52 protein-coding genes (1 of these 52 only partly in view) are annotated in these 57,186 nt (G+C 71.1%); 18 read left to right on the forward strand and 34 right to left on the reverse strand.

All coding sequences use genetic code 11. From position 1 onward, the window contains the following. Positions 1-97: 97 nt before the first annotated feature. From AB0M35_RS21235 to AB0M35_RS21255, 5 genes are all read right to left on the reverse strand, one after another. Entirely contained in the window at positions 98-787 is a 690-nt protein-coding gene (locus AB0M35_RS21235; RefSeq protein WP_363747283.1) for a DUF4191 domain-containing protein, read from the reverse strand. Positions 788-887: 100 nt separating this feature from the next. Continuing rightward, complete coding sequence (locus AB0M35_RS21240) at positions 888-2,630, reverse strand: hypothetical protein (protein WP_363747363.1); 1,743 nt, start codon at positions 2,628-2,630, stop codon at positions 888-890. A gap of 143 nt (positions 2,631-2,773) precedes the next feature. Next, positions 2,774-3,817, reverse strand: a complete 1,044-nt coding sequence (gene lipA / locus AB0M35_RS21245) for a lipoyl synthase (protein ID WP_363747364.1) — start codon at positions 3,815-3,817, stop codon at positions 2,774-2,776. 171 nt (positions 3,818-3,988) lie between these two features. Continuing rightward, positions 3,989-4,630, reverse strand: a complete 642-nt coding sequence (gene lipB, locus AB0M35_RS21250; RefSeq protein ID WP_363747284.1) for a lipoyl(octanoyl) transferase LipB — start codon at positions 4,628-4,630, stop codon at positions 3,989-3,991. 119 nt (positions 4,631-4,749) lie between these two features. Further along, positions 4,750-6,567: a DUF2079 domain-containing protein gene (locus tag AB0M35_RS21255; RefSeq protein ID WP_363747285.1), complete on the reverse strand. Its 1,818-nt coding sequence runs from the start codon at positions 6,565-6,567 to the stop codon at positions 4,750-4,752. Between the two features lie 174 nt (positions 6,568-6,741). Here AB0M35_RS21255 and AB0M35_RS21260 point away from each other — a divergent pair, with 174 nt between their 5' ends. Beyond that, a complete protein-coding gene (locus AB0M35_RS21260; protein ID WP_363747286.1) occupies positions 6,742-7,968 on the forward strand; it encodes a PHB depolymerase family esterase in 1,227 nt (408 codons plus the stop codon). Positions 7,969-7,988: 20 nt separating this feature from the next. Here the strand turns inward: AB0M35_RS21260 and AB0M35_RS21265 are convergent, their stop codons facing one another. The 3 genes from AB0M35_RS21265 to AB0M35_RS21275 all read right to left on the reverse strand — a co-directional run bounded on the left by AB0M35_RS21265 (position 7,989) and on the right by AB0M35_RS21275 (position 9,993). Next, complete coding sequence (locus AB0M35_RS21265; RefSeq protein ID WP_363747287.1) at positions 7,989-8,888, reverse strand: TIGR01777 family oxidoreductase; 900 nt, start codon at positions 8,886-8,888, stop codon at positions 7,989-7,991. Positions 8,889-9,317: 429 nt separating this feature from the next. After that, positions 9,318-9,734 (reverse strand): type II toxin-antitoxin system VapC family toxin, encoded by a 417-nt coding sequence (locus tag AB0M35_RS21270; protein ID WP_363747288.1) that lies wholly within the window; start codon positions 9,732-9,734, stop codon positions 9,318-9,320. Then, positions 9,724-9,993: a type II toxin-antitoxin system prevent-host-death family antitoxin gene (locus AB0M35_RS21275; protein ID WP_363747289.1), complete on the reverse strand. Its 270-nt coding sequence runs from the start codon at positions 9,991-9,993 to the stop codon at positions 9,724-9,726. Before AB0M35_RS21275 ends, AB0M35_RS21270 begins: the two co-directional genes overlap by 11 nt. Before the next feature lie 260 nt (positions 9,994-10,253). On the opposite strand from AB0M35_RS21275, the gene AB0M35_RS21280 reads away from it, so the two are divergent. Next, entirely contained in the window at positions 10,254-10,892 is a 639-nt protein-coding gene (locus tag AB0M35_RS21280) for a DUF305 domain-containing protein (protein WP_363747290.1), read from the forward strand. Between the two features lie 182 nt (positions 10,893-11,074). Here the strand turns inward: AB0M35_RS21280 and AB0M35_RS21285 are convergent, their stop codons facing one another. From AB0M35_RS21285 to lpdA, 4 genes are all read right to left on the reverse strand, one after another. Further along, entirely contained in the window at positions 11,075-12,793 is a 1,719-nt protein-coding gene (locus AB0M35_RS21285; RefSeq protein WP_363747291.1) for a hypothetical protein, read from the reverse strand. A gap of 312 nt (positions 12,794-13,105) precedes the next feature. Next, positions 13,106-14,434 (reverse strand): low temperature requirement protein A, encoded by a 1,329-nt coding sequence (locus tag AB0M35_RS21290; RefSeq protein WP_363747292.1) that lies wholly within the window; start codon positions 14,432-14,434, stop codon positions 13,106-13,108. 248 nt (positions 14,435-14,682) lie between these two features. Then, positions 14,683-16,491 (reverse strand): 2-oxoglutarate dehydrogenase, E2 component, dihydrolipoamide succinyltransferase, encoded by a 1,809-nt coding sequence (sucB, locus tag AB0M35_RS21295; protein ID WP_363747293.1) that lies wholly within the window; start codon positions 16,489-16,491, stop codon positions 14,683-14,685. A 73-nt stretch (positions 16,492-16,564) separates the two neighbouring features. Continuing rightward, a complete protein-coding gene (lpdA, locus tag AB0M35_RS21300) occupies positions 16,565-17,956 on the reverse strand; it encodes a dihydrolipoyl dehydrogenase (RefSeq protein ID WP_363747294.1) in 1,392 nt (463 codons plus the stop codon). Positions 17,957-18,136: 180 nt separating this feature from the next. On the opposite strand from lpdA, the gene AB0M35_RS21305 reads away from it, so the two are divergent. Next, on the forward strand, positions 18,137-18,466 hold the full coding sequence (locus tag AB0M35_RS21305) for a hypothetical protein (protein ID WP_363747295.1): 330 nt from the start codon (positions 18,137-18,139) through the stop codon (positions 18,464-18,466). 79 nt (positions 18,467-18,545) lie between these two features. On the opposite strand, the gene AB0M35_RS21310 is transcribed toward AB0M35_RS21305, so the two are convergent. Continuing rightward, positions 18,546-20,114, reverse strand: a complete 1,569-nt coding sequence (locus AB0M35_RS21310; RefSeq protein WP_363747296.1) for a leucyl aminopeptidase — start codon at positions 20,112-20,114, stop codon at positions 18,546-18,548. Positions 20,115-20,275: 161 nt separating this feature from the next. Here AB0M35_RS21310 and gcvT point away from each other — a divergent pair, with 161 nt between their 5' ends. Beyond that, positions 20,276-21,400, forward strand: coding sequence for a glycine cleavage system aminomethyltransferase GcvT (gene gcvT, locus AB0M35_RS21315; RefSeq protein ID WP_363747297.1), 1,125 nt, complete (start codon positions 20,276-20,278; stop codon positions 21,398-21,400). On the opposite strand, the gene AB0M35_RS21320 is transcribed toward gcvT, so the two are convergent. The 4 genes from AB0M35_RS21320 to AB0M35_RS21335 form a co-directional block, all read right to left on the reverse strand. Continuing rightward, entirely contained in the window at positions 21,393-22,682 is a 1,290-nt protein-coding gene (locus tag AB0M35_RS21320; protein ID WP_363747298.1) for a DUF2314 domain-containing protein, read from the reverse strand. The two genes, gcvT and AB0M35_RS21320, sit on opposite strands and share 8 nt — an antisense overlap. A 66-nt stretch (positions 22,683-22,748) precedes the next feature. Then, on the reverse strand, positions 22,749-23,525 hold the full coding sequence (locus AB0M35_RS21325) for an adenosylcobinamide-GDP ribazoletransferase (RefSeq protein ID WP_363747299.1): 777 nt from the start codon (positions 23,523-23,525) through the stop codon (positions 22,749-22,751). Further along, entirely contained in the window at positions 23,515-25,368 is a 1,854-nt protein-coding gene (gene cobU, locus AB0M35_RS21330) for a bifunctional adenosylcobinamide kinase/adenosylcobinamide-phosphate guanylyltransferase (RefSeq protein ID WP_363747300.1), read from the reverse strand. Before cobU ends, AB0M35_RS21325 begins: the two co-directional genes overlap by 11 nt. Before the next feature lie 65 nt (positions 25,369-25,433). Further along, on the reverse strand, positions 25,434-25,640 hold the full coding sequence (locus AB0M35_RS21335; protein ID WP_363747301.1) for a hypothetical protein: 207 nt from the start codon (positions 25,638-25,640) through the stop codon (positions 25,434-25,436). Positions 25,641-25,843: 203 nt separating this feature from the next. On the opposite strand from AB0M35_RS21335, the gene AB0M35_RS21340 reads away from it, so the two are divergent. Next, positions 25,844-26,044, forward strand: a complete 201-nt coding sequence (locus AB0M35_RS21340; protein ID WP_363747302.1) for a hypothetical protein — start codon at positions 25,844-25,846, stop codon at positions 26,042-26,044. After that, on the forward strand, positions 26,044-26,832 hold the full coding sequence (locus tag AB0M35_RS21345; protein WP_363747365.1) for a site-2 protease family protein: 789 nt from the start codon (positions 26,044-26,046) through the stop codon (positions 26,830-26,832). The genes AB0M35_RS21340 and AB0M35_RS21345 overlap by 1 nt, the downstream gene beginning before the upstream one ends. Positions 26,833-26,898: 66 nt before the next feature. Here the strand turns inward: AB0M35_RS21345 and AB0M35_RS21350 are convergent, their stop codons facing one another. From AB0M35_RS21350 to AB0M35_RS21360, 3 genes are all read right to left on the reverse strand, one after another. Continuing rightward, positions 26,899-27,897 (reverse strand): aldo/keto reductase family protein, encoded by a 999-nt coding sequence (locus AB0M35_RS21350; RefSeq protein ID WP_363747303.1) that lies wholly within the window; start codon positions 27,895-27,897, stop codon positions 26,899-26,901. A 76-nt stretch (positions 27,898-27,973) separates the two neighbouring features. Beyond that, positions 27,974-32,590: a WG repeat-containing protein gene (locus AB0M35_RS21355; protein ID WP_363747304.1), complete on the reverse strand. Its 4,617-nt coding sequence runs from the start codon at positions 32,588-32,590 to the stop codon at positions 27,974-27,976. 416 nt (positions 32,591-33,006) lie between these two features. Then, the gene (locus tag AB0M35_RS21360) at positions 33,007-33,567 is read right to left on the reverse strand and encodes a helix-turn-helix domain-containing protein (protein WP_363747305.1); all 561 of its coding nucleotides are present in this window, start codon (positions 33,565-33,567) and stop codon (positions 33,007-33,009) included. A 66-nt stretch (positions 33,568-33,633) separates the two neighbouring features. Here AB0M35_RS21360 and AB0M35_RS21365 point away from each other — a divergent pair, with 66 nt between their 5' ends. Both AB0M35_RS21365 and AB0M35_RS21370 read left to right on the forward strand, forming a co-directional pair. Continuing rightward, a complete protein-coding gene (locus tag AB0M35_RS21365) occupies positions 33,634-34,407 on the forward strand; it encodes an AzlC family ABC transporter permease (RefSeq protein ID WP_363747306.1) in 774 nt (257 codons plus the stop codon). Continuing rightward, a complete protein-coding gene (locus tag AB0M35_RS21370) occupies positions 34,401-34,709 on the forward strand; it encodes an AzlD domain-containing protein (RefSeq protein WP_363747307.1) in 309 nt (102 codons plus the stop codon). Before AB0M35_RS21365 ends, AB0M35_RS21370 begins: the two co-directional genes overlap by 7 nt. A 5-nt stretch (positions 34,710-34,714) precedes the next feature. Here the strand turns inward: AB0M35_RS21370 and AB0M35_RS21375 are convergent, their stop codons facing one another. The 3 genes from AB0M35_RS21375 to nadA form a co-directional block, all read right to left on the reverse strand. Further along, positions 34,715-35,317, reverse strand: coding sequence for a DUF3043 domain-containing protein (locus AB0M35_RS21375; RefSeq protein ID WP_363747308.1), 603 nt, complete (start codon positions 35,315-35,317; stop codon positions 34,715-34,717). A gap of 85 nt (positions 35,318-35,402) precedes the next feature. Next, positions 35,403-36,758 (reverse strand): UDP-N-acetylglucosamine 1-carboxyvinyltransferase, encoded by a 1,356-nt coding sequence (murA, locus tag AB0M35_RS21380; protein ID WP_363747366.1) that lies wholly within the window; start codon positions 36,756-36,758, stop codon positions 35,403-35,405. Between the two features lie 224 nt (positions 36,759-36,982). Continuing rightward, positions 36,983-38,158 (reverse strand): quinolinate synthase NadA, encoded by a 1,176-nt coding sequence (nadA, locus tag AB0M35_RS21385; RefSeq protein WP_363747309.1) that lies wholly within the window; start codon positions 38,156-38,158, stop codon positions 36,983-36,985. 68 nt (positions 38,159-38,226) lie between these two features. Here nadA and AB0M35_RS21390 point away from each other — a divergent pair, with 68 nt between their 5' ends. From AB0M35_RS21390 to AB0M35_RS21400, 3 genes are all read left to right on the forward strand, one after another. Continuing rightward, positions 38,227-39,366: a glycerate kinase gene (locus tag AB0M35_RS21390; protein WP_363747310.1), complete on the forward strand. Its 1,140-nt coding sequence runs from the start codon at positions 38,227-38,229 to the stop codon at positions 39,364-39,366. A gap of 197 nt (positions 39,367-39,563) precedes the next feature. Beyond that, positions 39,564-39,932, forward strand: a complete 369-nt coding sequence (erpA, locus tag AB0M35_RS21395) for an iron-sulfur cluster insertion protein ErpA (RefSeq protein ID WP_204032725.1) — start codon at positions 39,564-39,566, stop codon at positions 39,930-39,932. A gap of 174 nt (positions 39,933-40,106) precedes the next feature. After that, positions 40,107-41,084 carry a carbohydrate kinase family protein gene (locus tag AB0M35_RS21400; protein ID WP_363747311.1) on the forward strand — a complete coding sequence of 326 codons (978 nt, stop codon included), beginning with the start codon at positions 40,107-40,109 and terminating at the stop codon, positions 41,082-41,084. Between the two features lie 155 nt (positions 41,085-41,239). Here the strand turns inward: AB0M35_RS21400 and AB0M35_RS21405 are convergent, their stop codons facing one another. Together AB0M35_RS21405 and AB0M35_RS21410 are read right to left on the reverse strand one after the other, a co-directional pair. After that, entirely contained in the window at positions 41,240-41,464 is a 225-nt protein-coding gene (locus tag AB0M35_RS21405) for a sulfurtransferase TusA family protein (RefSeq protein ID WP_363747312.1), read from the reverse strand. Continuing rightward, positions 41,461-42,612: an aminotransferase class V-fold PLP-dependent enzyme gene (locus AB0M35_RS21410; RefSeq protein WP_363747313.1), complete on the reverse strand. Its 1,152-nt coding sequence runs from the start codon at positions 42,610-42,612 to the stop codon at positions 41,461-41,463. The genes AB0M35_RS21405 and AB0M35_RS21410 overlap by 4 nt, the downstream gene beginning before the upstream one ends. A gap of 197 nt (positions 42,613-42,809) precedes the next feature. On the opposite strand from AB0M35_RS21410, the gene coxB reads away from it, so the two are divergent. Together coxB and AB0M35_RS21420 are read left to right on the forward strand one after the other, a co-directional pair. Then, the gene (gene coxB / locus AB0M35_RS21415) at positions 42,810-43,781 is read left to right on the forward strand and encodes a cytochrome c oxidase subunit II (RefSeq protein ID WP_363747314.1); all 972 of its coding nucleotides are present in this window, start codon (positions 42,810-42,812) and stop codon (positions 43,779-43,781) included. 10 nt (positions 43,782-43,791) lie between these two features. Continuing rightward, positions 43,792-44,220: a cytochrome c oxidase subunit 4 gene (locus AB0M35_RS21420; protein WP_363747315.1), complete on the forward strand. Its 429-nt coding sequence runs from the start codon at positions 43,792-43,794 to the stop codon at positions 44,218-44,220. Positions 44,221-44,520: 300 nt separating this feature from the next. On the opposite strand, the gene AB0M35_RS21425 is transcribed toward AB0M35_RS21420, so the two are convergent. From AB0M35_RS21425 to AB0M35_RS21440, 4 genes are all read right to left on the reverse strand, one after another. Next, positions 44,521-44,718: a hypothetical protein gene (locus AB0M35_RS21425; protein WP_363747316.1), complete on the reverse strand. Its 198-nt coding sequence runs from the start codon at positions 44,716-44,718 to the stop codon at positions 44,521-44,523. A 160-nt stretch (positions 44,719-44,878) separates the two neighbouring features. Further along, positions 44,879-45,925, reverse strand: coding sequence for an anthranilate phosphoribosyltransferase (gene trpD, locus AB0M35_RS21430; protein WP_363747317.1), 1,047 nt, complete (start codon positions 45,923-45,925; stop codon positions 44,879-44,881). 82 nt (positions 45,926-46,007) lie between these two features. Continuing rightward, complete coding sequence (locus tag AB0M35_RS21435; RefSeq protein ID WP_363747318.1) at positions 46,008-46,403, reverse strand: hypothetical protein; 396 nt, start codon at positions 46,401-46,403, stop codon at positions 46,008-46,010. A gap of 165 nt (positions 46,404-46,568) precedes the next feature. Continuing rightward, positions 46,569-47,468, reverse strand: a complete 900-nt coding sequence (locus AB0M35_RS21440) for a cytochrome c oxidase assembly protein (RefSeq protein WP_363747367.1) — start codon at positions 47,466-47,468, stop codon at positions 46,569-46,571. 191 nt (positions 47,469-47,659) lie between these two features. Here AB0M35_RS21440 and AB0M35_RS21445 point away from each other — a divergent pair, with 191 nt between their 5' ends. The 5 genes from AB0M35_RS21445 to AB0M35_RS21465 all read left to right on the forward strand — a co-directional run bounded on the left by AB0M35_RS21445 (position 47,660) and on the right by AB0M35_RS21465 (position 52,771). Beyond that, positions 47,660-48,259, forward strand: a complete 600-nt coding sequence (locus tag AB0M35_RS21445) for a heme-copper oxidase subunit III (RefSeq protein ID WP_363747319.1) — start codon at positions 47,660-47,662, stop codon at positions 48,257-48,259. Between the two features lie 66 nt (positions 48,260-48,325). Continuing rightward, positions 48,326-49,165 (forward strand): cytochrome c, encoded by an 840-nt coding sequence (locus AB0M35_RS21450; RefSeq protein WP_363747320.1) that lies wholly within the window; start codon positions 48,326-48,328, stop codon positions 49,163-49,165. A gap of 70 nt (positions 49,166-49,235) precedes the next feature. Further along, positions 49,236-50,309 (forward strand): Rieske 2Fe-2S domain-containing protein, encoded by a 1,074-nt coding sequence (locus AB0M35_RS21455; protein WP_363747321.1) that lies wholly within the window; start codon positions 49,236-49,238, stop codon positions 50,307-50,309. Further along, complete coding sequence (locus tag AB0M35_RS21460) at positions 50,306-51,925, forward strand: cytochrome b N-terminal domain-containing protein (RefSeq protein WP_363747322.1); 1,620 nt, start codon at positions 50,306-50,308, stop codon at positions 51,923-51,925. Before AB0M35_RS21455 ends, AB0M35_RS21460 begins: the two co-directional genes overlap by 4 nt. 168 nt (positions 51,926-52,093) lie before the next feature. Next, positions 52,094-52,771: a DUF4142 domain-containing protein gene (locus tag AB0M35_RS21465; protein ID WP_363747323.1), complete on the forward strand. Its 678-nt coding sequence runs from the start codon at positions 52,094-52,096 to the stop codon at positions 52,769-52,771. A 213-nt stretch (positions 52,772-52,984) separates the two neighbouring features. Here the strand turns inward: AB0M35_RS21465 and AB0M35_RS21470 are convergent, their stop codons facing one another. The 5 genes from AB0M35_RS21470 to AB0M35_RS21490 form a co-directional block, all read right to left on the reverse strand. Next, complete coding sequence (locus AB0M35_RS21470; RefSeq protein WP_363747324.1) at positions 52,985-53,263, reverse strand: Lrp/AsnC ligand binding domain-containing protein; 279 nt, start codon at positions 53,261-53,263, stop codon at positions 52,985-52,987. Positions 53,264-53,316: 53 nt separating this feature from the next. Further along, the gene (locus tag AB0M35_RS21475; protein WP_363747325.1) at positions 53,317-54,240 is read right to left on the reverse strand and encodes a sugar phosphate nucleotidyltransferase; all 924 of its coding nucleotides are present in this window, start codon (positions 54,238-54,240) and stop codon (positions 53,317-53,319) included. Beyond that, complete coding sequence (locus tag AB0M35_RS21480; RefSeq protein WP_363747326.1) at positions 54,237-54,779, reverse strand: NUDIX domain-containing protein; 543 nt, start codon at positions 54,777-54,779, stop codon at positions 54,237-54,239. Before AB0M35_RS21480 ends, AB0M35_RS21475 begins: the two co-directional genes overlap by 4 nt. A gap of 70 nt (positions 54,780-54,849) precedes the next feature. Continuing rightward, entirely contained in the window at positions 54,850-56,640 is a 1,791-nt protein-coding gene (locus tag AB0M35_RS21485) for an HD domain-containing protein (protein WP_363747368.1), read from the reverse strand. A gap of 129 nt (positions 56,641-56,769) precedes the next feature. Next, positions 56,770-57,186: the 3' portion of a DEDD exonuclease domain-containing protein gene (locus AB0M35_RS21490; protein ID WP_363747327.1), read on the reverse strand. 1,338 nt of this gene lie beyond the right edge of the window; only the last 417 of its 1,755 coding nucleotides appear in the window; its start codon lies off the right edge, out of view; its stop codon occupies positions 56,770-56,772.

A 57,186-nucleotide genomic window follows, 5' to 3' on the forward strand; every position in this document is an offset into this window, starting at 1 on the left:
GCGGTGCGGTGCGGTGCGGTGCGGTGCGGTGCGGTGCGGTGCGGTGCGGTGCGGTGCGGTGCGGTGCGGTGCGGTGCGGTGCGGTGCGGTGCGGTGGTTAGCGGCCGCGCATCTGGCGGAAGGCGCCTCGGGGCGGGCGGAGGTTCTTGGGGACCGCGCCCTTGGGCATCTGTGGGCGGGCGGTGAGGGCCTTGAGGCGCTTGTCCAGGGAGTTGACGTCCTTGCCGCTGAGGTTGCGGGGGAGCCGCATCAGCGTCATCCGCAGCTTGCGGATGGGCAGCTCGCCCTCCTCCTGACCGATCACGTAGTCGTAGAGCGGGGCGTTGCCGATCACCTTGGCGAGCCGACGCTTCTCCTGGCCGAGCAGGCCGCGTACCCGCTGCGGGTTCCCCTCGGCCAGCAGGATCACGCCCGGCCGGCCGATGACGAGGTGGACCATGTCCATCTGGGTGGTCGAGCTGACCGCGGGTGAGACCCGCCAGTCACCGCGCATGCTCTCCATGATCTGCGCGGCAGCGCCCGGCTGGCCCTCGGCGGCGTTCATCATCGCCCGGTTGGACCGCAGGTTGAGCACGATCAGCAGGCAGAGCAGAGCGAACAGGATGCCCAGCGGCAGCCATATCCAGCTCCAGAGCACGACCGCGACCACGGTCAGCGCGAGTGGGATCAGCACCGCGCCAGCAGCCAGTGGTGCGAACCACTTGTCCTGCTTGGCGGTGAACCGGAACACCAACCCGATCTGCTTCAGCCGCTGGCCGAACGAGACCTTCTCCTGGGGCTTTGCCATGGCGTCGAGTCTAATGGTCGCGCGCCGAGCTGTTGATCGGCGGCCGGTGCCTGGACGGCTGAGTTGGCCGCCCCCCACCGACCGGGTATCTGCCGGTGGGTCAGGCGCGCGGTAGGTAGACGTGCCAGCCTTCGACGGTGAGCAGGTCGAGGGAGCCGGGCCGCTGGTCGAGTCGGGCCGCGAGGGGAGAGCCTGCGGGCGCGACCCAGGCGGGGGCAGCCGCCGCGCGGACCGCCTCCCGATACGGGCGGTAGCGGTCGTGACCCGGGCGCAGGTTGTCGTCGACGACGGCGCAGACCACGTCCTCGGCGCTGGCGAAGGTGAGCCGGTTGCAGGTCCAGTAGGTGCCGTAGACGTGCCGCACGCCCCGCTCGCGTAGCGCGGCGACCAGCGCGGTGTGTCGCCGCTCGTCGGCGTGCACGGCGGATATCCGGCTCACCGTGCCCGCCGTGGCGACGGTCGCGGTGCCCAGCGTCGCCGTCAGCACCACCACCGCCGCGACCTGCGCGGTGGCGGCGCGTCGCCCGGCGAGCCGAAGATCCGGTGCGACATCGGTGGGCAGCCGCCGTCGGCGCGCCGCCGTCCACAGCGGCCAGAGCAGCACCGGTACGGAGATCAGCAGGCAGGACAGGTAGCGGGCGCTTTCCACCGGCGTCCGCCCGGCTGCGCTGCTGACCGTGTACGCCGCCATGGTCGCCACCGCCGCGCCGACGAGGGCCAGCGCCACCGCCGCCCCGACCCGTGCCGGCGTACCGGCACCCGCACCGCCTGCCCCCCAGCTGACGGCCCGGGAGGCGACCGGCCCGGAGGCGGCCGTTCGAGAGACGGCCGTTCCGGCGGTGACCTGTCCGGAGGTGACCGTTCCGGAGGTGGTCGGCCCGAACACGGAGAGGGTGGAGGTGGCCGGGTCGGGGTGGGTGGGCCGGTGGGTGCGTAGGGTATGCAAGGCGGTCAGTGCGGCGGCGATCAGCAGTACCGGTAGTGCCGCCGTCCACCAGAGTTGCCAGCCGGCACACCGGCCGGGGTCACAGAAGCCCATGCCGAGGGCCGGGCCGAGCACCAGCCCGCCGTGCAGTCGGTCGGCCCAGCCGGCGGACTGCTCGGCACCGCTGGCGGTGAGTACCGCCGCGAGTGGGTTGCGGCCGGCGACCAGGCTGTCCACCAACAGCGGAGCCGCGCCGATGAGGGCACCGAGGGCGAGCAGTGCACCAGCCCGGCCGCGCAGTTCCCGCCAGCGGAACGCCACCAGCACCAGCCCGGTGCCGGCGACGTACGGCAGCACCAGCGGATCGACCCAGAGCATCAGTCCGGCGAGGAAACCCCACACCGTCCAGCGGGGGAGCCGGTGACCGGGGCGCCCGGTCGCCAGGCCGTACGCCAGCAGGGCCAGTGCCGCGCCGACCACGTTCATCTCCGGGTAGCCGCCACCGGCGATCAGCTGGTTCTTGACGATCCGGTCCGAGCCGAGGGCGAGCAGGCCGACGACCAGCAGGGCGAACCAGCGGTCCCCGGTCAACCGCAGGGTCAGGCGCCAGATCAACAGCACGAACAGCGCGTACATCGCCAGGGTGGGCAGCCGCAGGCCGAGCGTCGACGGGCCGGCCACGGCGAACAGCGGCGCAGCCAACCACGCTTCGAGGGTGCCCATGTACGACTGGCCGTAGAACCAGACGGGGAACTCCTGGCCGCGCGAGATGTGCAGCGCGGCCAGCCCCATGGTGGCCTCGTCGCTGTTGGTGGGTGGCGCGTCGAAGATCATCAACCCGAGGCGGTACCCCACCCCGGCGAGGAACGCGAGCACGGTGAGCAGCACAGGCAGCCGAGTACCCTGCGGCAGTCGCAGGGAGTCGGGCAGCGTACGCAGGGGCGCCGGGAGCGCGCGTAGCGCGGGATGTGGCTGTCGGCGTACCTCGGCGGTCACCTGCCGATCATGGCACCTGCCCGCCGCGCCCGGACGGTTGTCGCGCGGCGCGGCGGCCGGGAACCTCAGCCGGCGACGGCGACGCTTTCGCGGGCGGCGAGGGCCTGCTGGTAGAGCCGGCCGGCGCGGTACGACGAGCGCACCAGCGGCCCGCTCATCACCCCGGCGAACCCGATCTCCTCGGCCTCGGCGCTCAGCTCGACGAACTCCTCCGGCTTGACCCAGCGCTCCACCGGGTGGTGCCGGGGCGAGGGGCGAAGGTACTGGGTGATGGTGATCAGCTCACAACCGGCGTCGTGCAGGTCGCGCAGCGCCTGGGAGACCTCGGCGCGCTCCTCGCCCATGCCCAGGATCAGGTTGCTCTTGGTCACCAGGCCGGCGGCGCGGGCCTGCCGGATCACGTCCAGGGACCGCTCGTAGCGGAACGCCGGCCGGATCCGCTTGAAGATCCGCGGCACCGTCTCCACGTTGTGCGCGAGCACCTCGGGACGGGCGCTGAAGACCTCAGCGAGCTGCTCCGGTACGGCGTTGAAGTCGGGGATCAGCAGCTCGACGCCGCAGCCGGGCTGGAGGGCGTGGATCTGCCGGACCGTCTCGGCGTACAGCCAGGCGCCGCCGTCGGGCAGGTCGTCACGGGCGACGCCGGTGATGGTGGCGTACCGCAGGCCCATCGAGACCACCGACTCGGCCACCCGACGCGGCTCGTCGGCGTCGAACTCGGCCGGCTTGCCGGTGTCGATCTGGCAGAAGTCGCAGCGGCGGGTGCACTGGTCACCGCCGATGAGGAAGGTGGCCTCCCGGTCCTCCCAGCATTCGTAGATGTTGGGGCAGCCGGCCTCCTGGCACACCGTGTGCAGCCCCTCGCGCGAGACCAGCCCGCGCAGCTGGGTGTACTCCGGGCCCATCTTGGCCTTGACCTTGATCCACGGCGGCTTGCGCTCGATCGGCGTCTCGGCGTTGCGCGCCTCGATCCGCAGCAGCCGTCGCCCTTCGGGGGCGGGCGTCGCGGTAGTCGCGGCCTGGCCGGTCGTCGGTGCGGTGTGCTCGATCGTCACAAAAACGAGCCTACGCCGGATGGTCGCCGTCGATGAACAGCAGGCGACCCCCATCACCCCGCAAACCCTGTGACGCCGAACACCGAACCCAACAAACCCCCCGTAACACCCCACGACCCGCCCCCGCCCTGCACGAGTTGATCAAGAAGTTTGCGTCACCGGCGGCGGGAATCCTGACGCAAACTTCTTGATCGACGAGGCGGGGTGGGGAAGTGGGGGGACCTGTTAGGGGGTGAGGATGGTTGAGAGGTGGCGTTCGACGATGGGGAGTGCGTCGGCGACGGTGATCGGACGGTCCAGTTCGGCGGTCAGCGAGGTGACTCCGGCGTCGCGGATGCCGCACGGCACGATCTTGTCGAAGTTGGTCAGGTCGCAGTCGCAGTTGATTGAGAAGCCGTGCAGGGTGGCGCCCTGGGCGACGCGGATGCCGATGGCGGCCACCTTGCGGGCCGGTCCCCGATCGTCCTCCGGCACCCAGACGCCGCTGCGTCCCTCGATCCGGCCGGCGGTCAGGCCGAACTCGGCACACACGTCGATCAGCATCTGCTCGACCCGCCGCACGTACGCGACCACGTCGATCGGGTCGGGCAGGCGCAGGATCGGGTAGCCGACCAGCTGCCCCGGACCGTGCCAAGTGATCTTGCCGCCACGGTCCACGTCGACCACCGGGGTGCCGTCCATCGGGCGGTCCCACGGCTCGGTGCGCTTGCCGGCGGTGTAGACGCTCGGGTGCTCCAGCAGCAGCACGGTGTCGCCGGACTCGCCGGAGACCACCGCTTCGTGCAGGCGGCGCTGCTCGTCCCAGGCGGCGGTGTAGTCGAGGACGCCGGCGCGAACGGCCGTCAGGCCGGAGGTCGTCGTGGTCACGTTTTCCAGCCTAGACCCGTACTCGCTGGTCACCTGTGGTGAGCCGGCTCACCCGCTGAAGCCGGCCGAACCCGACGACCGGGCCGCGTCGTAGCCCGGACCGGCACGGTGCCGGCGGGTCAGTTCTGGTCGACCCGCCAGAGCCAGACGTCCTCGACCCGCTGCGGTTCGCCGAACAACTCAGTCAGGGTGCGGCGCAGGGCCTCCTCGTCGACCGGCCACTTGGCGCCGTGCACCTCGTCAGGGAGCACCACCGTCTCGATCCGCCAGTGCTCCAGGTCGGCGCGGACCTCCTCGCGGGTGCCCTCGGTGACGATCGGTGGCAGGCCGGTGCGGGCGGCCTGGTCGAGCAGGGCGCTGAAGGGCCGGGGCACCGGCCCGATCCGGCCCCGGCCGTCGGGGCCACCGGGGCCGAGGAAGAAGCCCGACGGGATGGCGAACTCGCCCTGCCGGTCGGCCAGGGCGTACGCCTGCCAGCGCTGGCCGTCGGGGTAGACGTCCAGGGCCAGCGGGGCAGGGGTCAACACGCCACCGGGGGAGACGTAGTCGCGCCAGGTACCTGAGGTGATGAAGCGGGGGATCGGCTCCCGTGCGCTGGTCAGCAGCGGCGTCGGGAACAGCGGCAGCAGCGCCGCCACGAAACCGAGGGTCCAGGCCACCGCCGCCGGCCGGCGCGGTGGTCGCCGGCGCAACTGGTCGATGGCGTACGCGAGCAGCAGGCCGATCACCGGCGTCACCACCAGCGCGAGCCGGGCGGGCAGCGCGGCGTTCACCACCGGCAGGTGCCCGAGCAGGTCGAACGGCATGGGCAGGTCGGTGCGCCGGCCGTCGACCTTGGCCACCGGCCCGAAGGAGAGCACGGCGAAGACCACCGCCACGATGCCGAGGGCCCACAGGGTGGCTCGGCGTCGCTGGTCGGCGCGTCGCCACAGCAGTACGAAGCAGCAGACGGTGAGCACCAGCAGCGGCCACCCGAAGAACGAGTTCTCCTCGGTGGGGTTCGGTGCCAGCGACGTACGCAACCCGGCCTCGCCGGCCAGCGAGCGGCGCGGGAACGCCGCGTACGCCGCGATGTCCTCGGAGTGGATCACCGCGTCGAAGCCGGTGCCGTGGAAGCGCTGCGGACCGGCGAAGTGCAGCCACAGCGGGTACGCCAGCAGCACCCCGGCGACCACCGCGGTCACCGCGAGGCCGCGCAGGAACGACGGCAGCACCGCCCGCGCCTCCGCCCGGTTGGCCGGGTGCAGCGCCCACACGGCGACGAAGAGGCCGAGTGCCAGGGCGGTGAAGAACAGCCCTTCGGCGGCGATCGAGAAGGAGATCGCGACGAGCACCCCCAGGATCACGCCGTCGCGCAGCCAGTGCCCGGGACGGCGCAACGCGAACAGCCGCCACACCAGCAGCGGCACCAGCCAGCCGGCGGTCCAGTTCAGGTGGGCGTTGGCATGCGAGACCATGCCGGGGGAGAAGCCGATGAACAGCCCGCCGACGGCGGCGGCGAGCGGGCTGCGGACCAGGTGCCGGGAGAGCAGCCAGTACCAGGCGACGGCGGTGGCGGCCAGGTTCAGGGTGAGGATCACCAGGAAGGTGGCCGGTGGCCCGATCAGGTACGTCAGCGGGGCGAAGACCACCGCGTACACGGTGATCGAGGTGTTGACCGCGAGGTTCACCCCGTCCGGGACGTTGATCAGGTACGTGTAGAGCGGGTTGTCACCGTGACTGACCGCGTGCCCGCCGAAGGCCAGCAGCCACTCGAACAGTGCCTGGTCGCTGGAGTTGACGGTGATCGCGCGCCCGTTCGGGTCCAGCCACAGCCCGCTGGTCACCCAGACGGCGAGCGCCAGCGCGACCACTGTCACGATCAGGTCGGCGCGACGATCACGGGTGACACGTACGGGCGAGGTGGGCGCGGACGCCACGGACGGCGAGGTGGGCACCTAGCGGACGTTACCAACCGCGCCCGGACACGCCGGCACCTTCGGGGGCAAGCAAGCGGCCCACACCTGGACATCGACGAATGTGTGCATCCTCGCCATGTCACAGGCGAGACGCATCTGCGTAACCTCGCGGCAATTATCGGTGACCCAGCTCACACCGTCCCTGGAGGTCCCGTGCGCCGCATCCGTACCCTGTCCGGTCTGCTGGCCGGCCTGGTCGTGGCCGCCACCGCGCTGGTGGCCGCCGCCACCCCCGCCCAGGCCGCAGCCCTGACCCAGGTCGCCAGCTTCGGCTCCAACCCCGGCAACCTCGCCATGTACGCCTACCGGCCGGACAACCTGCCGACCGGCGCACCAGCGGTCGTCCTGCTGCACGGCTGTGCCCAGGACGCCGCCGGCTACTTCACCAACTCCGGCTGGCGCAAGTACGCCGACCAGTGGCGGTTCACGCTGATCGTGCCCGAGCAGCGGTCGGCCAACAACTCCAGCGCCTGCTTCAACTGGTTCGAGACCGGCGACACCAGCCGGGGCCAGGGCGAGGCGCTGTCCATCAAGCAGATGGTCGACCACGCCAGGTCCAACTACGGCACGGCCGCCAACCGGGTGTACGTCAGCGGGCTGTCGGGCGGCGGCGCGATGAGCGCGGCCATGCTCGCCACCTACCCGGACGTCTTCGCCGCCGGCTCGGTCATCGCCGGCATCCCGTACCGCTGCGCCACCGGGATGGTCAACGCCTTCTCCTGCATGAGCCCCGGGGTGGACAAGACCCCGGCCCAGTGGGGCGACCTGGTCCGCAAGGCCCACCCCGGCTACGCCGGCTCGCGTCCGAGGGTGGCGATCTGGCACGGCACCGCCGACTACACGGTGGCGGTGGCCAACGCCGTGGAGTCCCGCGACCAGTGGACCAACGTGCTCGGCGTGTCGCAGACGCCGACCAGCACCGCGCAACTGCCCGGCGGCACCAGCCTGGAGGCGTACGGCAACGACGCGGTACGCCTCTACCGGGTCTCCGGCATGGGCCACGGCACCCCGGTCAACCCCGGGACGGGCGTGGACCAGTGCGGCAGCACTGCGGCGTACTTCCTGAACACCATCTGCTCGGCGTACCGTGACGCGCTCTTCTTCGGCCTGGACGGCGGCGGCACGCCGTCGCCCACCCCGAGCCCGACGGTGACGCCGAGCCCGACCAAGACGCCCGGCCCGACCGCGTCGCCGAGCCCGACCGGTGCCCCGACCTGCGTCACCGCCAGCAATTACGCGCACGTGACCGCCGGCCGCGCCTACCACTCCGGCGGCTACGCCTACGCCAACGGGTCCAACCAGCGAATGGGCCTCTACAACATCTTCTACACCACCACCCTGCGCCAGATCGCCGCCAATCACTGGACCATCGGCTGCTGACGCGCCCGCCCGGCCCGGCGTCAGTCCTGCAGAGCTGCTCGCAGCGCGGTGGGCAGGTCGGGGTGGCGGAAGGTGAAGGCGGCGCGGGTCAGCACGCCAGGTAGCACGCGCGTGCTGGTCAACGCCTCCTGAGCGAAGCCGCCCAGGGCCACCTTCAACGCCACTGCCGGGATCGGGATGACGGCGGGACGGTGTAGCTGTCGGGCCAGTTCCCGGGTGAACTCGGCGTTGGTTACCGGTGCCGGGCCGACCACGTTCACCGGCCCGGCCAGGTCAGCGCGGGCGAGCAGGTAGGTGGTGGCGTTCAGCCAGTCGACCATCGAGATCCACGGGATCCACTGCCGTCCACTGCCCAGCCGCCCGGCGATGCCCAGCTTGAACGGCAACAGCATCGGCTTGAGCAGCCCACCGTCGCGGTGCAGCGGCAGTCCGGTACGCAGCCGCACCACCCGTACCCCGGCATCCTCGGCCGGCCGGGTCGCCGCCTCCCACACCCGGGCCACGTCGGCGAGGAAGCCCTCACCGGCCGGCGCGTCCTCCTCGACCACCCGGTCGCCGGTGTTGCCGTACCAGCCGATCGCCGAGGCGTTCAGCAGCACCTCGGGCCGGTCTGCGGCCGGCAACCCGGCGATGGTGATCGCCAGGGTGCTGGTGGTGTCCACCCGGCTGGACCGGATCAGCTGCTTGTACCGGTCGTTCCAGCGGCGGTCGCCCACCCCGGCACCGGCCAGGTTGACCACCGCGTCCGCCTCGGCGACCAATGCCGGGTCCAGCTGCGCTCCCGACGGCGACCACTGCCGCTCATCCGGGGTACGCGGTGGCCGCCGGACCAGCCGGGTCACCTGGTGCCCGTCGGCGACGAGCAGGTCGACCAGCCGAGTGCCGAGGAAGCCGGACGCGCCGGCCATGAGGATCCGCATCCTCATATCTTCGGGTACGCGCGGCAGCCCGACCCTGTCTAGTCGGTCACGCGGCGAAATAGCTCGCGCCCGGAGGCAGGTCGGCCGGCAGGCGCTCCCGGCACCGGGTGTCGGGTCGGGTCGTCCACCGTTCGCCGGATGAGCGCCCAGCCGAGGAAGCGGTCGAAGAGCTGCGCCGGCGCCGGGCCGTCGTGCGGGTCGAGCGGGTGCAGTTGGTCGGCCGCGTCGTGCAGGACGTGTTTCGGTCGGCGCGGCCATGATCGTGCTCGATCTGGGATCGAGTGGCCTGTCATCGACTCCAATACCACTCGATCCACGATCGAGCACGATCATCAGGGTGCGACAGATTCAGAACCGGCCGGATCGCGGCCGGCTTGCGTGGGTGAGCGCTCGTCGCGGACGCTGCCAGGCCGGTGGCCGTGTGTGTGCTCAGGGGCGGCGTACCGGTTGGACTCGGACCAGGTCCTCCAGGCCGGCGAAGTCGTTCGGGTTGGTCGTGTAGAGCTGTAGGCCGTTGGCCTGGGCCACTGAGGCGATCATCAGGTCGGCGAGCCGGCGGCGAGTGGTACGGCCGGTGGCCAGGACCGCGCTGGTGAGCATGCCGAAGGCTCGCGCTGCCTCGGCGTCGAACGGTAGTGGATCAAAGGTGGCCTCGGCGTGTTGCAGCACGCTGGTCCGCCGGGCTCGTTCGGCACGGTCGTCGGCGTGGTGTGGGCTGGCGGACAGCTCCGCGAGCGTCACGGCGCTGATCACCATCTCCTCGGGCAGTTCGTCGGGGTCGAGGGCGCCGAGATGGATGACGATGTTGGTGTCGATCAGACCCCGGGTGGGGGAGTCACCACTCACGGCTGAACGGATCCTGGTCGGCCGTCGAGTCGAGGTCACGACGGAACTTCTCGACGTCGAGCACGGGAGCGGTGGCGAAGGCGGCCATCACCTCGGCGCGCGGTACGAAGGTGCGCCGCCGGAGCGGGATCAGCTTCCCGATCGGGGTGCCGTTACGCGTGATGATGAAGGAGTCGCCCCGTTCGACGCCGCGCATGATCGCGCCCGAGTCGTTGCGCAGCTCGCGCTGCGTGATCTCCCGATGAGCGTGCTCAGCCACGGGCTAATCCTAGCCTGGCGTGCTACAAAGTGCTACAGATTGATCGCCGGTCGAGACGAGGACGCCCAAGCCACGGGGTGAGCGCCTCCGCTACCCGACCAGCCAGCCGTCCGCTGGCCCGTGGTTGATCCACCAACAGCCGCCCGGTCCCTGGTGACGGAGACGAGCATGAGGCACTATGGCCTTCGCATCTGTGCAGCTCAAGCTTCAGATTGGGTACAAGAGTCATGGCGCTGTCTCGTCGTGTGATCATCTCGGCCGTGGCCGTCACGGCCGTGGTCGGTTCGGGGGTGGCGTTCGCCGCCTGGCCGGACAGCGAACCGCCGCCGTACCGGCCGCCGAGCTCGCATGTGGTCCAGCCGGGTGCTCCGGGCCAGGCAGGCAAGACCCTCTCGGAGGAAGAGGTGGCGAAGATTTCGCCGCCCAAGTTCAGCGCGGCCGACACGATGTTCATCCAGGGCATGATTCCGCACCACGAGCAGGCCCTGACGATGACGGCACTGGTGGCGGACCGTACCGACAACCCGGACATCAAACTGCTCGCCAAGCGGATCGACGTCTCGCAGCGGGACGAGATCTCGCTGATGCAGCTCTGGCTCACGGAGCGGAACGTGCCGACCACGGGGCCCAACGCGGGTCACGGCGGACACAAGCTGATGCCGGGGATGCTGACCCCCGAGCAACTTGATCAGCTCAAGCAGGCCCGGGACGCGAAGTTCGACAAGTTGTTCCTCACCCTGATGATCCGCCACCACGAGGGGGCGCTGACGATGGTGCAGGAGCTGTACGCCTCCGGTGGCGGGCTGGAACCGGCCGCCGACCAGTTCGCCCGGGAGTTCGAGGCCGACCAGAGCATCGAGATCGAGCGGATGCAGAAGATGCTGGCCGCGATGAGCTGAGCGGGTCGCCGTGGTCCTGCTGTCCGAGCAGGACCACGGCGTACCGTCAGGTCGGTCGCGGGCAGGACCACGGCGTACCGTCAGGTCGGTTTCGGTCCGGACCACGGCGAATACCGCGAAGGCGAGGGGCACCTCGGCTCGAATGGTTTCGAGCTGAGGTGCCCCTCTACTTCAGGTACAGATCAGAGCGAGGCGCGCAGGTCCAGGATCGCCTGCTTCAGCGCCTGGTGCTCATCCCCACGGATCTGGTTGGAGATGGCACCGAGCTGGGCCACCGCCGCGGAGCGCTTGCCCTCGGCAGCGAACTTCTCAGCCCGCTCGAGGAACTTGTCCACCTGGGACGTCATCGGGTGACCCAGGGTGTTGGCACGGACCGCCTGGTCGTAGTGGGCCCGGGCGACCGCGAAGCTCGGGGTCCACTCGATCTTCGGCTGGTGCTGGGCGTTGAACTCGGGCAGCTTGACCTGCGAAGCCGCCTTGATCTCGGCCGCAGACAGGTGCTGGCTGGGCTTCAGCGCGAAGACGTCGAGACCGCGAGCCATCTCGTTGCCGAACAGGTTGCCGTTGTACCAGTACACCGACCAGTAGCCACCGCTGACGATCCGGTCCGGGTTGATCGGGCCGCGGTCGAAGAAGGCGATCTCACGCGGGTTGGCGGAGTCGGTGAAGTCGAACACCGAGAGACCGCCCTGGTACCAGGCCTGCACCATGATGTCGCGGCCCGGAACCGGGATCAGCGAACCGTTGTGCGCGACGCAGTTCTCCGCCGTGGTCTGCGGAGCCGGCAGCTTGTAGTAGCTGCGGAACTCCATCTTGCCGTCGACGATGTCGAAGATGGCGTTCGCGCCCCACTCCGGCTGGTCGGTGTCGCGGCAGCGAGCACCGCTACCGCCGCCCCACTCGTCGGTGAAGATGACCTTGGTGCCGTCGTTGTTGAACGTCGCCGAGTGCCAGTACGCGAAGTTCGGGTCGGAGACCTCGTCGATCCGGACCGGGTTCGCCGGGTCCGAGATGTCGACCAGGATGCCGTTGCCCTGGCACGCACCCGCAGCCAGCCCGATCTCCGGGTAGGCGGTGATGTCGTGGCAGGTGTTGGTGTTCGGCGACGGCGACCAGGTGCCACCGGACGGGTGACGCGGCGTGGTCGGGCCGTTCTGCAGGCCGTCGATCCGGCCGGTCGTCGGGTCGGCGAACAGGCGCGCCGCGTTCACCACGGCGGCCTGCTGGGGAGCGGCCAGCGGAACCTTGATGACCTCGATGCGCCAGCGCGACGGGTTCTCACCGTCGGCCGGGTTGTTGTTGCAGCCCTCCAGCGTGGAGGCCGGCCGCACCCCGGCGGTACCCGAGTTGTAGATGTAGACGTTGTTCTTGTCCTTCGGGTCAGTCACCACCGTGTGGGTGTGCGAACCGCGGCAGAGCTGCACTGCGGCGACCTGGACCGGGTTGCGCACGTCGCTGATGTCGAAGATCCGGACGCCCTGGAAACGGGTGCCGACGCTGCTGTTGGTGCCACAGTCGACGCGCCCGCGGGTCTCCTCGACCGACATGAAGACCAGGTTGCCGAAGACCGAGGGGTCACCCTGGCCACCCGGGCAGACCACGCTGGTGACCAGCGTCGGGTCGGCCGGCTTCGAGATGTCGACGATGTTGAAACCGTTGTAGTTGCCCAGGACGGCGTACTTGTCGCCGAAACCGAGGTCCGAGGCGATGAACGAGCCGGCGCCCGGGTTGTTGGGGTCGACGAAGCCAGCCGGCTTGGGGCGGTTCGCCAGGTGCTCCAGGTTGCTGATTGCCGTTTCGGCGTCGAGCCAGCCGGCACCGAGCCCGACTCGCGGATCGGGCTCCGCAGCCGACGCGGTGCCCGGCAGCGCACCGGCCAGGAGCAGCCCGGCGGCGATCACGCCGAGTGCTTGCCGGCCCCTGCGGGGCCGAGAGGGGGTTCGAACTGTCATTGCCTGCCTTTCGGTGGAAAGACCGACGCGGGTTCCATCAGGCGGGAGCGCGTCGTGTGCGTAGGACCGTACCGACGACGAGTCATCTGGCGTCTCCGCCAAACGGGTGAAGAAAACGCCAGGTGGGAGCACAGATGAGCGGTTTCCGTCAGGTACCGGAAACGGTGCGGGTGATCCCGGCCGCTCATCCGCCATTCGTCGAATCGTGGCCCGGCGGCAACCCTGGCTCCCGGGACGACAAGCGCGGGGTGCGAGGATCGTTCAGGACACCGCGTCGGGCGGGTTCTCGTGCCAGCGGGCCCGGTAGGCGGCCTCGTGAGCCTCGTGCGCGGTCCGTTCCTCGTAGACCACCGCGCGAAGGGCCCGCCGCCCCTCGGACATCAGCACCACCTCGGCACCGATCAGACCGACGCAGATCACGGTGAGCAGGCCCATGGTGATCAGTCCGGGTAGGACCATGGCGATCGGGATGCTGGCCGCGAGCAGCAGCACCGTGGCGAGCCGCAGCCAGGACAGCGTGTGCAGGGTACGCAGCTGGAACAGCATGTTTCCGGCCAGATAGCAGATCACCCCGCCGTACAACAGCGGCACGTCCGGGCCGTGTGCCGGCTCGCTGAACGGTACGCCCGGCTCGGCGATGTCGTGCACGATGCCCTCGGCGCCGAGGGCGAACATGATGATCCCGGCGATCATCGGCAGGTAGAGGTACGCGTACGCGTCCCGGGCCATCAGCACCCGGGGTCGACCCAGGGTGGCGTGCAGAGCGATCCGGGCGGCCGGCCCGATCACGTCGTAGTGCAGCCACCACAGGGCGGCCGTGAAGACGATCCCGAGGATCGCCGCGGTCACTCCGGGCCAGGTGGGCGGCTGGCCGATCAGGTTGCTGCCCAGCCCGACGGAGATCACCGACTCACCGAGCGCGATGATCAGGATCAGGTCGTACCGTTCGGTCCAGTGTTCTGCGGAGGTCACCTCCCAGCCCCATGTGCTGGCGAGCAGGCCGGTGCCGTACTGGAGCAGGATGACGCTGACCCACAGTCCGTCGCGGAGCACCTCGGCCATTCCCGACTCGGTGAGTTTGCCGGGCAGCAACGCCGCCACCAGCAGCAGCACGGTGCTCAGGCTCAGTTCGGGGGCGTACCGCAACAACTGCCGGCGTTCCGCCGGATTGCCCCGGACGACGTGCAGGAACAGCGCCAGGTGCACGGCTCGGATGACCACGTAGCTGATCGCCACCACCACCGGCCCGGCGTGCGCGCCGTGCGAGTCGTTAAACGCCTGCGGCAGGGCGAGGGCGAACGAGAACAGCGCCGCCATTCCGGCCACCATCAGTACGGGCACGAAACCTTCGCCGATCCGTACCCGGGTCGCCACCACCGTGTGCACCACCCAGCACCACCAGAGCACGGAGAGCACGAGCAGGGCGTGGAACAGGCTCCGCCCGGTGATCTCCGTGGCCGTGGTGCGGGCGATGTTGAAGAACGAGAAGACGAAGACCAGGTCGAAGAAGATCTCGAACTTGTCGACCCGGGCGCCCGGCGCTATCCCGACGGCCGGCCCCAGCCGTCCCCGCCAGCCCTTGTCGCTCACCGCCTGAGTTTCCCAAGCTCAAGACAAAGACGGGCGAGATTCGCCCCCATCCCCACCCCCGCAGACCGCCTCGTCGATCATGGAGTTGTTGTCGGTGCATAAGGTGCGCATGAGGATAAAAAGGCGACCAGAACTGCATGATCGACGGGGCGAAGGGTGGGGGAGAGGGCGGGAGGGGAGGGAGGGGAGGGATGGGGAAGGGCGCCCTGGCTGGTGAGCCGGGGCGCCCTTCGGGAGAGTGGAGAGGGTTAGAGGCCTAGTTCGGCTTCGAAGTTGCCGGCCTCGAGGCGCTCCTTGACCGCGGTCAGGAAGCGGGCCGCGTCGGCGCCGTCGATGATGCGGTGGTCGTACGACATGGCCAGGTAGACCATCGACCGGACCGCGATGACCTCACCCAGTTCCGGGTCGTTGACCACGACCGGGCGCTTGACCACGGCACCCGTGCCGAGCATCGCCGACTGCGGCGACGGCACGATCGGGGTGTCGAACAGCGCGCCCCGGCTGCCGGTGTTGGTCAGCGTGAAGGTCGCACCGGCGATCTCGTCCGGGCTGATCTTGTTGGTGCGGGTGCGCTCGGCCAGGTCGGCGACGCGCTTGGCGATGCCGCCCAGGTTGAGGTCACCGGCGTTGTGGATGACCGGCACCAGCAGGCCACGCTCGGTGTCCACCGCGATGCCGAGGTTCTCGGTGTCCGGGTAGGTGATCGTGCCCGCGTCGAGGTCCATCTGGGCCTGCACGATCGGGTACGTCTGGAGCGCCTCGATGGCCGCCAGGGCGAAGAACGGCAGGAACGACAGCTTGACGCCGTGCCGCTGCTGGAACGAGTCCTTCGCCCGCGCCCGCAGCTTGGCGACCTTGGTGACGTCCACCTCGACGACCGTGGTCAGCTGTGCCGTCTCCTGAAGCGACTGGTGCATCCGCTTGGCGATGGCAGCGCGGATGCGCGGCAGCTTCTCGGTCGTGCCGCGCTTGGCGCTCGGCTGCGGCTTGGCGGCTGGCTGGGCCTGCGCCGCCGGAGCCGGCTGCGCAGCGGCCGGGGCGGGTGCGGCCTTGGCGGCGCGGGCCTTCTCCGCCGCGTCCAGCACATCCTGCTTGCGGATCCGGCCACCGACACCGGTGCCGTTGACCGAGGTCAGGTCGACGCCGTGCTCACCGGCCAGCTTGCGGACCAGCGGGGTCACGTAACCGGCCGCCTCGCCGTTGGCGCTCGGCGCGGCGGCGGGCTGCGGCGTCGGGGCGGGAGGAGTGGCGGCCTGCTCGGCCTTGGCCGGCTCCGGCGCGGTCTCGGCCTCCGCGGCCGGCTCGTTGTACGACACGCCGGGCGTCGGCTCGGACACCTGCGGCTCCGGCTTCGGCTCGGGCTTAGCCTCGGCCTGCGGCTCGGGCTTCGGCTTGGCCTCGGCCGGGGCGCCACCGGCGGCACCGACCACGGCCAGCGTGGCGCCCACCTCGGCGGTCTCGTCCTCGGCGACCTTGATCTCCAGCACGGTGCCGGCCACCGGCGAGGGGATCTCGGTGTCGACCTTGTCGGTGGAGACCTCCAGCAGCGGCTCGTCTACCTCGACGGTCTCGCCGACCTGCTTGAGCCAGCGGGTGACCGTACCCTCGGTGACGCTCTCGCCCAGTGCCGGCATCTGCACCGGGGTGCCCTCGCCCGACGGCGCGGCGGCCTGGGCCGGCTGCTCGGCCGGCTCCTCGACGGCCGACTGCTCCGCCTCGGCCTGCGGCTGCGCGGCCGCCTCGGCGGCCTGCTCGGCGGGCGGCGACTCCTGGTGCTCGGCGGGGGCCTGCCGCTCGGAGGGGCCGCCGGCCGACTCGCCCTCGCCGGAGATCACCGCCAGCTCGCTGCCGACCTCTGCCGTCTCGTCCTCGCCCACCACGATCCGGGTCAGCACGCCGGCCGCCGGGGACGGGATCTCGGTGTCGACCTTGTCCGTGGACACCTCGAGCAGCGGCTCGTCGACCTCGACGGTGTCACCCTCCTGCTTGAGCCAGCGCGTGACGGTGCCCTCGGTGACGCTCTCGCCGAGCCGGGGCATGGTGACCGATACCGGCATGTTCTCCAGACTCCTTCATTTCCCTGGTGGGGGGATCATCGCCCGTCGCCGGACGCCGCGGTTACGTCGTGGGTCAGGCGTGCGCGTGCAGCGGCTTGCCGGCGAGGGCCAGGTGAGCCTCGCCCAGGGCCTCATTCTGCGTCGGGTGGGCGTGCACCAGCTGCGCGACCTCGCCCGGGTACGCCTCCCAGTTGTAGATCAGCTGCGCCTCGCCGACCAGCTCGCCGACCCGGGCGCCGACCATGTGCACGCCGACCACCGGGCCGTCCTCGACTCGGACCAGCTTGATGAAGCCGGTCGTCTTGAGGATCTGGCTCTTGCCGTTGCCGCCGAGGTTGTAGTTGTAGGTCTTGACCTTGTCGGCGCCGTACTGCTCCTTGGCCTTCGCCTCGGTCAGGCCGACCGAGGCCAGCTCCGGGTCGCAGTAGGTGACACGGGGGATGCCCGCCTCGTCGATCACCGCCGGGTTCTGCCCGGCAATCTCCTCGGCGACGAAGATGCCCTGCTGGAAGCCGCGGTGCGCGAGCTGGAGCCCGGGCACGATGTCGCCGACGGCGTAGACGTTCGGCACGTTGGTGCGCAGCCGCTCGTCGGTCAGTACGTAGCCGCGGTCCATCTTCACGCCCTGCTCCTCGTACCCGAGGTTGGCGGTGTTCGGGCCCCGACCGACGGCGACCAGCAGCAGCTCGGCCTCGACGGTCTCGCCGCCGGCGATGGTCACCTTGACGCCGTTGTCGGTCTTCTCGACCTTCTCGAACGGCTTGCCGACCTTGAAGTTGATCTTCCGCTTGCGGAACGCCCGCTCCAGCGCCTTCGACGACTCCTCGTCCTCGGCGGCGACCAGGCGGGGCAGCGCCTCGATGATGGTCACGTCCACCCCGAAGGACTTCCACACGCTGGCGAACTCGACGCCGATCACGCCACCGCCCAGCACGATCGCGGAGCTGGGCACCCGGTCCAGGACCAGAGCGTGGTCGCTGGTGATCACCCGCTCGCCGTCAACGTCGAGGCCCGGCAGGCTCTTGGCGTACGACCCGGAGGCCAGCACGATGTTGCGGCCGGTGTACCGCTTGCCGTCGACCTCGACCGCGTTCGGCGCGACCAGCTTGCCGGCACCCGCCACGAAGGTGATCGCCTTGTTGCCGGTGACCAGCCCTTGCAGGCCCTTGTAGAGCCGGGAGACCACGCCGTCCTTGTACGAGTTGACCGCCGCCATGTCGATGCCGACCAGCTCGGCCTTCACACCGAACTGCTCGGACTCGCGGGTCTGGTCGGCGATCTCGGCGGCGTGCAGCAGTGCCTTGGTGGGAATGCAGCCGTTGTGCAGGCAGGTGCCGCCGAGCTTGCCCTTCTCCACCAGTGCGACGGACAGCCCCAGTTGGGCGGCGCGCAGCGCGGTCGCGTAGCCGCCGCTACCACCTCCGAGGATGACGATGTCGAAGGTTGCGTCGTTCGGCTCGCTCACGTTCAACTCCCAGGTCGCTTCGCTGCATCGGGGGTCACGGCGGGGTAACAGGGGCACACCCCACCTCGGCCATCTTGTCACCACCGCGTCCCGAGCGCGTACCGAGGTGCCCAATGACACGTTGTCGCCACGTACCCTTGGCACTGCCTTCGATGACGCGACAGGTGGGGAGACGGCTCAGTGGGACTGTTCCGGCGACGCAAGCGGGCAGGCGCGGCCGAACCTGACCGTACGGCCAATCGCGCCGATCTGGAGCATCTTGAGAACTTTGTCCGTACCCGCAAGGGGGTCGAAGCGTACATCGAGCCGCGTACCACGGTCACCGAGACCACGGTGATCCTGATCGCCGACGACGGCGAGTGGACACGGCGGCGCATCAACGGGCCGGACGGTGCGCGACGCTTCGCCTACCGGTTGAGCATCCCCGTCTACGACGTGGCGCTGATGGGCTATCCGCAGCGCATGCGCGACTACAACGAGCGCCGCAAGCGCCGCCCGGAGCTGTACTGAGCGCTGCCTGGCGATGCGACATGTTAAAAGGGGCCCCCTGCTATACGCGAGGCGTTAACAGGGGGCCCTTCCTTACACCTCAGCCGTTGGCGGCCACGTCCTCGATCAGGTGCAGCAGGGTACGCACCGGTACGCCGGTGCCGCCCTTGGTCCAGTAGCCGTTCGCCTCACCCGAGTGGTACGCCGGGCCGGCGATGTCGATGTGTGCCCAGGCGACCTCGTCGGTGACGAACTCGCTGAGGAAAACGCCGCCCTGCAACATGTGCCCGGCCCGCTCCATACCCGCGTTGACCTGCGAGATGTCGGCCACCTCGGAGTTCATGCCCTTGCGTACGTCGTCCGGCAGCGGCATCGGCCAGGTCGGCTCGCCCACCGCGTCGCCGGACGTGCGGACCCGCTCGCACAGCTCTGGCGTACCCATCACGCCGGAGATCCGCTTGCCCAGCGAGACCACCTGCCCGCCGGTGAGGGTGGAGGTCTCGAAGAGGTAGTCGGTGCCGTCCGCGCAGGCGCGGGCCATCGCGTCGCCGAGGATCATCCGGCCCTCGGCGTCGGTGTTGAGCACCTCCACCGTCTTGCCGTTGAACATGGTGATCACGTCGCCCGGCCGGTACGAGGTGCCCGACGGCATGTTCTCCGCCATCGGCACGTACGCGGTCACCGTCACCCGTGGTTTCAGCTCGGCCACCGCCAGCATGGTCGCGGCCACCGCCGCCGCGCCGGCCATGTCGGACTTCATCTCCCACATGCCCTGCGCGGGCTTGATCGAGATGCCGCCGGTGTCGAAGGTGATGCCCTTGCCGACCAGCGCCACCCGCTTGCCGGTGCCGCCGTCGGCTGGCGTGTAGGTCAGCTTCACCAGCCGCGGCGGGGCCTCCGAGCCCTGCCCGACGGCGATGATGCCGCCGTAGCCACCCTCGCGCAGCGCGACCTCGTCGAGCACCTCCACCCCGAGGCCTGCCGCCCGAGCGGCGTCGGCGACGGCGTCGGCGAAGACCGGCGGTCGCTGCTCGTTCGGGGCGATGTTGACCCAGTCGCGGGTGAGCCGCACCGCGGCGGCCACCGCGACGGCCCGGCTCACCTCGGCCCGGGCCCCGTCGTCCGCGGCGTCCGGCACGGCGACCAGCACCTCGGCCACCGGCTCGCGCCGGTTCGGCTGCGGCCGGGTCTTGTAGCCGGCGAACCGGTACCCGCCGAGCAGCGCACCCTCGGCGACGGCGCGCAGCGCAGCGCAGGCGTCGGCGTCGTCGGGCAGCGGCAGGGCGAGCGCCACCCGGGTCGAGCCGGCCAGCGACCGTACGGCGGCGCCCGCAGCCCGACGCAGGGTCTCCGGGGCGGGCGCCGCACCGCTGGGCTCCGGGCCGAGGCCGACTGCGGTGATCACCGGAGCGGTGATCGTGCCCAGGGTCGCTAACTTGATCACCTCGCCCGGACCGCCGGTCGTGCCGAGCAGCGCCAGTGTCTCGGTCAACTTGCCGTCGAAGGCGGCGGCGATGCTCTCCGCGCCGCTGGCGAGCAGCAGGGTGCCGGCGGGGCCGCTGGTGGCGTCCTCGCCGGTCGTACTGTGCACGCCGATCACGATCGCGTCGACGGCGAGTTCGGCGGGGTCGGTGTCGACCAGGCTCAGGGTGGTGCTGGACGATGTCACGGAAGCTGCTCCCGGGCAGGCCGGGCCGGTCGTGTGGCGTACCGGCAATGGAGTTGGCGGCGGATGGTTACCCGCCGGGCGTTGATACTGGCCCCGCCGGGGCGTCCCGAGGGGTCCCGCCGATGCTAACCAGACGGGTGGGTCCCGGTAAGTTGCGACCCATGACCGACGTGACCACCGACGCCGCCGAGACCCGGCTGCGTCGTTCCCCGCTGGCTGAGCGGCACACCGCGCTCGGCGCCAAATTTGCCCCGTTCGGTGGCTGGGAGATGCCGCTGGAGTACGCCGGTGGCGGGGTGCTGCGGGAGCACACCTCGGTACGCACCGACGTCGGCGTGTTCGACGTGTCGCACCTGGGGAAGGTACGGGTGACCGGCCCGGGGGCGGCGGAGTTCGTCAACACCTGCCTCAGCAACGACCTGGGCCGGATCGGGCCGGGCCGGGCGCAGTACACCCTCTGCTGCGACGAGGCCACCGGCGGCGTGGTGGACGACATCATCGCCTACCTGTACGCCGACGACCACGTCTTCCTGATTCCGAACGCCGCGAACACCGCCGAGGTGGTGCGCCGGCTGCGCGCCGCCGCGCCGCCGCAGGTCACGGTCTCCGACGAGCACGAGGCGTACGCGGTCCTGGCGGTGCAGGGGCCACGCTCGGCGGAACTGCTGGATGCCCTGGGGCTGCCGACCGGGCACGAGTACATGAGCTTCTCGCCGGCCACCCTCGACGGCGTCGAGTTGACCGTGTGCCGTACCGGCTACACCGGTGAGCGCGGCTACGAACTGGTGGTCCCGGCCGGTGACGCGGTCGTGGTCTGGGACGCGCTGTTCGCTGCCGAGCCGGCACCGCAGGCGTGCGGGCTGGCCGCCCGGGACACGCTGCGCACCGAGATGGGGTACCCCCTGCACGGGCAGGACCTGTCGCCGGAGATCACCCCGGTGCAGGCCCGCACGGGCTGGGCGGTGGGTTGGGACAAGCCGGCCTTCTGGGGTCGCGACGCGCTGCTCGCGGAAAAGACCACCGGCCCGACGCGTACGCTGCGCGGCCTGACCGTCGTCGGCCGGGGCATTCCCCGTCCCGGCATGGCGGTCCTGCACGGTGACACCCGCGTCGGCACGGTCACCAGCGGCACCTTCAGCCCCACCGGAAAGCAGGGCATCGCCCTCGCCCTGATCGACACCGCCCCCGCCCTTCCCGACGGCGCCGAGCTTGAGGTCGACATCCGGGGCCGCCGCACCCCCGCCCACCTGACCCGCCCTCCCTTCGTCCACCCCTCCGTCAAGTAGTGGGTTTCTCGCCGGCGTCCAGGACGGCCTGGGTCCAGCCGCCTTCGATGACGCCGGTGGAGTCGAGCAGGGCCCAGTCGACGATGTCGGTGGCTTCGACCACCACGGGCGAGCCGATTCGTACGGTGGGGTCGGTGTTGGCGTCGCTGGCGCTGGCACCGACGACCCGCTCCGGGGTGTCCCAGGAGGTCACGCCGGCCCAGACGTACTCGGGGCCGTCGTCGCCGGGCAGCCCGTACTTGACCACCAGCTGGGTCTCCGGTGGCAGTTGGCCGGCCCGGAAGCGGGCCCGGATGTCACCCAGGCCGGCGCGGGCGGTGGCGATCGCCCGGCTCATCGCGTCACCCGAGCGGGCGTAGCGCACGTCGGGCTGGATGCCGGCGAACAGAGTGGCACAGGCGGCGGCGAAGTAGCGTCCGGCCGGACCGGGATGCCCGGCCGGCGGGCGCAGGCTGAGAAACGAGTCGGCGTCCGGGTCGGTGGCCGGGTCCAGTTCCAACCGCAGGAGCACCGGCGCGGTCGCCCCGTGCTGCTCCGGATTGCCGTACGCCACCGCGATGTCGTGCCCGGTGACCGTGGCCAGCACGGGCAGCTGCACGAACGCCGGCACCTCCTCGCCGGTCAGTCCGTCGGTCCAGTCCCGCAGCAGCCGTCGGGCGGCACCGGTCATCACCGCACCCCAGGCCCGGGTGAGATGGTCCGGCACCCCCTGGGTCTGCAACTCCAGCAGGCCGAAGCGGCGCAGTCCCTTGGTGGTGAACCACAGCCCTTCGGCATCCGACGAGTACGGCACCAGCACCCAGTCGACGAGCCGGACCCGGCCCCGCTCGTCCGGCAACGACCGCAACGCCGCCACCGGATCCAGGAACTGTAGGCCGAACACGTCGACCACGTCGCCGCCGACCGCCTCGGCGATCGCCGCGGCCACTGCCCGGGCCGCCCACTCGTGTGCCGGCGGCCAGCCCGGCCGGTACTCGGCCTGCACCACCACCAGGTGGCTGGCGGCGGCCAGCCGATCCAACTGCGCCTTGCTGGCGCCGAACGCGGTGAGCAGGTCCGGCGGCAGCTCGGGAAACTCGCTGATCGGGCGTACGTCCACGCTCATTAGTGGACTGTCCAGCATCTGCTTGGCCAACCCGTGCACGGGCTCGGCCAGGCGACCGGCCAGACCCCGCACCGCTGTTCGGGCACTCACCGCCGGCAGCCCCGTTGTCGGTACCAGGTACGTCGCGCTGAGCGATTCCGGAACCGGAACGGGCAGGAAGTCGTCGGTGATGAGCATGATTTCCCCCGCAAGGCCGTGCCGGTGCTGTCGTGGAAGAACGCTACCCGCCGCCCGTGCCCCGGCTCAGCCGGACAGCACCAGTCCCAGGTAGACCAGCGTGGTGACCAGTTCGACGCAGGCGCCGAGCACGTCGCCGGTGATCCCGCCGAGTCGGCGTACCCCGTGTCGCACCAGGGCGGCCGCGACGGCGAGTGCCGTGAGGACGGCCAGCGGCCCCTGCCAGGGACGGCCCGGAACGGCCAGCACCGCCAGCAGCGTGACCGCCGCGATGCCGGCGGCCAGGGCGACCGGGCCGACGGTGCCGGCCACCATCGCGCCGAGCCCGTCCGGACGGGCCGCCGGAACACCCCGCCGACAGGCCAGCGTCACGCCGAGCCGGCCGGCCGCGGTGGCGGTGACGACCGCCGAGAGTACGGCCGGAGCGGGCCCGCCGGCCAACTCGGCCAGCGCCGCGGCCTGCACCAGCAGTACGAGCACCAGCGTGACCACGCCGAACGGTCCGACGTCCGGCTTCTTCATGATTTCCAACGCGGCGGGTCCCCGCCGGTACGACCCGAGCGCGTCCACCGTGTCGGCCAGTCCGTCGAGGTGCAGGCCCCTGGTGAGCAGGGCGTTCACCGCGACGGCCACGGCGGCGGCGACCAGGGGCGCGGTGAGCGAGCCGAGCAGCAGCAGTACCCCGGCGACCGGTACGGCCAGCAGCGCGCCGACCGCCGGGGCGAGCGCCATCGCCGTACCGGCCGTGGCCCGGTCGACCCGACCGGTACGCACCGGCGCCACGGTGAGGGTGGTCAGGGCCAGCCTGACCCCGTCGCCGAGCAGCCGCAGGTCAGCCGGCACGCGAGCCGGAGTGGTCCGCCGGCGCGGGTTCCGTGCTGGTCGGTCCGGGCCCCTCGGGCTCGGGTTCACGGAAGTCGGGCTCGCTCTCCTCGACCGGTTCCGCCGGCACTTCCGGTGCCTCGTCGGCCTGCTGCGGGCCACTGTCGGCGCCCTCGGCGCGGTCCGGGCGGGTCGGCAGGGCAGCGGCCAGCGTCAGCGCCGACCGCAGCAACGGCAGCACGGTCAGCGCGTTCGCCCCCTCGCCGAGATCCAGTTTCAGCTCCGCCAGCGGGGTCAGACCGAGCACGTCGGCGGCCAGTTGGACGGCGGGGTGCCCGCCGTGGTCGGCCAACAGGCACCAGTGTCGGGCCTGGCCGGCGAGATCCCGGCTGACCAGCCCTGCGGCAACCCCGACCGGGCCGTCCAGCAGCACCGGAATCCGGCGTGCGGTGGCGCCCAGCAGCACGCCGGTGGCCACGGCGATGTCGCCGCCACCGAGCTGGGCGAGCACGTCCTTGGCGTCCCGGCCGGAACGGCGGATGCGGTGCAGCGCGTCCCGGATCGCCGCGCAGCGGGTCATCCAGGCCGCGTCGTCGAACTCGCCGCACTCGGTGACCACCCGGGCGAGCACGGCGGGCGCTTCGGCCCCGGCGGTCGCCGCGAGCACGGCAGCCGCCGCAGCCTCGGTGCCCGCACCGCACGCCGCCAGCACCAGCAGTTGTACGCCCGCGTCGGCGGCCTCCTCGGCCAGCCGCCAGCCGTAGCGCAGCGCCGACTCGACCTGCTCGGCGGTCAGCGCCGGCCCGTGCTCGATGGGTGCGGCCGTCGGTGCCTCGACCACCTGGAGACTCGCTCCGCCGTGGTCGGCGAGCCGGGCGAGCACACCCTGACCGGCGCGGGCCTGGTCGGCGCGGCGAGCAGACTCGCCGGGCCGGGTGCCGGCCGCCGCGCCACCTTCGTGGTCACCGTGCAGCAGCAGTACCCGTACCGACTGCCAGGGCGTCGGGGTCGGCGTGCCCTGGGTGGTGGCGGCGAACGAGACCACCTGTTCCAGTACGCCGAGCCCGCGGCCCGGCACGTCCAGGGTGGCGAGTCGCTCCACGGCCTGTGGCCCGGCGTACTCGTCGGGCATGGGTAGTTCCATCCCGGGCTGGATGACCGGTCCACCGGCGGCCACCGGCACGACGGGCGTCGGCGCGGAGACACTGCCGTCCCCGACGGCGGGCCCGGCCTGCGCGGGCACGGTCGTCCCCGCCCCAGCGGTGCTGGCCCCGGCGGGGGCGACAGCGGTGGTGGTGGCACCGGCGGCGAGGCCCGGCGCGGCGGCCGGCTTGAGCTGGCACGGCTGACCGGCGACCACCAGCAGCACCGCGTCGCAGACGTCCGCCACGGCCCGGTTGACCACGCCCAGCGCGTCGGTGAACGCCCGGCCCAGCGGCGTCGTCGGCACCAGGGAGAGCCCGACCTCGGGGCTGACCAGCACCAGCCGGGCCGCACAACCGCGTACGGCGGTGACCAGTTCGTCGATCGTGACGGTGTCGTCGGCCGGCTGGTGAGCGGGGTCGAGCAACACCGTCACCCAGCCACCGAGGTCGTCGACGAGCAGCGTCTCGTCCGGCCGGGCGGCGGCGATCACGTCGGCGAGTCGGCGCGGGTCACTCGCGGTCTCCTCGGTGCTCCAGGCAGCCGGTCGACGTGCGCGGTGCGCGGCGAGCCGGGCCGCCCACTCCGCGTCCTCGTCACCGGCGGCGGTGGCCACGTACCGAACCGTGGTCGCGTCGGCCACCAGGGACTCGGCGAACTCCGATTTGCCGGAGCGGATGCCGCCCAGCACCAGGACCCTGTTCCACCCGTCGAGGGACATGCTCGTACCTTACGACCAGCCGACCGGCACGGGCATCGCAGGTGCACCGTGCGGCCCGACGTCGTTCACCGCCCGTCGGGAGGCTGGTAGTAGTAGTCGTTCGGGTTGACGTCGGCGGGCTTGGTGTCCTCCTGCCAGGCGCCCTCACCCGGGCGCGCGACCAGGGCGTCGATCAGTTCCTCCCGGTCCATCTCGCGCGCCCCCTGGATGCCTCCGCGTACCGCGATGTCGCGTAGTTCCGCCGTGTCCATCTCCGGTATCGGCCTGGTCATCGCCCCTCCTGTCCAGCTTCCGTTGCCGGGGACATACCCGGCGGTGAGCAGGTGAACCGTGACCACCCGGGGTCCCTTGAGCCGGCGCCGAGGCCGGGTGCCGACAACCGGTCGACGCCCGTGGCAAGGCCGACGCATCCACGGCCGACTACGCTGGCGAAGGTCCGTCCCACGGGACATCAGCGGTGAGGGGAGACGCGCACATGGCGTGGAGCTGGCGGTACGAGGGCGCGAACGGCGAGTCGGTCGACGGGCCCGCCGAGTCGTTCAGCAGCCAGGCGGACGCCGAGTCCTGGGTCGGCCAGACCTGGCGCGAGCTCGCGGCGTCCGGCGTCACCTCGGTCACGCTTGTCGAGGACGACCGGGTGGAGTACCGGATGAGCCTGCTGCCCGTGGCCGAGTGATGGACCCCCGGGACGCCGAGCCGCTGGTGCTCGGGGTGCCCCGGGCAGCCTTCCGGCCGAGCCCGATCTTCCTTGCCCTGGTCGCCCTGCTGGTCACCTGCGGTGTGCTGACCTGGCACGGCATCGGTAACGTCCGGCTCGCCGTCTTCGGGTTTGTGGTCACCGGCTGGGTGGTCTCGCTCTGCCTGCACGAGTACGCGCACGCGGTGGTGGCGTACCGGTTCGGCGACCGTGGGGTGGCCCATCGCGGCTACCTGACGTTGAATCCGCTCAAGTACAGCCACCCGCTGCTGTCGATCGCACTGCCGGTGGTGGTGGTGCTGCTCGGCGGCATCGGCCTGCCGGGCGGTGCCGTCTGGGTGGATCGGCACGTGATCCCGGGGCGGCTGCGACACACGCTGGTCAGCCTCGCCGGCCCGGCCACCAACGTGCTGTTCGCCCTGGTGCTGGTGGCGGTGCTGCGGATCGGGGCACCGGGGGGCGGTCCGGTGGAGTTCTGGGCCGCGGTGGGCCTGCTCGGCTTCCTCCAACTCACCGCGAGTGTGCTCAACCTGCTGCCGGTGCCCGGTCTGGACGGCGGCAACATGATCCAGCCGTGGCTCAACCCGCAGTGGCGGCGGATGTACGACCTGTTCGCCCCGTACGGCTTCATCCTGCTCTTCGCGTTGCTGTGGAATCCGCGTATCGGTGGGTGGTTCTTCTCGGCGGTCTTCGCGGTCGCCGACTTCCTCGGCCTGCCGCCGTGGCTCTACGCCACCGGCCTGGAGCTGGTCCGCTTCTGGAGCTGACCCGCCGGTGGGCGGCGGAACGTGACCGGGTCGGCCGGCATGACGTGCCGGCCGACCCGGATTCGGTCAGGGCCGCTCGGCCGGCGACTCGGTGCGGGCCGGGTCGCGTTCGGTCACCGGCTCGACGATCTCGTCGATCGCCTTGAGCAGGTCGGCGTCGAGCTTGACGCCCGCCGCCTTGACGTTGTCGTGCACCTGCTCGGGGCGGGACGCGCCGACGATGGCCGAGGAGACGTTCGGGTTCTGCAACACCCAGGCGATGGCCAGCTGAGCCATGCTCAGCCCCGCCTGGTCGGCCAGCGGGCGTAGTCGCTGGACGCGGGTCAGCACGTCGTCGGTCAGCCACTTGGCGATGAAGCCGGCGCCGGACTTCTCGTCGGTGGCCCGGGAACCGGCGGGCGGCGGCTGACCGGGGAGGTACTTGCCGGAGAGCACACCCTGCGCCATCGGCGACCAGACGATCTGCCCGATGCCCAGTTCCTCGCTGGTGGGGATGACCTCACTTTCGATGACCCGCCAGAGCATCGAGTACTGCGGCTGGCTGGAGACCAGCGGGATGCGCAGCTCGCGGGCCAGCGCGTGTGCCTCGCGGATCTGCGACGCCTTCCACTCGGAGACACCGATGTAGTGCGCCTTGCCGGAGTGCACGACGTCGGCGAAGGCCTCCATCGTCTCCTCCAGCGGAGTGCTGTAGTCGTACCGGTGGGCCTGGTAGAGGTCCACGTAGTCGGTCCGCAACCGGCGCAGCGAACCGTTGATCGACTCCATGATGTGCTTGCGGGACAGGCCCCGGTCGTTGCGGCCGGGGCCGGTGGGCCAGTACACCTTCGTGAAGATCTCCAGACCTTCGCGCCGTTGGCCCTCCAATGCTCGACCGAGCACGTCTTCGGCACGGGTACCGGCGTAGACGTCGGCGGTGTCGAAGGTGGTGATGCCGGCGTCCAGGGCGGCTCGGACGCAGGAGAAGGCCGCATCCTCCTCGACCTGTGAGCCGTGGGTGATCCAGTTGCCGTACGAGATCTCGCTGACCATCAGGCCGGAACGGCCCAGGTGTCGGAATTCCATTCCCCGAGCCTAATGCGCCTCCGGTCCGACCCGCCTGGCCGATCAACGGGTGACCGGGCGTGGCGTGGGGAGCGGGTCAGAGCACCGGGGTCGCGTCGGTCAGGAGCGCCTCGATCTCCGCGACGACCTCGGCCGGGTTCTGGAACACCGGATCGATCAGGGATCCGCCCCGCCGGTCGAGTGCACCCCACCGGCCGACACCGTTGGTCGCCAGGAAGGCCACCGGGTGGATGAGCAGTACCGGGTGCGCCGGTGCGACGATCACCTGGCCGGTCCGGTCCACCACACCCTTGCGCCCGGCCACGTCGACCACGGCCAGGCCCTCGTCGGTGAAGCCGTCGACGTACCGGCCGTCGGCCAGCACGGTGTGGAACCCGTGGTAGCGGGTCGGCACCACGATCTGCCCCGTCGCGTCGACCGCACCCCAGCCCTCTCGGCGGACGGCCGCCACCCCCTTGCGGAACGGGCGTACGTCGGCGAAGCCGGGCGGCACGGCCACCTCACCCGTGGTGTCCACGGCGAGCCAACCGCTGTCGTCCCGTACCACCCAGGCCAGGCCGTCGGAGAACGGCCGGGCAGCCAGGTAGGTCGGCTCGACCACCATCTCACCGGTCAGGTCGATCAACGACCAGCGGTCCGTCTCCGGTTCGCGCACCCAGGCCCGACCGTCCCGGAACGGCTGCGCCTCGGCGTAGCGCGCCGGCACCACCATGTCACCGGCGGCGTCCGCGTAACCCCACAGACCCTGACCACCGTCGCGGGCCGGCACCGGGCCACGGTCACGGTCCAGCACCTCGTCCCAACCACGGGGGTACGGCCCGAAGCCACGCTCCGCGGCCCGTGCCGCCACCGCGTCCAGTCCGATCCGGACCCGGGCGAGTAGTTCCGCGTCACCCTCGCCACGCAGGTCGAGAGCCCGTTCGAAGTGGTGACAAGCCTCCATCAGTCGACCCTGGTCGTAGCAGCACCGCGCGGCGTGTTCGTGCAGGGCGGCCCGCAACCGGTCCGGCAACTCGGCCGAGTTCGCCTCGGCGAACAGCCGGTCGGCCTCGGTGAAGTCGCCACGCCAGCGCAGCACGTGCGCCAACCGTGCCTGGGCCAGTGCGGCCCGGCGCAACTCCCCGGTCGCTTCGGCGTAGGTCAGGGCCATCCGGCCGTCGTCCAGCGCATCGTCGAGGTCGCCGAGCACTCGCGAGGCCACCGCCCGCAGGCTGAGCAGCCGAGCCCGGGACCGGTTGTCGAGGGCCGTGGCGAGCTTGTCGGTGAGCCGCTGCCGTACCGTCCGTAGCTCCTCCGGGTCGTCCACGACCTCGCGAAGCGTCTCCGGGTCCAGCCGCCAGCGGTAACCGGCCAACACCTGTTCGGGGTCGGCCGGCGGCTCCGGCTCGTCGTCGGCTGCCAGGCCAGCCGCCGGCGCATCGTCCGCCGGTGGCGCGGAGATCGGTGCCAGCGCGTCGTCGGCCGGTGGGGTGGAGACCGGTACTGCCGAAACCTGCGCTGCGGGTGGTGCGGAGACCGGTGCGGTCGCTGCGGGTATGGCGGCATCTGGTTCGGACGTGACTGGCGGTGCGGAGATCGGTGCTGTGGTCGGCGGTGGTGCGTACTCCCGGATGGCCGGCGGTGCGGACGTCGGTGCTGCTGCCAACGTGGAGTCCGATGCGGACGTCAACGGCCGTTCGGGCTCCCGCGCCCCGGGCGATAGGGACGCCGGTGCCGACGCTGCCGGTGCGACGTCGTCCGGTGTGGACGAGACCGGTGGTACGGAGATCGGTGCTGTGGTCGTCGGTGGTGTGGGCTCCCAGGTGGCCGACGGTGTCGCAGGCGGTGCCGACACCGGTGCTGCCGCTGTCGGCGGTGGGCCGTCCGGTGTGGACATGACCGGCGGTGCCGAGGTGACGGGCGGCGCTGAGGTGACCGGCGGCGCTGAGGTGACCGGCGGTGCTGAGGTGACGGGCGGTGCGGAGATCGGTGCCGAGGTGGGCGGTGGTGCGGTCGAGGGCGCGAGGGCTGGCGCGGGCGGTGCGGACACCGGCGCGGCAGTTGGCGTCATGAACGGTGGTGCGGACACCGGCGTCGTGAACGGTGGCGTGGACACCGGCGCGGATGACGAGAGTGCGGCGGCGACCGGTGGCGTGGAGATCGGCGGAGCAGGTGGTGCGGACACCGGCGACGCCGGCGGTGCGGACACCGGCGTGTGCCGTGGCGATGTCGAGATCGGGTCGCCCGGCGGCCTCGACACCGGCGTCGGTGGGGCGCCCGGCGGCCCCGACACCGGAGTTGATGCGGCGGCCGGCGGTGTCGGGATCGGGTTGCCGGGCGGCGTGGGGGTTGCCGGTGCGGTGGGGCCGTGGCTCGGCGGCGCGGAGATCGGCGAGACGGGCGATGCCTGGCGAACCGGAGGGCCCGTGGGCTCGGGCGTGCCTGCCGGGCCGGGCGTGGGCGAACCGAACCATGCTTGCGGGCCGTCCGACGGCGGGTTGACCCGCGAGGACGTGGACGTCTCCAGCGTCGGCGGAACATACCGGCCGGGTGGCCGGGTGGCAGGCGGCGGAGAAACCGGTGTCGGGTCGTGCCCGTCGATGGTCGGTACGGCCGGGACGCCGGTCCAGGCGGCCGGGGCCACCATGTCTTCGGGTCCGCGGCCAACACGACCGGGCGGCGGGCCGACCAGCGGTTGATCGGCGGGCGGCGTGGAAGCCGGCCGGTGGCTGGGTGGTGCGGAAACCGGCCGATCGGCAGGCTGCGCGGAAACCGGCTGGTGGCTGGGCGGTGCGGAGACCGGCTGGTGAGTGAGTGGTGCAGTGGTCGGGGGTGCTGACGCGACCGATGGTGTCGGGACCGGTGGTGGGGTGGCCACCATCGGCTGGTCGTGCAGCGGGGCGGGCCGGACCTGGTGTTCGTGGAGCGGCGCCGGGCGAACCTCGTGCTGGTGCAGTGGGGCCGGTCGAACGGTGTCCCCGCCAGCTGGCCGGTCGGCTCCCGAGGCGGCGGGCCGCTCCTGGATCAGCCCGGGACGTTCCGGCCGCTCACGGACCGGTTGGGCGCGGTCAGGCCGATTCTGGGTCGGCTCGGGACGGCCAGGCCACTCCTGGGTCGGCTCGGGACGGCCAGGCCACTCCTGGGTCGGCTCGGGACGGCCAGGCTGGGACTGGTCGGAGCGTACGGCGCCGGGACGGTCCGGGTTCGGGCCGACGGTATCGGGCCAGTCGCGCGCCGCGACCGGGGCCGAGGGCCGGTCGTGATGGGGGTGGACGGTGTCGGGCCGGTCCCGTGGCGGGGCCGGAAAGTCCGGGCGGGCCCGCCCGGCGGCGGGGGAGACGGGGCGATCCCGCTCCGGGGTGGGGGAGAGGGACTCGTCGGGCACCACCGACAAATGACGGCGCGGTGGGTCACGGTCGGGTGCGGGGGAGACGGGCCGCTCGGCGCCGGGTCGCTGCGCGGCCGGGCGGTCCACGAACCTTTCCGACCCGGGCAGGTCAGGGATGGCGGCCGGTCGTCGGTCTCCGTGGCCGGGCCGGTCGCCATAGCTGGGCCGGTCGCCGGTCTCGGGAACTGCGGGACGCTGGTACTCCCGGTGATCTCGACCGCTGCTCGGGCGTATCGGCCCCGGCTCGGGCCAGGGCAGGTCGCGGCGCGGCGGTGGCTCGGCGTACCCCTGCGGGTCTCGGGAAGCCGGCTCGGTGCGGCTCCGGTCGGGCGACCGGTCCGGGCGACCCCTCTCGTCGCGGGTCCCACGGGCCGGCTCGTCGTCGACGTAACCGTCCGGGTACGGGGCGGCGTCGGGGTCACCGACGCTGAACTCGTCCCGGTAGCCGTCCACCCGGGGTCCGTCGTCATAGCTGGGCTGACCGGGGTGGCTGCTCCACTGGTAGCGGGGGCGCCGCGAGGTGTCACCCGTGGACCGGCGGTCGGCGTCATCGACGGGCCGGTAGGCGGCGGGGCGACGCGGCTCCTCGTCCGGCTCGGACACCCAACCGCGCTCCGGTCGTCCGGCCGGAGAAACCGGCGCGCCGCGCCGATACTGATCCCGATCGGTCGGCTCGGACCGGCGTGGCCGTTGGCCGTACCGGTCGGCGTCGGGGTCGCGCCATTCAGGTTCGGGTTGCGGATATCGGTCGGGTTCACGTCGGGTGTACCGGTCGGGGCCGCGTCGCTCCGGCGGCTCGAAGCCGCCTCGGTCCCGGCGGTACCCGTCGACGTCGGGCTGGGTGTACTGGTCGGGGGCGCGTCGCTCCCGGTGGGGCGGCGCGCCGGTGACACCCGTCGGCGGCGCACCGACGTCGGACCAGGTGACGCCGTCGCGTCCCCGTACCGGCTCGGCGGGCTGCGACCACCGTCCGTCCGGCTGTGCCGGCCGGTTGCCCGGGTACGGGGACTGGTCGTACGGACGGGCGCCGTTGCCGCCGTCGGGGCGGCGCTGGGCCGGCGCGTCGTGCCGGCCCGGCCGGCCTTCCGGCTCGTCGTCCCAGGATCGACCCACGTACGTGCCGTCCGGCCTGGTCGGCGCCAGCGGTGGCACCTCGGCCCGCCCGATCGCACTCGCCCGGCCCCACGCCCGTGGCTGCTGATGGTCGATGCCGTCGTCGCCCGGGTAGCGCTGGCCCGGGAACTGCGGCTGCCATTCGGTCGTCGGCTCGACGACCCAGGACGGCTCGGCGGGATCGTGCCACCGGTCGGCGTAGCCGCGACTCATCCGGCGGACCCGTCGTGCCGCGCAGGACGTGTTCGGCGGGGAGTGTGACGCTCGGAGACGACCGGGCCCGGCGTTGCGGATTCGGCCGTGCGGAGCCCTTGGACCGGCGTCCGCTCGCTCACGGCCGCGCCCCGATGGTCGGCTCGCGTCCGCTCGCTCACGGCGAATGTCACCTCGTCGGAAATGGTCACTGGGCACCCGCCCGGAATCGGCCAAACTCGCTCGTCCCGGCACCGAATGGCTGCGGAAGGAGGGTAGCCGCGCGGGCTTGGTCAACGCCACTGTGGCGCCCCGCGCCGCACCCAAACGTTATCCAGTCGATCCGGGACATTTGGGCCTTTGGCGGAATCGGACTTCCGTCGCTGAACCAGGGGTGCCGGTCGCCGTGTCGGCTCGCGGTACCTGGCCTGGTGGGGTCAGGGATGCTCCATGATCAGCACGACGAAGGTGCCCGGTTCGAGAGCCTCGTAGCGGTGCGGGGCGTCGCCGGGGAAGGTGGCGTAGTCACCCGGGCCCAACTCCACCTGCTCGTGTTCCGGGCCACAGAGCAGTCGGCCGGCGCCCACCACCAGGTGTTCGACGGTGCGCGGGGTGTGCGGCTCCGCGCTGCGTACCCGCCCCGGCTCAAGTTCGATGAGGTAGACGTCCCGCCGGGCATGTGCGGTGCCGGCGGTCAGCAGGGTGCCGGTGAAGTCGGCGTGCTCGGAGCGTACCCGTGGGCCGTCGCCGGCCCGGATCACCCGTACGGTGGTCGCCGGTGGCTCGACCAGCCGACTGAACGGTATGTCGAGCGCCACACCCAGGGCCCACAACGTCTCCACACTCGGGTTGCCCAGCCCGGCCTCAAGCTGCGACAGCGTCGACTTGGCGATTCCGGCCCGGCGGGCAAGTTCGGTCAACGAGATGCCGACCCGCTGCCGTTCCTGACGGAGAGCAGCGGCGATGGTGGCCAGCGGGGGCGAAGGATCCGAGGACATTGTTCGCTCCGTCGGTCAAGTTGTTCTATTTGACGAACATGAGGGGCGTGTTCATCATGATGGACTATGCGTACGCCAGAACGAACAGCGGGGGCGGGCATGCTCCGCGACGTCGCCGCGATCGGCGCGGCGATGGCGGCCGTCGGCGCCTCGTTCGGGGCGGTGGCCGTGGCCGCGGGTCTGCCCGCCTGGGGCGTTGTCGCCATGTCCCTACTGGTCTACGCCGGCGGTGCGCAGTTCATGGCGGTCGGGCTGGCGGCTGCCGGTAACCCGGTTGCCGCCGTGCTGGCCGGGCTGCTGCTCAACGCCCGACACCTGCCGTTCGGGCTGACCCTCGGTGACACCCTCGGCCGCCGGCTGTGGCAACGACTGCTCGGCAGCCACCTGATGACCGACGAGACGACCGCCTTCACGCTCGCCCGTCCGGCCGGCGACCTGCGGCGTCGGGCGTTCTGGCTGGCCGGCACCCTGCTCTTCGTGGCCTGGAACGCCGGCACCGTGCTCGGCGTACTGGCCGGTGGGGTGGCCGGAGATCCGGCCGCGCTCGGGTTGGACGCCGCGTTCCCGGCCGGTCTGATCGCCCTGCTGCTGCCCACCCTGCGCGACCGGGACATCCGGCGGGCGGCCGTGGGCGGCGCGGCGGTGGCCGTACTGACCACGCCGGTGCTGCCGGCCGGCCTGCCGGTACTGCTGGCGCTGGCCGGACCGGCGTTGCTGGCCGTGCACCGGCTCAGGCGGCCGCCGGTGACCCCGATCGCGGAGACCGTCGAGCCGTCGGGCGAAGCCCATCCGGTGGCGTCCGAGGCGGTACCGGCCGGTCGGAAGGAACAGTCGTGCTGATTGCGGTGATCATGGCGCTGGCCGTCGGGACGTACGCCTTCCGGGTTGCCGGGGTGCTGTTGCGGGACCGGCTCGACCTGCCGGTGTGGGCGCGGCAACTGCTACCGGTTGCCGCAGCGGCCCTGCTGGCGGCGTTGGCGGCGACTGCGGCGCTGACCGAGGCCGGTGCGTTCGCCGGATGGGCCCGGCCGACCGGGGTGCTGGTGGGCGTGCTGCTGGCGTGGCGGCGGGCGCCGTTCGTGCTCGTGGTGATCGCCGCCGCCGGCACCACGGCGCTGCTCCGCCTGCTCGGCGTGCCCTGACCGGCTCAGACCGGGTCGCCGATGGCGACCTGGGGCGCCGGCGTACGCAGCTTCCGGAAGGTGATCGCCCGCATGATCGCGTAGAGGTACAGCGAGCCCATCCGCTGGGTGTACTGCGGGAAGCGGGACCGGACCAGCTTCTTGATCTTGCGCGAGATGAGCACCGAGTCGATCACCACACCGACGGCCAGGGCACCCCACAGCAGGTTGGAGGCCAGCCGGATCGCCGGGGGCATCGCCTGATTCGAGCCGATCAGCACGATCAGCGCGCCACCGAAGAACCAGGTGCCGACGGTACGCCGGGAGTCGACCACGTTGCGGGCGAGCAGTCGCTCGGGGCCCCGGTCACGGGGACCGCCCTCACGCCGGAACTCCGCGGCCGCCTCGGCCCGCCGCTGCCGCCGCAGGGCCTTCGCCTCTTCCTTGGTCAGCGGCTTGGTCGTACCCGGTGGGCGCCGGCCGTTGCTGGGGCGCTTCGGCGTCTCGCGTCCCTTGCTCGGGGTGTAGTTACGCGGACGGTCGGCCTCGGCCTCCTCCTCGGCCGGGGTCAGCGGCTCGGTGGCGGGGTCGGCGAGGTCGGCGGACTTGCGACGAAACAGCGACGGCACGCGCCAAGGGTAGCCAACGCCAGGTGACCGCTGCACATCGCGGGTGCAAAGGCCACCTGGCGGACCGGGCGTGGTGTGGCCCGGATTACGGCCGTTCGGCGTGCGCGCCGAGGTCGGCGAGCTTGGCCTCGAAATCCTCGTAGCCCCGGTCGATCAGATCGACGCCGTACACCCGGGAGGTGCCCTCGGCGGCCAACGCCGCGATCAGGTGAGAGAAACCGGCCCGCAGGTCGGGGATGACCAGATCGGCGGCGTGCAGCTTGCTCGGCCCGGCGATCACTGCGGAATGCTTGAAATTGCGCCGGCCGAAGCGGCACGGAGTGCCGCCCAGGCAGTCCCGGTAGACCTGGATGTTGGCGCCCATCGAGTTGAGTGCCTGCGTGTAGCCCAGCCGCTGCTCGTAGACCGTCTCGTGCACGATCGACAGGCCCCGGGCCTGGGTCAGCGCCACGACCAGCGGCTGCTGCCAGTCGGTCATGAAGCCCGGGTGCACGTCGGTCTCCAGTGCGGTGGCCTGGAGTTCACCGCCCGGGTGCCAGAAGCGGATGCCGCCCTCCTGACCGGGCTGTCCCGGCCGAGGGGGGCGGGTGTCGGTCACCTCGTACTCGCCGCCGATCGAGCGGAACACGTTCAGGAAGGTCATCATGTCGGCCTGCTCGGCGCCGAGCACCTCCACGTGGCCGCGGGTGGCCAGCGCCGCCGCCGCCCAGCTCGCCGCCTCGATCCGGTCCGGGATCGGCCGGTGGGTGTAGCCGTGGAGTTTCGGTACGCCCTGGATCTCGATCACCCGGTCGGTGTGCACCTTGATGATCGCGCCCATCTTCTGAAGGACGCAGATCAGGTCGATGATCTCCGGCTCCACAGCGGCGTTGCGCAGCTCGGTGACGCCCTCGGCCATCACCGCGGTGAGCAGCACCTGCTCGGTCGCGCCCACACTCGGGTAGGGCAGCGCGAACTTGGTGCCGTGCAGACCGTTCGGAGCGGACAGGTGCAGCCCCTCGGGGGTCTTGTCGACCGTCGCGCCGAACTCGCGCAGTGCCTGGAGGTGGAAGTCGATCGGTCGCGGCCCGATGTGGCAGCCGCCCAGGTCCGGTATGAAGGCGTGCCCGAGGCGGTGCAGCAGCGGCCCGCAGAACAGGATCGGGATTCGGCTGGAGCCGGCGTGCACGTTGATCTGGTCGGTGCTGGCGCTTTCCACATTCGCCGGGTCGAAGACCAGTTCGCCGTCCTCGACGCCGTCGCTGACCTTGACGCCGTGCAGCCCGAGCAGACCCCGGACCACCTCCACGTCACGGATCTTCGGCACGTCGAACAGCCGGCTCGGGCTGTCGCCGAGCAGCGCGGCGACCATCGCCTTGGAGACCAGGTTCTTCGCGCCGCGCACGCGGATCCGCCCCTGCAAGGGGGTGCCTCCGTGTACGACCAGGACGTCGTCGGTCAACGCAACCTCCAGCGCGTGCGTGCTGCCGTTTGGATGTGGGGACACCACGGGTCGCTACCCGGGAAGCAGTCGCGTTCAAACGCTCACGCCCGCGTGTCTCGTCGCCCGGCAGCATAGCCCTCCGTGATGAGAATGGATCCGGTCACACCGCATCGGGGGGCATTTATCGGTGATCCGGCACTTTCGTGTACCAGTGGTGTTACCCAGAGTGATTGCCTGCTCGGTCAGGCTCCGGGTAGCGCGAGCATCTGATCCAGGGCCACCCGGGCGTGGTGTGCGGTGTCGGCGTCGACGGTGATCTGGTTGACCACCCGGCCTGCGACCAGTTCCTCCAGCGCCCACACCAGGTGGGGCAGATCGATGCGGTTCATCGTCGAGCAGTAGCAGACCGCCCGGTCGAGGAACATGATCTGCTTGTCCGGGTGGGCCAGCGCGAGCCGGCGTACCAGATTCAGCTCGGTGCCGACCGCCCATGCCGAACCGGCCGGGGCGGCCTCGATGGTGCGGATGATGTACTCGGTCGAACCCACCAGATCTGCGGCATTCACCACCTCGTGGCGGCATTCCGGGTGCACCAGCACGTTGACCCCGGGCACCCGCTCCCGGACGTCGTTCACGCTGTCCAGGGTGAATCGCCCGTGCACCGAGCAGTGCCCGCGCCAGAGGATCATGCGAGCGTCGCGCAGCTGCTCGGTGGTGAGCCCGCCGCCCGGCTTGTGCGGGTCGTAGAGCACGCAGTCGTCCAGCGAGAAACCCATCTCCAGCACCGCCGTGTTGCGGCCCAGGTGCTGGTCGGGCAGGAAAAGCACCTTCTCACCCTGCTGGTAGGCCCACTCCAGGGCCCGCTTCGCGTTCGACGAGGTGCAGACCACCCCACCGTTGCGCCCGACGAAGCCCTTGATGTCGGCCGAGGAGTTCATGTAGGTGACCGGCACGGTCTGCGCCGCGATGCCCAACTCGGTGAGCACGTCCCAGGCGTTCTCGACCTGCGGCAGCGCCGCCATGTCCGCCATCGAGCAGCCGGCCGCCAGATCGGGCAGGACGACCCGCTGCGTGTCGGAGGTGAGGATGTCGGCGCTTTCGGCCATGAAGTGCACACCGCAGAAGACGATGTACTCCGCGTCCGGCCGGGCGGCCGCCTCGCGGGCCAGCTTGAACGAGTCGCCGGTCACGTCGGCGAACTGGATCACCTCGTCGCGCTGGTAGTGGTGGCCCAGCACGAAGACCTTGTCACCGAGCGCGGCCTTCGCCGCCCGCGCCCGGGCCACCAGGTCGGGGTCGCTCGGCGCCGGCAGGTCACCCGGACACTCCACGCCACGCTCGGTGGCGGGGTCGCTGCCGCGGCCGAGGAGCAGCAACGCAGTGGCGGTGTTCGAGGGCTCAACCCAGGTCGACGTCACGCCCTCCATGGTCCCACAGCGGGGCACGTGCGCCGCCCCTGCGGCTGTGGGCTGCCACACTGCCAGGCATGCGCGTACTGCTCTGCCCGGACAAGTTCGCCGGCACGCTGCCGGCGCCTCAGGTGGCCGCCGCCGTGGCCGACGGTTGGCTGGAGATCGCCCCCGGCGACGACCTGCTGGTCAGGCCGCTGGCCGACGGAGGGCCCGGCTTTCTCGACGTGCTCGCCGAGGCACTGCCCGGCCGGCGGGTCCCGGTGGCCACCGTCGACCCGCTGGGTCGTCCGGCCCCCGGTGAGATCCTGCTCACCGACGACGGCGCGACCGCCTGGCTGGAGAGCGCGCAGGCGTGCGGGCTGCACCTGCTCGACGCGGCCGAGCGTGACCCGAAGACCACCACCTCGTACGGGTTGGGGCTGCTGATCACCGCGGCGGTCGAGGCCGGCGCCCGCACGGTGGTGGTCGGGCTGGGCGGCTCGGCCACCAACGACGGCGGCGCGGGGATGCTCGCCGCGCTGGGCGCCGTCGCGCTGGACGACACCGGCGCAGCCCTGCCGTACGGCGGTGCCGCGCTGGCCGCCGTGGCCACGCTCGACGGCGCACCCCGGCTGCGCGAGGTACGGCTGATCGCCGCCACCGATGTCGACAACCCGCTGCTCGGCCTGCACGGGGCGAGCAACGTCTTCGGGCCGCAGAAGGGCGCCGACCGGGCCGACGTGCTGCTGCTCGACGCCGCACTCGGGCGCTGGGCCGAGGTGCTCCAGCAGCGCCTGCCCGGCTGTCCCAGCGGGCTGGGTGCGCTGCCGGGTGGGGGTGCGGCCGGTGGCATCGGGGCCGCGCTGCTGGCCCTCGGTGGTCGCTGTGAGTCCGGAATCGGGCTGGTCAGCCGGGCTGTCGGCCTGAATGCCGCGCTCGACGGTGTAGACCTGGTCATCACCGGGGAAGGCAAGTTCGACCACCAGTCGCTGCGCGGCAAGGTGGTCGCCGGTGTCGCCGGTGCCGCTCGCGACCGGGGTGTGCCGTGTGTCGTACTCGCCGGCCAGGTCAGCACCGGACGACGAGAGGCGGCCTCGGTCGGGGTGACCGAGGCGTACAGCCTGGTGGAACACTTCGGCGGCGAGGAACGCGGCGGCCTGACTGCGGCCCTGGAACGCCCGGGAGAGGGGCTACGGGCGCTGGGCGCCCGGTTGGCCCGCCAGTGGAGCCGCTGACGCCCCGGCACCTCGGGTCGGCCCGCTTCCGGTGCGGTCGCCGACCGCTGTCGCCGACGGAGCGGCTGGTCACGCTGTCGAGTGCGCGGACCGTGTGCGGCATACAATCGAAAACTGGACCACTGTGGGAATCGCTGACCGGCGACTGATGTTGGCCAGGGGAAGACCACACCGAACGCGCGCAGGGAGAATTCCACGTGACCACGCCAGCGCAGACCGAGTCGACCGAGGCCAAGGCCCCCACGTCCGTCGTCCTCACCGACGTCGCGGCGCAGAAGGTCAAGGCCCTGATCGAGCAGGAGGGCCGCGACGACCTGCGGCTTCGTATCGCCGTGCAGCCGGGCGGCTGCTCGGGCCTGCGGTACCAGCTCTTCTTCGACGAGCGTTCCCTCGACGGTGACGTCGTCACCGACTACGACGGCGTCGAGGTCGTCGTCGACCGGATGAGCGCTCCGTACCTGACCGGCGCCACCATCGACTTCGCCGACCGGATCGACGCCCAGGGCTTCACCATCGACAACCCCAACGCGGGCAACTCCTGCGCCTGCGGCGACTCGTTCAGCTGAGTCGAACTTCACGATGAGGGGGCGGTCCCACGGGCCGCCCCCTCATCGTGCCCCTCCCCACGAACACCGGTTGTCGGGTGGCCGGTGGTGGGAGAGGGAGAGCAATCGGGCGGTCGCTCGTGAAATGGGGTGGCGGTAGGCTGACGATCTCCGCTCCCGACCCTGAGGGCTGCCATGAAGATCGCCGTGACCGGCTCGATCGCTACCGATCACCTGATGAGCTTCCCGGGTCGGTTCGCCGACCAGCTCATCGCCGACCAACTGCACAAGGTGTCGCTTTCCTTCCTGGTGGACGACCTGGTGCTGCGGCGGGGTGGGGTGGCGGCCAACATCGCGTTCGGCATGGGGCAACTCGGTCTGCGGCCGGTGCTGCTCGGTGCCGTCGGTGCCGACTTCGCCGACTACCGCTCCTGGCTGGAACGGCACGGGGTGGACTGCGACTCGGTGCACGTCAGCGAGGTGGCACACACCGCACGTTTCGTCTGCACCACCGACACCGACATGTGCCAGATCGCCTCGTTCTATGCAGGCGCGATGAGCGAGGCCCGCAACATCGAGTTGCAGCCGGTCGCCGAGCGCCTCGGCGGGCTCGACCTGGTGCTGGTCGGCGCCAACGACCCGGAGGCGATGCTGCGCCACTCCGAGGAGTGCCGGGAGCGTGGCTATGCGTTCGCCGCCGACCCGTCACAGCAACTCGCCCGGATGGAGGGCACGGACGTGGTGGGGCTGATCGACGGCGCCGAATACCTGATGACCAACGACTACGAGAAGTCGCTGCTGCAGAGCAAGGCCGGGCTGAGCGACGATCAACTGCTGGACCGGGTCCGGATCCGGGTCACCACCCTGGGCAAGCACGGGGTGGAGATCGCGGGGCGGGACATCGACCCGATCCACGTACCGATCGCCCGGGAGGCGCAGGCCGTCGATCCCACCGGGGTCGGCGACGGCTTCCGCGCCGGCTTCTTCACCGCGCTGTCCTGGGGCGTCGGGCTGGAGCGCGCCGCGCAGGTCGGTTCGCTGCTGGCCGCGCTGGTGCTGGAGACCGTCGGCACCCAGGAATACCAGGTACGGCGAGACCTGTTCGTCAAGCGCCTCGCCGAGTCCTACGGCGATGAGGCCGCCGACGAGATCCGCCCCCACCTGCTGCCCTGACCGTTGCCGGCGCTCGTTCGGTTGGCCTCGTACGCACAGACTTGTCGCGGCGTTCCGGAGGTGGAAACCTACGCCATGCCGCCCGCTACTGATCGGCTCCGCCCGCGGCGTCAACCGTTGACGGCGTGACCTCGCCGACGACCGCGGCCTTCCTTTCACCGGCGGCGGCGGATGTGGTGGGCGGGGCCGGTGGTGCCGAGGAACTCCTGGTCGCGCATGCGACACCAGGCCGGGATGTCCACGGCGGCCGCCGGATCGTCGGCCAGCACCCGCAGGACCGAGCCGACCGGAAGCTCCGGCAGCCGGCGGGCCAGCGCGATCACCGGCAGCGGACAGCGTTGACCGAGGCAGTCGAGGACCTCGTCGGGTTCGGCGCTCACAGCCCGACCACCCCGGCCTGGGCCCGCAGGTCGGCGACGATGCCGGGCAGTTCGGTGAGGAAGCGTTCCACGTCCGCCTCGGTGCTGCCGGAGTGCAGCGAGACGCGTACGTTGCCGTGCGAGAGCACGCCCATCGCCTCCAGAACGTGCGACGGCCGCAGCGTCGAGGAGGTGCAGGACGAGCCCGACGAGACCGCGAAGCCGCGTCGGTCCAGCGCGTGCAGCAGCGCCTCGCCGTCGACGTACAGGCAGGAGAAGGTGACCAGGTGCGGTAGCCGTTGCTCGGGATCGCCGACCACCTCCACGTCGGGCACCTCGGCGGCCACCCGGGCCCGGATCCGGTCCACCAGGGGCGCCAGCCGGGCCGCCTGGGTCGCCGCATCGGCCGCCGCCGCGCGCAGGCTCGCCGCTGCCGCGACCACCGCCGGCAGGTTCACCGTGCCCGGCATCCGCCCCGACTCACGCTCGTCGGACGGCCAGGGCGACTCCCAGCGGGTGCCCTTGCGGACCACCAGCAGGCCGACGCCGGGCGGACCGCCCCACTTGCGGGCGCTCGCGGTCAGCACCGACCAGCCCCGCGGTACCGGCATCCGCCCCACCAGCTGGGCGGCGTCGACGTAGAGCGGTACACCCACGTCGGCGCAGGCCGCCGCCGCTTGCTCGACCGGCTGGACGGTGCCCACCTCGTGGCTGGCCGCGATCAGGGCGGCCAACGCCACCCCGGAACCGGTGACGGCTGCCGACCAGGCGTCCAGATCCAGGCGGCCAAGCCGGTCGACCGGCACCTCGGTGGCCGTACCACCGCCGGCCGTGTGTCGCTGCGCCGCGTGCAGCACCGCGGAGTGCTCGATCGCCGAGTGCACCAGAACAGCACCGACGCGTCGTCGCCCGAGCAGGCCACCGAGCACGGCGGAGTGCGCGGCGGTCGTACCGCTGCTGGTGAAGGAGAGCTCGTCGGGGCGTACGCCCAGGGTTTGCGCGGTGGCCTCGCGGGCGGCGTCGAGCAACTGGCGGGCCCGCCGGGCAGACGTGTAGAGCCGGTCGGGGTCGGCCCAACCGTCGTCAAGTGCGGCCAGTAGCGCCTGCCGCGCGACCGGATGCAGCGGCGCGGCGGTGGCGGCGTCCAGGTAGACCGAGGATGGAATCACATCTACCCACGCTATCGCCCCCGGCCGCGACAAGATCCCCCGTCGGGGGCGGACACTGACCCCAACCGGGTCGAGCCCGTCATGGTCGAGTAATCTGCGACCGTCGGTGACGCCTTTGCCGCTGGTGTGGCGGCTCCGCTCGGCGGAGACAGCCAGATCGAGGAAGACACCGCGGCGCGCTAGGGAGGCAGGACCAGGTGGTCGCAAGGAGTTCGGAGGTACGGCCGACGGCCGTACGGCGCAGCGCATCCCCGGGAGCCGGTGTTCGGCGGGGGCGTCGTGCCGGGCGTCTCGCCGGGCTCGGATTCGGCGGGGCGGCGCTGCTGGTCCTGCTCACGGGCTGTGATGTCGGCGCGGCGTTCGGGGGCTTCGGCTGGCCGCAGGGTGGCATCACCCCGGAGGCCCGGCGGATGTACGACCTGTGGATCGCCTCGTGCATCGCGGCGCTCGCGGTCGGTGTCTTCGTCTGGGGCCTGATCTTCTGGTGCGTCGTGCGCTACCGCAAGCGTGGCAACGAGCTGCCCGTGCAGACCCGCTACAACCTGCCGATGGAGTTCCTCTACACCATCGCGCCGGTGCTGATCGTCGCCGTGCTCTTCTACTACACCGCGATCGTGCAGACCGACGTGGTGAAGACCACCCGCAACCCCGACGTGACGGTCGAGGTGGTCGCCTTCAAGTGGAACTGGCAGTTCAACTACCGCGACGGCCAGGGCGTCGACGCCAACACCACCGCCTCGGTGCTGGGCACCAGCGAGGTCATCCCGATCCTGGTGCTGCCGAGCAACCGGTCCATCCGGTTCGAGGAGACCAGCAAGGACGTCATCCACTCCTTCTGGGTGCCGGAGATGCTGTTCAAGCGCGACGTCATGCCCGGCAGCATCCGCAACGTCTTCGAGGTCTCCTCACTGGAGTCCGAGGGCGCGTACGTGGGCCGCTGCGCCGAGCTGTGCGGCAGCTACCACGCCTTCATGAACTTCGAGCTGCGGGTCGTCTCGCCGGAGAACTTCGACCGCTTCCTGGCGGCCAAGCAGGACGGCGCCTCGACGCAGGAGGCGTTGACCTCGATCGGCGAGGAACCGTACGCGGTGACCACCAAGCCGTTCGAGACCCGGCGTACCCAGGACAACTTCAACCAGGGCAGCGCGCCCGTCGGCGCGGGAAGCTGAGGCAACGGGCATGAAGACCGAGTGGCGCATCTTCCTGACCATTGCCGCGTTCCTGCTCTTCGCGGCCGTCCTGTACGGCGGCTGGACCTGGGCCGATTCGGATGGTCGTGTCGAGTGGATCGGCACGGTGGCCCTGCTGCTGTCGTTCCTGCTCTGCTCGATGTGCGGCGGCTTCTTCTGGTTCGTCTCGCGCCGCATCGACCTGCGTCCGGAGGACCGGCCGGACGGTGAGATCGCCGACGGCGCGGGCGAGATCGGCTTCTTCAGCCCGGGCAGCTACTGGCCGTTCGGCTTGGCGCTGGCCGCCACGATCGCCGGCCTGGGCCTGGTGTTCTGGCAGATGTGGCTGCTCGGCCTCGGCGCGGTTGCGGTCATCTTCGCCGCCTGCGGCCTGCTGTTCGAGTACTACACGGGCACCCGCCGCACCGCCGAACACTGACACCCACGCGTACGCAGTACGAAGGGCCCGCCTCCTCCGGAGGCGGGCCCTTCGCGCACCTGCCTCCTCCGCCCCCGTCGCCGCACACCCCGGCCACCCTGCCCGTCGACGCCGCTCTGCCCCGTCAACGCCGCTCTGCCCCGTCAACGCCGCTCTGCCCGTCGATCTTGCAGTTTTGGTCGCGCTTATGTCCTGAATAGGCACTTTGCGGAGACCGAAAGTGCAAGATCGGCGCGGAGAGGCGAGGGCGCGGAGGGCGCGGAGGGTGGGGCGGGGGAGGGAGGGGAGGGGTGGGGTGGGTTAGGCGGCGCGGCGGGGGGTGGGGTGTTGGTGAAGGTGCTGGTGGGGGATGGGAAGGGGCGCGGCGAGGAGGATGGCGGTGCCGCAGCGGGTGCAGGCCAGTTCGGGGCAGGTGGAGCCGTGGCCGTCGAGGCAGGGCGGTACCTCGAACAGTTGGCGGTCCTCGCAGGTGTCGCAGTACAACTCGCGCTCGGCCATGATGACTCCTCCCGCTCGGCTGGTCGCGACGGTGCTCACAAACGGGTACGGCACCCGGGTCGGCCGTCGCGGCGCTGGTCGCCGATGATCGTGGGAATTACTCGTCTGTAGTTTCCCACGTCGCCCTGACACTTCTGCCGCAGCCACAACCCGCGGGTGCTCAGGCCGCGCGGGCGACCTTGACCCACTGGTCGAGGGTGCGGGCGGCGGCACCGGAGTCGATCGACTCGGCGGCCCGGTCCAGACCGGCGCGCAGCGCGGTGGTCAGGTCACCGTCCAGCGGGCCCTGGGTGGCCAGCGCCGCGGCGGCGTTGACCAGGACGGCGTCGCGGACCGGGCCGGGCTCACCGGCGAGCAGGCGATGGGCCACCTGCGCGTTGTACGCGGCGTCGCCGCCCCGCAGGTCAGCGAGGGTGGCCCGGGGTATCCCGAGGTCGGTCGCGTCGACCAGGGCTTCCCTGACGGTGCCGCCCTGGGCGACCCAGAACCGGGTCGGCGCGGCGGTGCTGAACTCGTCCAGGCCGTCCTCGCCGCGTATCACCAGTACCGAGTCGCCCCGGGCGGCGAACACTGCGGCCATCACCGGAGCCATCGTCGCGTCGAAGCAGCCGACCGCGCCGGAGCGGGGACGCGCCGGATTGGTCAGCGGGCCGAGGAAGTTGAACGCGGTCGGCACACCCAACTCCCGCCGGACCGGGCCGGCGTGGCGCATCCCGGGGTGGAACCGGGCGGCGAAGCAGAAGCCGATGCCCACCTCGGCCACACACCGGGCCACCTGCTCAGGGCCGAGATCCAGCGGTACGCCGAGAAACTCCAGCAGGTCGGCGGTGCCGCAGGAGGACGAGGCGGCCCGGTTGCCGTGCTTGACCACGCGTACCCCGGCACCGGCGACGACCAGTGCGGTCATGGTGGAGATGTTCACCGTGTGGGCGAGGTCTCCGCCGGTACCGACCACGTCCAGTGCGCTGGCGCGTACCTCATCGGGCAGCTCCACCGGGACGGCGCGGCGCAGCATCGCCTCCACCAGCCCGCCCAACTCGGCCGGCGTCTCGCCCTTGGCGCGTAGCGCCACGGCGAAGCCGGCGATCTGGGCGGGCGCCGCCGAGCCGGACATGATCTCGCCCATCGCCCAGGCGGTGTCGGCGGCGGAGAGTTCCTCCCCGCGCAGCAGCGCGGTGAGCAGGTGCGGCCAGGTCCGTTCGCCCATTGCGGGCCTCCCGAGCAGACGAGTGCGGGTGGGGGGACCGGCGCCGGCTCGTCCGGCGCCGTGGCGGTGCCGGTGCGGAACGTCAGGCGGGCGCGTGCGTCCGCAGCAGTTCGGTCACCGTGGCGGCGGCGGTCACCGGGTCGAGCGGGTGCACCAGGGTGGCGTCGACCTCGGCGTACGCGGCGAGCCATCGGTCGGCGGCGCGGGCGATCACCACACAGGTCGGGGGAGCCTTCTCGAAGTCGTCCTTGATCTGCCGGGCGATGCCGATGCCGCCACCGGGGGAGGCCTCGCCGTCGAGCAGCATCAGGTCGATCTCGTAGTCGTCGACCAGCCGGACGCACTCGGCGTAGGTGGCCGCCTCGACGAACTCGATGCGCAGGTCGGCCGCAGGGCGGGTGCCGACGGCGAGCCGCATCCGGTCCCGTACCTGCGGGTCGTCGCTGTAGAGCAGGACGGTGCACAGACGATCGCTCATGCCGACACTCCGCTTCGCTTTCCTGCCGCTCGCCACCGACGATCGCGGCGAGCCGGGTGACCCGCCCGCTGATGGCTTCGAGACGGCTTTCACCTCGTAGCTGCGTGGCCGATCGTACCGGTCGACGTGCTCTGTGCCGCACGCCCCCCGTTACGGTCGGCGAGGTCAGCCGGTGGCCTCGGCGGCACGCTGGCGGGCCTCCTGGCGGTCCAGTTCGCGGTCGACCCGGCGGGCCTCCCGTTCGGCGTGACGCATCCACTGCACGACCAGGACGGCGAGCATCGTCACACTGACGAACTCGCCACCGGCCCACAGGATGCCACCGGCGAGGACCTGGTCCTCCCACGGATCGGCCCAGCTCAGCCCCAGGGAGGGGTACCAGTCGCCGCCGAAGAGGGTGCTGCTCTGCATGATGGTCAGGCCGAGCACGGTGTGGAACGGCACCGACAGCAGCATCAGCAGGGCACGAGCGGGGTGCGGCCAGCGTCCCGGCAGCGGGTCCAGGCCGAGCAGCGGCCAGAAGAACACGCAGCCGGTCATGATGAAGTGCGCGTGCACCAGTTCGTGCGCCCAGGCGTGTTCCAGCGTGTAGCGGTACAGGTCGGTGAAGTAGAGCGCGAACGGGTTGACCACGAAGATGGCGAACGCCACCAGCGGGAAGCTGTAGATCCGGGCGATCCGACTGTGCACCACCGCGAGCAGCCGCTTGCGTGGGACGGGCGGCAGTGTCCGCAGGGCCAGGGTCACCGGTGCACCCAACGCCAGGAAGATCGGCGAGATCATGGACAGCACCATGTGCTGGACCATGTGCACCGACAGCAGTGTGGTGTCGTACGCGCCCAGGCCGGTGAGGGTGACCGAGGCGATGCCGCCGAGACCGGGCCCGAGGAAGAAGATCGTACGCGCGATCGGCCAGCGGTCGCCGCGTATCCGCAGGCGGTGCACCCCGTAGAGGTAGAGGGCGGCGGCGAGCACCAGGACGACGGCGAGCCAGTTGTCCAGCCGGGCCTCGGTGACCACCGTGGTCACCGAGAACGGCGGCGGGGTGGCCTCGGCCGCCAGCACGGCCGCGCCACCCGGGCCGGGTAGGCCTGCCGTGAGCTGCGGCGCGGCCGGTACGGCCGGGAAGATCGGATCGACGTGCAGCACGCCAATCAGCCTAGGTCAGGCGAACCGGACGGTACCGATCGGGCCATGTGTACTCGGGTTTGGCCCCCCGCTGATCGCCGGCCGTGGTCAAGGGCAATAATGACCGCGTGACTGCGGCCCCAGCCATTGACAAGAGCCGGATCCACTCTCTGACGCGCCCCAACATGGTCAGCGTCGGGACGATCGTCTGGCTCTCCAGCGAACTCATGTTCTTCGCGGCGCTGTTCGCGATGTACTTCTCCATCCGCGCGGCGGCGCCGGAGCAGTGGGAGAAGCACACCGCGGTGCTCAACGTTCCGTACGCGACGACCTTCACGGTGATCCTGGTGCTCTCCTCGATCACCTGCCAGATCGGCGTGTTCGCGGCCGAGCGGGGTGACGTGCACGCACTGCGGCGTTGGTTCACGATCACCTTCGTGATGGGCCTGATCTTCGTGATGGGCCAGGCCAACGAGTACCGCGAGCTGGTGCACCACGGCATCAAGATCAACGAAGACGGTTACGGCTCGATGTTCTACCTGACCACCGGCTTCCACGGCCTGCACGTGATCGGTGGCCTGATCGCCTTCGTGATCTTCATGATCCGCACCACCATGGGCCGGTTCACCCCGGCGCAGGCCACCTCGGCGATCGTCGTGTCGTACTACTGGCACTTCGTCGACGTCGTGTGGATCGGGCTCTACGCCATGATCTACTGGCTTCAGTGATCTTGGCGCCCGCGCGCCGCTGCTCCACCCCCTGAGACAAGGTCCAACCGGTTAAGGACACAGCTCATGACTTCTGACAACGACCGCCGACGCGGTCTGCTCGCGCGGTTGCGCGGGCGGCCCGTGGCGCGCAGCAGGGGCCGCCGCCGGCTGGGTGCCGCGGTCCGGCTGGTCGCCGCGTTGATGCTGGCCGGCGGCGCGTACACGCTTCTCGCCCCGAGCGCGTCGGCGCAGGACAATCCGCCGTTGAGCAGTGCCGCCGCCGACGGCAAGGCGCTGTTCGACGTGAGTTGTGTGACCTGTCACGGTCGCAACGCGCAGGGGGTCGAGGGGCGCGGGCCGAGCCTCGTCGGCGTCGGCGCGGCCTCGGTCGAGTTCCAGGTCAGCACGGGCCGGATGCCGATGGCCCGGCAGGAGGCCCAGGCGGCTCGCAAGCCCGAGGTGTTCACCCGCGACGAGATCGACCAGTTGGCCGCGTACATCCAGGAGTTGGGTGGCGGCCCGGTCGTGCCGGCCGGTGACAACCTGCACGCCGACGGCAACGTCGCGATCGGTGGCGAGCTCTACCGGATCAACTGCTCGCAGTGCCACGCGTTCAGCGGCGGCGGCGGTGCCCTCTCCTCCGGCAAGTACGCGCCGAGCCTCGCGCCGGCCACCGACCGGCAGATCTACGCGGCGATGCTGAGTGGCCCGCAGAACATGCCGGTGTTCGGCGACAACCAGATCACGCCGGAGCAGAAGGCGGACATCATCGCCTACATCCAGCAGTCCCTGAAGAACGACGCCGACCCGGGCGGCGTGTTCAACCTGGGCCGTTACGGTCCCTCGACCGAGGGCGTGGCGATCTTCCTGGTCGGCATCGTCGCGCTGGTCTTCACCAGCCTGTGGATCGCGGGCAAGTCGTGACCAAGCTGATCTCCCGAGTCAGTGCTGTGGTGCCGCCACGTGCCGGCGCCGAGCGGAGCGAGGTGGCGGCATGAGCACCCACACGGCCCACCCGGGCCACGAGCAGGTCGACGTGAACGACCCCCGGCTGAGCCAGTTCGACATCGTCCGTGAGGGCGCTCGCCGGGACGACATCGAGATCGTCCACTACGAGCCGCAGGTCACGCCGGGCAGCAAGGCCGAGCGTCGGCTGGTCCGTACGGTGGCCGCGATGTTCCTGCTCACCGGCCTGGCGGCGACGGCCTTCCTGGTGGTCTACATCTGGTGGCCCTGGGAGTACGAGATGGGTCGCGGCGGCGACAAGCTCTACACCCCGCTGCTCGGCCTCACGCTCGGTGTCGCCCTGCTGGGCCTGGGCTTCGGCATCCTCACCTGGGGCAAGAAGCTGCTGCCCAAGGAGGTGTCGATCCAGGACCGGCACGAGGGCGTCTCAGCCGAGGACCAGAAGATCACCGGCCAGACGATGGCGTACATGGCCGACGAGCTGGGCGTGAAGCGCCGTCCGCTGCTCGGCGTGTCGCTGCTGGCCGGTCTGGCACCGGTCGGTGCGGTCGCCGCGGCGCCGCTGGTGGGTGGGTTGATCTCCGACCCGCACAAGGACAACCAGATGATGACCACCGGCTTCAGCCCGCAGGACGGCCAGAAGATCCGGTTGGTACGCGAGGACGGCCGCCCGATCCGGCCGGCGGACATCAGCTCGGGTGGCCAGATCACCGTCTTCCCCGGGATCGAGCACGGGGTGAGCAACCTGCACGCCGACTCGCCGACCCTGCTGATCCACCTGCGTGAGGCCGACGCCGAGCAGTCGCGTCGCAACAACGAGCGGGTGGGCCACGGCGACTACATGTGGGGCAACTTCGCCGCCTACTCGAAGATCTGCACGCACGCGGGCTGCCCCGCGAGCCTGTACGAGCAGCAGACCAACCGGCTGCTCTGCCCGTGCCACCAGTCGCAGTTCCTGATCACCGACAACGCCAAGCCCATCTTCGGTCCGGCTAGCCGGCGACTGCCGCAGTTGCCGATCGAGGTGGACGCTGAGGGCTTCTTCGTGGCGAAGTCCGACTACACCGAACCCGTCGGGCCCGACTTCTGGGAGCGGCCGTGAAGCGGCGCAAGTTTGACATGGCAGCGATGCCCGCCAAGACCGGCCGGGCGGTCGACGAGCGCTTCCAGGTGGCGACCCCGCTGCGCCGGCTGCTGAACAAGGTCTTCCCGGACCACTGGTCGTTCCTGCTCGGCGAGATCGCGCTCTTCTCGTTCATCGTCCTGCTGCTGACCGGTGTCTTCCTGACGTTCTTCTTCGAGCCGGCGATGACCGAGGTCATCTACAACGGCAGCTACGCCCCGCTGCGGGGCACGCCGATGTCGGCCGCGTACGCCTCGACCCTGGACATCTCGTTCGACGTCCGGGGCGGCCTGATCATGCGGCAGATGCACCACTGGTCCGCGCTGCTGTTCATGGCCGCGATCGTGGTGCACATGCTCCGGATCTTCTTCACCGGCGCGTTCCGCAAGCCGCGGGAGACCAACTGGATCATCGGTTCGCTGCTGTTCTGGGTCGGCTTCCTGGCCGGCTTCACCGGCTACTCGCTGCCGGACGACGGCCTGTCCGGCACCGGCCTGCGGATCGCCTCGGCGATCATGCTCTCCATCCCGGTGATCGGGTCCTGGGTGACGTCCTCGGTCTTCAACGGCGAGTTCCCCGGCACGATCATCATCAGCCGGTTCTTCATCGCCCACGTGCTGCTCATCCCGGGCCTGCTGGTCGCGCTGATCAGCGTCCACCTGGGGCTGGTCTTCAAGCAGAAGCACACCCAGTGGCCGGGTCCGGGCCGGACCAACGGCAACGTCGTCGGCGAGCGGATGTTCCCCCGGTACGCGATCAAGCAGGGCGGCTTCTTCATGGTCGTCTTCGGCGTGATCGCGCTGATGGGCGGTCTGTTCCAGATCAACCCGGTCTGGCTGTTCGGCCCGTACGAGGCGTGGGTGGTCTCCGCGGCCAGCCAGCCCGACTGGTACGTCATGTTCCTGGACGGCTCGACCCGGTTGATGCCGGACTGGGAGATCTTCATCCCGATCGGCGACGGATACGTGATTCCGCCGCTGTTCTGGCCGACCGTGGTGCTACCCGGCATCCTGGTCATGCTCTCCCTGTTCTATCCGTTCATGGAGGCCCGCTACCTCAAGGACTACCGGAGCCACAACCTGCTCCAGCGTCCCCGCGACGTGCCGTTCCGTACCGCCCTGGGCATGATGGCCATCACGTTCTACGTGATCCTGACCCTGACCGGCGCGAACGACGTCATCGCCGACAAGTTCCACATCAGCCTGAACGCGATGACCTGGGCCGGCCGGATCGGTCTGCTGGTTCTGCCGCCGGTGGCGTACTACGTCACCTACCGGCTCTGCCTCGGCCTGCAACAGCACGACCGGGAGGTGCTGGCCCACGGCGTGGAGACCGGCATCATCCGGCGCCTGCCGGACGGTCGGTTCGTCGAGGTGCACCAGCCGCTCAGCTCGGGTGGCGAGCATGGTGAGCTGCCGTACGCCGGTTGGGTCGTACCGAAGAAGATGAACCGGCTCGGGGCGCTCGGTCCCGCCATCCGGGGCTTCTTCTACCCGATGGAGAAGCCGGCCGAGGCGCCGGTCTCGCCGGGGCACCCGCCGGTCGAGGCCCGCGCCGAGCGCGAGGAGATCGGCAGCGGGGACAGCCGCAGCTGAGTCGGACCGCAAGTGGGACGTGGCGCCCGCCGGATGATTCCGGCGGGCGCCACGTCCTTTTCCCGCCCTTCACCACCTCGTCGGGGCTTCCCGCCAGTCCCCGGATCGCAGGAATAACCCCGGTCAGCCGGGTATCCGTGCGGTCCAACGTCTCAACGGGGAGGAAGCATGTTGGGTATCAAACGCCTCGGCCTGCTGGCCGCACTGGTGCTGGTGGGTGTGGCACCCGCCGCAGCAGCGCAGGCGGCGGCGCAACCGTCGGAGCAGGACACCCAGTACCTGCAAGCGATCCACCAAGTCAACCTGTACGAGGTCAAGGCCGGCGAGCTGGCCCAGAAGAAGGCGCAGAACCAGCAGGTCAAGGACCTCGCGCAAATGATCGTCACCGATCACAAGGATCTGGACCAGCAGGTGAAGGACCTGGCCGGGCAACTCAACGTCCAGTTGCCGAACGAGCCCACTCCTGATCAGCGGACGGCTCTCGACCAGCTGAACAACGCCAGTGGTGAGGAGTTCGACCGGCTCTGGGTGACCCAGGGGCTGGCCGGTCACCTGCAGGCCATCCAGGCCACCCAGACGGAGATCTCGCAGGGTACCGAAACCCAGGTGGTCCAGCTGGCGCAGACCGCGCTGCCGGTCCTGCAGGCGCACTACGACGCCCTGGTGCAGTTGGCCGAGGAACTCGGCATCCCGGTGCCGGAGGCCAGCCCGAGCGGCACGCCCAGCCCGGGCGGTACCGTCCCGGCTCCGGGTGGCACCACGCCGACCCCGGGCGGGACCTTCACCGAGGAGGCCCCGGCTCCGGGCGGCACCGTCACCGAAAGCCCGGCGCCCCAGCAGAGCTGACCCCGACGGTACGCAAAGCCGGCCCAGCCCGCCCAGGCTGGGCCGGCCATCTCCTCCCTCCCGCCCCTCTCCCGCCCTCCCTCCCCCTTCCCTGCCCGCCCGTCCCCGTCGATCTTGCACTTTTTGTCGGCACAAAGCAGGCAAAAAGTGCATTCCGGCGACCAGAAGTGCATGATCGCGGAGGAAAGAGGGGCGGGGGAAGGGGGGGAGGGGTTAGGCGAGGCCGATGGCGAAGGCTTCTTCCAGGTCGTGGCGGGAGTAGGCGCGGAAGGCGATGTGTGACTCGGTGTTGAGCACGCCGGGCACCTTGGAAATGCTGCCCGCGATCACCTGCGCGATCTCGTCGAACTCGCGGACCCGCACCATGGCGATCAGATCCACGTGCCCGGCCACCGAGTAGACCTCGCTCACCCCGGGCAGGTTGGCCAGAGCCTCGGCGACCTCGGGGATCGAGTCGGTGGCGCAGTCGATCAGCACGATCGCGGTGATCACTGGAGGTTCTCCGTTCGTCGGTGTTCCTCGCCCATGCTAGGGCCCGCCTGCGTTCAGACCGCCGGGACGGTCAGGTCGTCGTCCACTCGGATCACGTCGTGCAGGTGCTCGTCGGCGCCGACGGTGGCACCGGGCCAGAGCACACAGCGGGTCACCGTGCCGCGTACCGTGGCGCCCGCGCCGATCACCGAACGGTGGTAGCTACCGGTGACCGTGGCGCTCGGATCGACCAGACTGTCGTCACCGGCGGCATGCAGGTTCGCGGCGAGATAATCGGCCGGGGTGCCGGTGTCGTAGAAGGTCCCGCGGTAGGGGACCACGGTCAGCCGGCCGGCGGCCTCGGCCGGGCGCCACACCGCCCGGACCAGATCACCGAAGACCGGCGGCAGATCCCGGACCATCCGCCAGGGCAGCAGCGAGAAGCCGGTGAAGACGTACCCGTCGAAGGTGCCCGGTGCCCTCGGGTCGGGCGCCGGCTGACCGAGCAGGCGTACCGACTCGCCGTCCCAGTCGTGCAACAGCGCGGCGATGTCGGGCCCGGGTGGCGACATCGGATCGGCGAGGTACGCGTCGGCGTTGCCGACCAGTACGCCCCGACCGGCGATCCAGTCCCGCAGTCTGCCCACGCCGCCGGCGGTGCCGAGCGGACTGCCCTGCTCCACCGAGAGGTGGGCCCTCGTGCCGACCCGGTCGATCACCTGGTCACCGAGGTAGCAGGCGTTGACGGCGACCCGCTGCGGCCCGGTAAGGCCGAGCCCGGCGAGCCGGGCGAGCGCGCGATCCAACAGCGACACGTTGCCTACCGGGCAGAGCGCCTTGGGTAGCCGCTCGGTCAGCGGGCGCAGCCGGGTGCCCTCGCCGGCGGCGAGCACCACGGCGCAGAGGTCACCGCCGTGGCGGCCCACCACGGCTGAACTGTCACCATGCGCGCCGTCGAAGCCCGGGTCGCCAGCCGCGTCGCCGGCCAGGTCGGTCATGGCAGGGCGTCGGGCAGCGGCGGCGGGAACTGTCCAGCCAGCGGGCCGATGTCGTAGTAGGCGAGCAGCCGCGCGGTGGGCCAGGTCAGCTTGGGCAGGTCGTCCAGCGGGTGCCAGGCGGCCTCGAAGACCTCCGCCCCGTCCACGGTCAGCGTGGTGCTCGACGCCGGGACCTCGGCGGTGAAGACCACGTCCACCCAGCCCTTGGCGTGCACGACCGCGTTGGGGGACGCCGGAGTCAGCTGGGTGGGCGAGAGTCGTACGCCCGCTTCCTCGTGCAGTTCGCGGGCCGCACCCACGGCCGGGTTCTCGCCGCGTTGCAGCAGCCCGGCCGGGAGCGACCAGCCCCGGCCCGGCGGCTGGCGGAGCAGCAGCAGCCGGCCGGCACCCTCGGCCTCGCTGTCGTGGACCAGGGTCACCGCGCCGACGATGTACTTCGGCACGGCCAGGCGCACCAGCCGGCGTCGTACCATCGGCGGCAGCCGGTAGAAGACCTGGTAGGCGACGGCGCGTCCGATGCGACGCGAGCGGGGGATCATCGCTTCAGGCTAGTGGCCGCGAGCCGTGCTCGCGCCCGGGGAGCGCGGTGCGTCGCTGTCGGTGGTCGCGTCACTGCCGGTGGTCGACGAGGTCGATGAGTTGGCGTACGACGGCGTCCGGCTCAAGCACCCGATCGAAGACCGCGACCAGCAAAGTCTCCAGATCGGGGTAGCCGAGTTCCTCCGACAACCGCAGCAGCGGCAGGTCGCTGGCCAACCCTCGGTTGTGTTTGCGCAGGGCGAGCCCGATGGTGGCACGCCCGAGCCGGACCTTGTCGCTGATCGAGATGCCCGGTTCGCTGTGCTCGGCGAACCAGCGGTTGATCTGCATCTGCGCGTGCGGTGACTTGACGAAGCCGAGCCACTCGCGGCGCGGGCCGCGCGGGGCGACCTCGGCGTCGAGGCCGCTCTCCCCGTCGGTCTCGGTGAAGATCTCGACGACGTCACCCTCCTCCAACTCGGAGGAGAGCGGGACCAGCCGACCGTTGATCCGGGCGGCGAGACATCGCTCGCCCCGGTCGGTGCCCAGTTCGTAGGCCAGGTCCACCGGGGTCGCCCCGGCCGGCAGGACGATCTGCCGGCCCTCGGCGACCACCTGGATCTGCGCCTCGGCCAGGTCGCAGCGCAACGACTGGAGGAACTGCGCCGGATCGGCCGCGTCCTGTTCCCAGTCCAGCACCCGGCGCAGCCAGTCGAGCTGTCCGGCGCGGGCCGTCGGCGCGCAACCCGGGCGGGGGAAGCGGAAGTCGGCGGCCACCCCGTACTCGGCGGAGCGGTGCATCTCCTCGGTGCGGATCAGCACCTCCACCGTACGGTCGCGTGGGCCGCAGACACTGGTGTGCAGGGAGCGGTAGAGGTTGTTCTTCGGGGAGGCGATGAAGTCCTTGAAGCGGCCGGGAACCGGCCGCCACAGCCCGTGGATGGCGCCGAGGGCCGCGTAGCAGTCGGTGGCCGGGCCGTCCACCACGACGGTGATGCGGGGCAGGTCGTACGGCACGGTGTGGCCGCCGGCGACGGTGTCCTTCCAGATCGAGTAGAGGTGCCGGGGTCGGGGGGCGACCTGGGCGTCGACCCGGCTTCGCCGCAGCGCCACCTTGGCCTGGGCCACCACGTCGGTGAGGTAGCTGTCCCAGCCGGGGCGGTCGTGCACGTGTCGGGCGATGCGGGCGTGCTCCTCCGGCTCCAGGTGCAGCAGCACCACGTCGTCCAGCTCCCGTTTGAGGGTCTGGATGCCCAGCCGGTCACAGAGCGGTACCAGTACCTCCAAGGTCTTGCGGGCGATCCGTTCCCGGGAGGCCGCCGAGCGTACGCCCAGGGTGCGCATGTTGTGCAGCCGGTCGGCCAGCTTGATGATCAGAACCCGGACGTCCTTGCCGGCTGCGATGATCATCTTGCGGATGGTCTCCGCCTCGGCGGCCTGACCGTAGAACGCCTTGTCGAATTTGGTCACCCCGTCGACGAGGTGGGCCACCTCGTGGCCGAAGTCCTCGGCGAGGGCCTGCAACGTGTAGCGGGTGTCCTCCACCGTGTCGTGCAGCAGCGCCGCGACCAGCGTGGTGGTGTCCATGCCCAGCTCGGCGCAGATCTGGGCGACCGCGAGCGGGTGGGTGATGAACGGCTCCCCGCTCTTGCGGAACTGGCCGCGATGCATGTTCTCCGCGATGGTGTACGACCGGCGCAGCACCGCGGGATCGGCACCGGAGTGGATGCTGCGGTGGGTGCGGACCAGCTGACCCACCGGCTCGGTGTCGGCGGTCGGCCAGGTCAGCAGCGACCGTAGCCGGCGGGCGAGTGGCAGCTCACCCGGCTGTGCGGGAAGTGCGCCCCCCAGGGCGCCGCCGCGTCCGGCGTCGACGTCCACGTGGGACACCCCCTCACTTCCGCTCCGGCGCATCGGAGAACCGACAACCGGGAACAGAACCTCGAAACGGGCAGGACTGCACTTCCTTAACAGACTAAGTGAGTCGACGTAGTCCGATCGGACAGTTGCTCATGGGCGTTCGGACCAGAGTTGATGGGACGCTGCGCTCTCGGCCTTGGTCAGCAGGTCACGGAACCGGCCCGCGCCGCGCACCGGGGAGGCCCAACCGGCCGACATCTCGACGAGTCGGGTCTCCGGCCGTTCCAACCAGGACAGGATCCGCTCGGACTCCTCCGGACTGGCCGCCGGGACCGGGCCGTGCCCGGCCGACACCGTCTCGGCGGTGGCTCGGATGGTGGCCAGGGTCGGTCGAGGGTGGACCCCGGGCGGACTGACCCCGGCTCCGGCCAGCCGACCGTGCCGGATCAGGGCCAGCTCCCAGCCGCCGGTCACGGCCGGTCGGGCGGCGGCCAACTCGGCGATCCCGGTCAGCGCGGCCAGCCGTTGCATGCGTACGGTCGCGCGCAGCACCGCCACCAGCCGCGA

Origin of the sequence: Micromonospora sp. NPDC051196 (assembly GCF_040682415.1) — a bacterium.
GTDB lineage: Bacteria > Actinomycetota > Actinomycetes > Mycobacteriales > Micromonosporaceae > Micromonospora.

Excerpts from the sequence above, each read along its gene's own strand:
- AB0M35_RS21400 (WP_363747311.1), top strand. The coding sequence starts at position 40,107 with ATGAAGATCGCCGTGACCGGCTCGATCGCTACCGATCACCTGATGAGC.
- AB0M35_RS21480 (WP_363747326.1), bottom strand. The coding sequence starts at position 54,779 with ATGATCCCCCGCTCGCGTCGCATCGGACGCGCCGTCGCCTACCAGGTC.
- AB0M35_RS21455 (WP_363747321.1), top strand. The coding sequence starts at position 49,236 with ATGAGCACCCACACGGCCCACCCGGGCCACGAGCAGGTCGACGTGAAC.
- AB0M35_RS21265 (WP_363747287.1), bottom strand. The coding sequence starts at position 8,888 with ATGCGGATCCTCATGGCCGGCGCGTCCGGCTTCCTCGGCACTCGGCTG.
- AB0M35_RS21340 (WP_363747302.1), top strand. The coding sequence starts at position 25,844 with ATGGCGTGGAGCTGGCGGTACGAGGGCGCGAACGGCGAGTCGGTCGAC.
- AB0M35_RS21425 (WP_363747316.1), bottom strand. The coding sequence starts at position 44,718 with ATGGCCGAGCGCGAGTTGTACTGCGACACCTGCGAGGACCGCCAACTG.
- AB0M35_RS21320 (WP_363747298.1), bottom strand. The coding sequence starts at position 22,682 with ATGCTCATCACCGACGACTTCCTGCCCGTTCCGGTTCCGGAATCGCTC.
- AB0M35_RS21355 (WP_363747304.1), bottom strand. The coding sequence starts at position 32,590 with ATGAGTCGCGGCTACGCCGACCGGTGGCACGATCCCGCCGAGCCGTCC.
- AB0M35_RS21235 (WP_363747283.1), bottom strand. The coding sequence starts at position 787 with ATGGCAAAGCCCCAGGAGAAGGTCTCGTTCGGCCAGCGGCTGAAGCAG.
- AB0M35_RS21365 (WP_363747306.1), top strand. The coding sequence starts at position 33,634 with ATGCGTACGCCAGAACGAACAGCGGGGGCGGGCATGCTCCGCGACGTC.
- sucB (WP_363747293.1), bottom strand. The coding sequence starts at position 16,491 with ATGCCGGTATCGGTCACCATGCCCCGGCTCGGCGAGAGCGTCACCGAG.
- AB0M35_RS21435 (WP_363747318.1), bottom strand. The coding sequence starts at position 46,403 with ATGAGCGATCGTCTGTGCACCGTCCTGCTCTACAGCGACGACCCGCAG.
- AB0M35_RS21465 (WP_363747323.1), top strand. The coding sequence starts at position 52,094 with ATGTTGGGTATCAAACGCCTCGGCCTGCTGGCCGCACTGGTGCTGGTG.
- gcvT (WP_363747297.1), top strand. The coding sequence starts at position 20,276 with ATGACCGACGTGACCACCGACGCCGCCGAGACCCGGCTGCGTCGTTCC.
- cobU (WP_363747300.1), bottom strand. The coding sequence starts at position 25,368 with ATGTCCCTCGACGGGTGGAACAGGGTCCTGGTGCTGGGCGGCATCCGC.
- AB0M35_RS21335 (WP_363747301.1), bottom strand. The coding sequence starts at position 25,640 with ATGACCAGGCCGATACCGGAGATGGACACGGCGGAACTACGCGACATC.
- AB0M35_RS21450 (WP_363747320.1), top strand. The coding sequence starts at position 48,326 with ATGACTTCTGACAACGACCGCCGACGCGGTCTGCTCGCGCGGTTGCGC.
- AB0M35_RS21390 (WP_363747310.1), top strand. The coding sequence starts at position 38,227 with ATGCGCGTACTGCTCTGCCCGGACAAGTTCGCCGGCACGCTGCCGGCG.
- trpD (WP_363747317.1), bottom strand. The coding sequence starts at position 45,925 with ATGGGCGAACGGACCTGGCCGCACCTGCTCACCGCGCTGCTGCGCGGG.
- AB0M35_RS21420 (WP_363747315.1), top strand. The coding sequence starts at position 43,792 with ATGAAGACCGAGTGGCGCATCTTCCTGACCATTGCCGCGTTCCTGCTC.
- AB0M35_RS21475 (WP_363747325.1), bottom strand. The coding sequence starts at position 54,240 with ATGACCGACCTGGCCGGCGACGCGGCTGGCGACCCGGGCTTCGACGGC.
- AB0M35_RS21345 (WP_363747365.1), top strand. The coding sequence starts at position 26,044 with ATGGACCCCCGGGACGCCGAGCCGCTGGTGCTCGGGGTGCCCCGGGCA.
- AB0M35_RS21350 (WP_363747303.1), bottom strand. The coding sequence starts at position 27,897 with ATGGAATTCCGACACCTGGGCCGTTCCGGCCTGATGGTCAGCGAGATC.
- AB0M35_RS21360 (WP_363747305.1), bottom strand. The coding sequence starts at position 33,567 with ATGTCCTCGGATCCTTCGCCCCCGCTGGCCACCATCGCCGCTGCTCTC.
- lipA (WP_363747364.1), bottom strand. The coding sequence starts at position 3,817 with ATGGGGGTCGCCTGCTGTTCATCGACGGCGACCATCCGGCGTAGGCTC.